This is a genomic window from Streptomyces xingningensis (assembly GCF_054957865.1).
Genome location: NZ_JBDJPF010000006.1, coordinates 56,187 through 111,603, shown reverse-complemented (window position 1 = coordinate 111,603; position 55,417 = coordinate 56,187). Strand labels below are relative to the sequence as shown.

Here is a 55,417-nt window from a genome sequence, read left to right as displayed (position 1 = left end):
CTGCCGCTCGCGCGAGCAGGGGCTGCTGCGCGAGGGCGCCTCGTCGCTGGCCGCGCTGGCGGAGCGGATCGACGGTGAGGGAGCGCGCGAGCTGCTGCGGGCGTCCGGGCTGGAGTGAGTCCCCGGCCGGCTGCCGGTCAGACCTTGGGCGGCCAGTCGTAGGTGACGTCCGTCAGGCGTTCCGATGCCGCCCACAGTCCGGCGCTCGCCTTGTCGTTCGTGGTCCAGGCGGCGCGCGGGGAGCGGGCGGGGGCGCCGCGCCAGAGCAGGTGGCGGGGGCCGATGAAGTCGTCCTGCCGTACGCCCGGTGCGGTCGCGGCGTGCAGGGTGGGCAGGGCGCCGTCGTCCACGCTCTGTGCGATCACCCGGTTGGCCAGCACGACCGCGCGCTCCGCCCAGGCCCGCCCCTCCATGCGCACCCCGGCGGTCTGCAGATTGGTGGACGCGTATCCGGGGTGTGCGGCCGCCGCCAGCACGGGCGAGCCGGCCGCTGCCAGCCGTCGCGAGAGCTCGTGGACGAACAGCAGGTTGGCGCTCTTGGACCGGCCGTAGGCGATCCAACGGCGGTAGCGGTGCTCCATGTTGAGGTCACGCGGGTCGACCGTGCCCAGGTAGTGCAGGCCGCTGGAGACGCTGACCACCCGCGCCCCGGGTCCGGCCTCCCGGATCCTGGGCATCAGCAGTCCGGTCAGTGCGAAGTGGCCGAGGTGGTTGGTGCCGAACTGCATCTCGAACCCGTCGACCGTCCTGCGCTGGGGCAGTGCCATCACCCCCGCGTTGTTGATCAGCAGGTCCAGCCGGTCGGCCTTGAGGTCCGCGGCGAAGGTCCGCACCGACGACAGGTCCGCCAGGTCGAGCCGGGCGAACTCCACATCGGCGCCGGGGGCCTGGGCGCGGATCAGCTCCTCGGTGGCCCTGCCGCGGGTCGCGTCCCGGCAGGCGAGCACCACCCTGGCCCCGCGCCGGGCGAGTTCGCGGGCGGTGACCAGGCCGATGCCGCTGTTGGCGCCGGTCACCACGGCGGTGCGGCCGCTCTGGTCGGGGATGTCGTGTGCGGTCCAGCCGTTCATCCTGCCGTGCTCCTCCGTTGCGATACGCGTGAGTAGCCTGTGCTCGCCCAGCGTAGGCGAAGGCTGCCGGATGTCAGTGGCCGTTGATACGGTCGCGCCATGTCGGAATCGCTTGGATCAGCAGTGCAGGATTCGTCAGTGCAGGATTCGTCCGCGCCCGTCACCGCCGACGATGTCGATGAGGCGGTGCGGCTGGCGGTCGGCGCCCTGAGCGGGGTGCCGGAGGAGCGGTGGGGCAGGCCCGCCGGGTCCCTGGAGTGGGATTGCTGGGAGACGGCCGAGCACCTCGCGGACGATCTGTTCGCCTATGCCGCGCAACTGGGGCCGCGAATACCACCATTGGAGCGTTACGTTCCGTTTCTGGCCGTGGGCCGTCGGCCGGGCGGCCCGCTGAACACGGTCTTCGCGGACCGGGCGGCGGGGCCGGCCGGGCTGCTGGGGGTGCTGGAGGCCAGCGGTGCGCTGCTGGTGGCCATGGTGCGCACCAGGCCGGGGGAGTTCCGCGCGTACCACCCCGCGGGGGTGTCGGATCCGGAGGGCTTCGCGGCCATGGGCGTCGTGGAGATCCTGGTGCACGCCCACGACATCGCGGCGGGGCTCGGCGTGGAGTTCGCACCGCCCGCCGGGCTGTGCGCCCGGGCACTGGCCCGGCTGTTCCCGGAGGTGCCGGCGGGCGCCGACGCCTGGCAGAGCCTGCTCTGGGCCACCGGCCGGGCGGAGTTGCCGGACCGCCCCCGGCTGAGCTCGTGGAAGTGGGACAGCACCGTCCGCGACTGACGGCTCCCAGGTGTTCGGCACCACCGGTCGGCACCATGAAGGGCCGTTCCACGGCTGACCGTTGGCCCAGGACCGCTTGGCCGGTCCGCCATACGATCCGCGCATGACCCACGACATATCCCTGACAACGCTGTTGATCCTCTGTCTGGCCGCGCTCGCGGCCGGATGGATCGATGCCGTGGTGGGCGGGGGCGGGCTCCTCCAACTCCCGGCGCTGCTGGTGGGTCTGCCGCATGCGGCGCCCGCGTATGTGCTGGGCACCAACAAGGCCGTCGCCATCTGCGGCACCGCCGCCGCCGCCGTCTCCTACACCCGCCGGGCGGCCCTGGACCTGCGCACCTCCCTGCGGATCGGCCTTGCCGCGCTGGCCGGTTCGCTCGGCGGAGCGTTCTTCGCCTCCGGCGTCGACAGCGCGGTGCTGCGCCCGGTGATCATGGCGGCATTGCTGGCGGTGCTCGCCTTTGTGCTGCTGAGACCGGCGTTCGGCGCCGCGGCCACGATCCCCGCCGAACCGCCCTCACGCCGGCGGATGCTGGCCGCGCTCGCCGTCGCGGGCCTGGGCATCGGCTTCTATGACGGCCTCATCGGTCCCGGCACCGGCACCTTTCTGGTCCTCGCCCTGGCCGGGATCCTTCGCATGGACCTGGTGTCCGCCTCAGGAACCTCCAAGATCGTCAACACCTGTACAAATGTGGGTGCTTTGGTGATGTTTTCCAGTCAGGGGACGGTGCTGTGGCAGGTGGCGGCACCGATGGCCGTCTTCAACTTCACGGGTGGCACGGTGGGTGCGCGGATGGCGCTGAAGCGGGGCACCGGCTTTGTCCGCGGGGTGCTGGTCGTGGTGGTGGTCTCACTGGTCTGCAAGCTGGCGTACGACCAGTGGGGCGGGTGAGCGGATGTTCTTGGAGCGCTCCCCGGGACAGGGGATGCGCGAGTGGTCATGACCCCGCTAACCTCGGCGTGCGCGGCTCCGCCGGGCGGGCAGGGCCCGAGCTCGGGGACCCCTGCGCGCCACGCCGGATGCCAAATTCGGCCAGGGTTAGTTGAGCATTCGTACGCTGGTCATACACCGAGACGTCCAGCGTGGGCCGTGCGGAGAACACTCCGGTGTGGTCCCCGTTCCGGACGATGCGGTTAGCCTGTCGACAACCTTCCTGACGTGGTGGGGGTGCCTGTGCGTTTCTCCCGGTGGAGCCGGGCCCGGGGGGCCCGGGCCGTGCTCGCAGGGCTGTATGTGGTGGCCCTCGCCGCGGTCGCCCCACGGGGAGCCGACGCACACACCAAGGACCGCAGCTGGTCGAGCGAGCAGGCCCAGCGGTTCTGGGGGCCCGCCCGGACCTCGGACGAGGCCGCCGACGAGCAGGACTCCGACGCCAAGAGCGAGGCACAGCGCATCACCGGGAGCGCCCGGCACTTCGGCGGGGTGCCATCGGTCGGAGTGATCGTCTCCACCGGCGACGACATGAAGAGCCACCGCTGCACGGCGAGCGTGGTGCACAGCCCCAAGGGCAACCTGATCGTCACGGCCGGGCACTGCTCGATGGACGGTGACATGGCCTTTGTGCCGGGCTACCAGCAGGGCGCCGACAAACAGCCGTACGGGGTGTGGCCGCTGACCCGCACCTTTGTGGACCCCCGGCGGACCGACACCGGTGACGGCTCGGACCTGGACTTCGCCTTCGCCACTGTCAAGCCCGACGACAAGGGCCGCCAGATCGAGCAGGTGACGGGCGCCAACCGGCTGATCCGGACGCCCGGATATGTCAACCGGGTGACGGTCATCGGCTACCCGAGCGCCGACGAGGACGCCGCCGACCAGGCCATCCGCTGCACGGCCATGACCGGTCGGCTGGAGAAGTACAACCAGCTGCAGATGCGCTGCGACGGCTTCTACTCGGGCACCTCCGGCAGTCCCTGGTTCATCCGCTTCAACGAGAAGACCAGGACCGGCGACCTGGTCGGCATCCTGGGCGGGCTCAACGGCGGCGGGCCGGACGGCGACAAGTCGGCCGATGTCTCCTACAGCCCCGTCAACGACGACGAGATCTTCAAGCTCTATCTGGACGCCATCAACAACCGCGAGCCCAAACGCTGACCGCCGCTCACCGGGCGGCCAACGCCCGTTCCACCCCCGGCTCATGCGGGCCCAGGAACTTGGGGGCGGGGCGTATGAGCGCGCTGAACGCGGCCTTCCCCGAGGCGAAGATCTCCCGGGCGCCGCCCGCGAGCCGGGTGGCATCATGCGTGGCGGCCACCCCGACGCCATAGGAGTCGATGCCGGCCGCCCGGCACAGCGCCACCGCGCGCCGGATGTGAAAGTCCTGACTCACCAGCACGGCCCTGCGCACCCCGAAGACCCGTTCCGCGCGGGCACAGGAATCCCAGGTGTCGAAGCCGGCGAAGTCGCGGACGATCCGGTCGCCGGGGACGCCGTGGGCCAGCAGATAGGCGCCCATGGCATCCGGTTCGTTGTACTCCTTGCGGCCGTTGTCGCCGGTCACCAGGATCACCCGGACCTTGCCCGCCCGGTAGAGCTCGACCGCGGCGTCCAGCCGGTGCGCCAGATAGGGGGAGGGCCTGCCCTGCCACAGGCCCGCGCCGAAGACCATCGCGACCGGTGCGGGCGGCACATCGGCCACGCTGTGCAGCCGGCTGTCGGTCGTCGCGTACACCCAGGTGACCGGGGCGAGGGCCAGCACACAGGCGGTCATGACGGCCCACAGGACGCGGCGCCTGCCGCGCCGGGTCCTCGGCAGCCGGAATATGTGCGCCAGCCTCACGGCCCAACCCCCCATCGTTACAAGGGGTGACGCAGTGGCCAGTGCTGTGGTTCCACGGTCCGGTGACGTACGACTCATGCCGCTGTCACAACCGGCGGCTACCGTCGGGGGTATGAACGGCACCGCAGCAACCGCAGGCACCGGATACGACGCGGCGGACCGGGAGCGCTGGGCCCCCGAGCCCGACAAGCGCCCGGGCCGCACCGCCTTCCAGCGCGACCGCGCCCGGGTGCTGCACTCCGCCGCGCTGCGCCGGCTGGCCGGCAAGACCCAGGTCGTCACCCCGGGCGTCAGCGGCCAGGCCTGGGACGCCAGCCCGCGCACCCGGCTGACCCACTCCCTGGAGTGCGCCCAGGTGGGCCGCGAGCTGGGAGCCGCGCTCGGCTGCGACCCCGACCTGGTGGAGACCGCCTGCCTGGCACACGACCTGGGGCACCCGCCGTTCGGCCACAACGGCGAGCAGGCGCTCGACGAAGTCGCCGGTCCCTGCGGCGGGTTCGAGGGCAACGCCCAGTCGCTGCGGCTGCTCACCCGGCTCGAGCCCAAGCGCTTCGTCCCCCACCCCGAGACGGGCGAGCCGATGAGCGTCGGCCTCAACCTCACCCGCGCCGCCCTCGACGCCGCCACCAAATACCCCTGGCCGCGCGGCGGCCACCCCACCGACCCGGCCTCCCGCAAGTTCGGCGTCTACCCGGACGATCTCCCCGTCCACCGGTGGTCCCGCCAGGGCGCCCCCGGGCACCGGCAGAGCTTCGAGGCCCAGGTGATGGACTGGGCCGACGATGTCGCCTACTCCGTGCACGACGTGGAGGACGGCCTGCACGCCGGCCACCTCGACCCCAGCCTCCTGTTCGCCGAGCCCGAGCGCCGCGAGGTGTTCGCCGTCGCCGCCCGGCGATATGCGCCCGGGGCCGGCGCCGAGGAACTGGCCGAGGCCCTCGACCGCCTCCTCGAGCAGGAGTGGTGGCCGCACGGCTACGACGGCTCGGCCGTCGCCCAGGCCCGGCTCAAGGACGCCGCCAGCCAGCTCATCGGCCGCTTCTGCCTGGCCGCCGAGACCGCCACCCGCCGGGTGCACGGGCCCGGGCCGCTGTCCCGCTACCGCGCCGAGCTGGTCATACCCCGGGAGACCAGGCTGGAGTGCGCGGTGCTCAAGGCCGTCGCCGACCGCTATGTGATACAGCGCGAGGACCAGGAGAAGCTCCGCGCCGAACAACGCGTGGTGATCGCCGAGCTCGCCGAGACCCTCGTCGCCCGCGCACCCGACGGCCTCGACCCCCAGTTCCGCACCCTGTTCGGCGAGGCGTCCGACGACGCCGGGCGGCTGCGCGCCGTCGTCGACCAGATCGCCGCCCTCACCGACGCCTCCGCGCGCTCCCTGCACGCCCGGCTCACCGGACCCCGCTCCGCGCCGCGGGGATGAACCACGACCCGGCACCCCGCCCCCCGGAGGAGTTCTCCGGCCCCGCGCGGGTAGCTGATCCGTCCGGGGCAGTCCCCTTTCCGGCGGCACACCGCGTGCGGGACGCTCGGCACTGGCGATCCGGCCGGTGCGCACCGACGGGGGCACCGGCCGGGGACGTACGACCGCAAACGCATGCAGACCGTAGGCGCGGCCGTCACCGCAGACGCGTCGCGCGGCAGCGAGGAGGCAACAAGTGGTGGACGCAGACCAGACGTTCGTCATCGTCGGAGGAGGCCTGGCCGGCGCGAAGGCCGCCGAGACCCTCCGCGCCGAAGGCTTCACCGGCCGGGTGATCCTCATCTGCGACGAACGGGACCACCCCTATGAGCGCCCGCCGCTGTCCAAGGGGTATCTCACGGGCAAGGAGGAGCGCGAGAGCGTCTTTGTCCACGAGCCCGCCTGGTACGCCCAGGCCGACATCGAACTCCACCTCGGCCAGCCCGCCGTCCACCTCGACCGCGCGGCCAAGTCCGTACGCCTGGGCGACGGCACCCGCATCCACTACGACCGGCTGCTGCTCGCCACCGGCGCCGAACCGCGCCGCCTCGACATCCCGGGCACCGGCCTGGCGGGCGTCCACCACCTGCGCCGCCTCGCCCACGCCGAGCGGCTGCGCGGCGTCCTGGCCTCCCTCGGCCGGGAGAACGGCCACCTGGTCATCGCCGGAGCCGGCTGGATCGGCCTGGAGGTCGCCGCCGCCGCCCGCGGCTACGGCGCCGAAGTGACCGTCGTCGAGCCGCGGCCCACGCCCCTGCACACCGTCCTCGGCCCCGAACTCGGCCAGCTCTTCACCGATCTGCACGGCGAGCACGGGGTCCGCTTCCACTTCGGCGCCCGCCTCACCGAGATCACCGGCCAGGACGGCATGGTCCTGGCGGTGCGCACCGACGACGGCGAGGAACACCCCGCGCACGCCGTCCTGGCCGCCATCGGCGCCGCCCCGCGCAGCGCCCTCGCCGAGGCCGCCGGGCTCGCCCTCGTCGACCGCGCCGACGGCGGCGGCATCGCCGTCGACGAATCGCTGCGCACCAGCGACCCCGACATCTTCGCCGCCGGCGACGTCGCCGCCGCCCCGCTTCCCCCGCTGGAGGGGACCTCCTGGCCGGGCACCCGGCTGCGCGTCGAGCACTGGGCCAACGCCCTCAACGGCGGCCCGGCGGCCGCCCGCGCCATGCTCGGCCAGGAGGTCCCCTACGACCGGGTGCCCTACTTCTTCTCCGACCAGTACGACGTGGGCCTGGAGTACTCGGGCTACGCACCGCCCGGCTCCTACGACCAGGTGGTGTGCCGGGGGGACGTCGGCAAGCGCGAGTTCATCGCCTTCTGGCTCAACGAGGGCAGGCTGCTGGCCGGGATGAACGTCAATGTGTGGGATGTCACCGAGCCGGTGCAGCGCCTCATCCGTTCCGGCACCCGGCTCGACCCCAACGCCCTGGCGAACCCGGCGGTGCCGCTGGACTCCCTCCTCGCACCGTGAAACCGGCCCGGACCGCACTCGTCCCCCTGCGCGAGGTGCTCCCGTTGCGGCATGCGGTGCTGCGGCCCGGGCTGCCGGTGGAGGCGGCCGTCTTCCCCGGGGACGAGGGCCCGGATGTCTTTCACATCGCCGCGTACGACGTGGGCGGGGTGGTGCGGGCCTGCGCGACCTTCTTCCCGGAGGGGCTGCCGGCGGAGGACGCCCCCGCCTACCGGCTCCGCGGCATGGCCACCGACCCCGCCGCGCGCGGCCGGGGCCTCGGTGCCGCCGTCCTGCGGGCCGGTCTCGCCGAGGCGGCGGCCCGGGGCGCCGGACTCGTCTGGTGCAACGCGCGCACATCGGCGGCGGGCTTCTACGCGCGGCACGGCTTCGTGGGGCGGGGGGAGGAGTTCATCATCGAGGGAGTCGGCCCGCACCGCGTGTTCGCGATCAAGATCATGGGAAGCGATGGCGGGGATGTCCGTGCCTCACCGTAGGATTCACCCGTGGCAGGCAGGATCAACGATGACGATGTAAAGGCGGTCCGGGACGCCGTCCCGATCGATGCCGTCGTGTCCGAGTACCTCCAGCTGCGCAACGCCGGCGGTGGCAATCTCAAGGGGCTGTGCCCCTTCCACGACGAGAAGTCCCCCTCCTTCCACGTCAGCCCGGCCAAGGGGCTCTACCACTGCTTCGGCTGCCAGCAGGGCGGGGACACCGTCGACTTCGTGATGAAGATCGACCACCTCTCCTTCACCGAGACCATCGAGCGGCTCGCCGCCCAGGCCGGCATCACCCTGCGCTATGAGGAGGGCGGCTACACCCCCGGCCGCCAGCAGGGCGAGCGCACCCGCCTGGTCGAGGCCCACAAGGTCGCCGCGCAGTTCTACGCCGAGCAGCTGGAGAGCCCCGAGGCCGAGATCGGCCGGGCCTTCCTGGCCGGCCGGGGCTTCGACCAGGCGGCCGCCGCGCACTTCGGCGTCGGATACAGCCCCGCGGGCTGGGACCACCTCACCCGCTTCCTGCGCGGCCGCGGCTTCACCGACAAGGAGCTGATCCTCTCCGGCCTCTCCCAGGACGGCCGCCGCGGCCCCATCGACCGCTTCCGCGGCCGCCTGATGTGGCCCATCCGCGACATCACCGGCGACGTCATCGGCTTCGGCGCCCGCAGGCTGCGCGAGGACGACAACGGCCCCAAGTACCTCAACACCCCCGAGACGCCGATCTACCGCAAGTCGCACATCCTCTATGGCATCGACCTCGCCAAGAAGGAGATCGCCAAGGGCAACCGCGCGGTCGTCGTCGAGGGCTACACCGACGTCATGGCCTGCCACCTGGCCGGGGTCACCACCGCCATCGCCACCTGCGGCACCGCCTTCGCGGGCGACCACATCAAGATCCTGCGCCGGCTGCTGATGGACAACTCCCGGGCCAAGGTGATCTTCACCTTCGACGGTGACGCCGCCGGGCAGCGGGCCGCCCTGCGGGCGTTCGAGGACGACCAGAAGTTCGCCGCGCACACCAACATCGCCGTCAGCCCCGGCGGCATGGACCCCTGCGAGCTCCGCCTCGACCGGGGCGACGAGGCGGTGCGCCTGCTGGTCGAGGAGAGCACCCCGCTCTTCGAGTTCGCCATCCGCTCCGTGGTCGGCAAGCACGAGGTGGACACCCCCGAGGGGCAGGCCGCGGCCCTCGAGGAGGCCGCGCCCATCGTGGCGCACATCAAGGACAGCTCCATCCGCCACCAGTACGCCGTGCGGCTGGCCGGCCTGCTGGGCATCCTGGACACCCAGTTCGTCGTCCTGCGGGTGGGCCAGCTCGCCCGCTGGGCCCGCGAGCGCGCGGCCGCACCGGGGCGCGGCACATCCGGGAACCGTCCGGCCCCCGCCCCCCGCGCGACACCCGGGGAGCGCCCCGCACCCGCCCGCGGCCCCGCGCTCAACCTCCGCAGCCCCGCCCACCGCACCGAGCGCGAGCTGCTCAAACTCGCCCTCCAGCGGCCCGAGTTGGTGGCCCCCGCCTTCGACGCCTATGGCGAGGACGAATTCACCGCCCCGCCCTACGCCGTCGTCCGCCGCACCGTCGACGAGGCCGGCGGGGTCACCGGAGCCGACGGCGACTACCTCACCCGGGTCCGCGAGGCCGCCCCCGACGACACCGTCCGCTCGCTGGTCACCGAGCTCGCCGTCGAGGCCATCCACGCCCGCACGGTCGACGAGGTCTACGCCGGGACGCAGCTGGTCCAGGTGCGGCTGCGCGCCGTCGAGCGCCGGGTGAAGGAGGTGCAGGCCAGCCTGGTGCGGCTGGGCGCCCAGTCCGCCCCCGACCACCTGGCCGCCGTGCAGAACGAGCTGTGGGTCCTCCAGCAGTACGGCAAGTCCCTCCAGGACCGGGGCGCCGCGGCACTGTAACCGGGCGGTCACGGCACGACCGCAGAAAGTGGCCGCAAGCCCCTCGTGGCGGGCCCGCGTCGTGCCCCACACTGGTGGGCGGTGCCCGAGTTCTCCGGAGCGTGACCGGGGCCGGGACCTGAACCCCGCCGCGAAGCCGCTCCCGATGCCTGGGGCGGGACGGTGGCCCGGCCGCCGTCGCGCCCGACTTTTCTGCCCAAGCAGCGATCACTGGAGGTCGCCCCCGTGCAGACCCGGACCCCCATCCTCCAGCACGCCCCGGCCCCCCCGGCCGTGCCGCACCAGCCCGGGCCGCCCGCCGCCGAGACCCTCGCCGACGAATCGGCCGAGCAGGACCGGCGCCCCGACACCGGCGGTCCGTCCTCCGACCTCTTCCGCCAGTACCTCCGCGAGATCGGCCGCATCCCGCTGCTCTCCGCCGCCGAGGAGGTGGAGCTGGCCCGCCGCGTGGAAGCCGGGCTCTTCGCCGAGGAGAAGCTCGCCTGCACCCCCGACCTCGACACCCAGCTCGCCCTCGACCTCGACCGGCTGGTGGTGCTCGGCCGGATGGCCAAGCGCCGCCTCATCGAGGCCAATCTGCGCCTGGTCGTCTCCGTGGCCAAGCGCTACATCGGCCGCGGACTGACCATGCTCGACCTCGTCCAGGAGGGAAACCTCGGACTGATCAGGGCGGTTGAGAAGTTCGACTACGCCCGCGGCTACAAGTTCTCCACCTATGCGACCTGGTGGATCCGCCAGGCCATGTCCCGGGCGCTGGCCGACCAGGCCCGGACCATCCGAGTGCCCGTCCATGTCGTCGAGTTGATCAACCGCGTGGTCCGCGTCCAGCGCCGCATGCTGCAGGAGCGCGGCAGCGAACCCACCGCCGAGGAGGTCGCCGGCTACCTCGACCTCTCCGAGGAACGGGTCAGCGAGGTGCTCCGCCTGGCCCAGGAGCCGGTGTCCCTGCACGCACCCGTCGGGGAGGAGGACGACGTCGCCCTCGGCGACCTCATCGAGGACGGCGACGCCACCTCGCCGGTGGAATCGGCCGCCTTCCTGCTGCTGCGCGAACACCTGGAGGCCGTGCTGTCCACCCTCGGCGAGCGCGAACGCAAGGTGGTGCAGCTGCGCTACGGGCTGGTGGACGGCCGGGCCCGCACCCTGGAGGAGATAGGGCGGATCTTCGGCGTCACCCGCGAACGCATCCGCCAGATCGAGTCCAAGACCCTCAACAAGCTCCGCGACCACGCCTTCGCCGACCAGCTCCGGGGCTACCTGGACTGAGACTCAGAAGGCCCCGGGGTGGGTCTGCTCCCGCACGGTCGCGTACTGCTGCCGCACGGCCTGGCCGGTGGCCAGCTCCTCACCCGGCTCGAACACCTGGCTGGCGGCGGACGGCCAGCGCGGCGGTTCCTGCGGGGACAGCACGCCATGCTGCACGCCCAGCGCCCAGGCGGCCTGCCGGGCGGCGCCCAGCGCCGCGTAGTCCGCGGGCCGCGGGACCACGGTCTGCGCACCGAACAGCTGGGGTGCCATCGTCTGCACGGCGGGCAGCTCGGCCGCCGCGCCCAGCAGGAACACCCGCCGCACCACGACACCGCGCCCGCGCAGCACATCCAGCGCGTCCGTCAGCCCGCACAGCATCCCCTCGAACGCGGCCCGCGCCAAGTGCTCCGGTTTCATGCTCTCCCGCCGCAACCCCGCCAGCGTCCCCGCGGTGTGCGGCAGATGCGGAGTCCGCTCGCCCTCCAGGTAGGGCAGCAGCACCAGTCCATACGAACCGGGGGTGGACCGCAGCGCCAGCTCCGACAGCCCCTCCAGGTTCGTACCGAGCAGCTCGGCCGTGCCGCGCAGCACCCGCACCGCGTTGAGCGTGTGCACCACCGGCAGGTGCATCCCGGTCGCGTCCGCGAACGAGGTGATGGTGCCGGTGGGATCCGCCAGCGCCTGGTGGTGCACCGCGAACACCGACCCCGAGGCCCCCAGCGAGATCACCGCATCACCGGGCCCGACGCCCAGCCCGAAGGCCGCGGCCATCGTCTCGCCCGTACCGGCGGAGATCAGCAGCCCCTCCGGGGTGTGCCCGGCGGGCTCGGCCGGACCGAGCACATCCGGCAGCAACGCCTGGTGGCCCAGCGCCAGCTCCACCAGATCCGGCCGCCAGCCACCGGTGGCCGCCGACCAGAAGCCGGTGCCGGACGCGTCACCACGATCCGTCGTCCGTCGCACCGGGCGGCCCAGCAGCTGCCAGACCAGCCAGTCGTGCGGCTGCAGCACGGCCGCCACCCGGGTCGCCGACTCCGGCTCGTTACGGGCCAGCCAGCGCAGCTTCGCCACCGCCAGCGACGCCTGCGGCACCGACCCGACGGCCTCCGCCCAGGCGGCCCGGCCGCCCAGCGCATCGGTCAGATCGGCCGCCGCGGCCTGCACCCGCTTGTCATTGCCGAGCAGCGCGGGCCGCACCAGCACCCCGCCCGCGTCCAGCGCCAGCAGCCCGTGCTGCTGCGCGGAGACGCCGATCGCCTGCACCCCCTCCAGCAGACCACCGGCGGCCGCTTCGCCCAGCGACATCAGCCACGCCTGTGGGTCACCCTCGGCGGCGGGCGATGGATGCGGCGCGTACCCCTGCCGGAGGACGGCGCCCGTGTCCGTATCGCAGACGACGATCCGCGTGCTCTCGGTGGAACTGTCCAGCCCCGCGACTATGCCCATGCCGAGGATGATGCCAAACCCCCACTCCAGCCCCGCAGCCGGTCAGGTGTTGCTGGTGCCCCAGTCGTCCTCGTCGGATGCCCGCTGCTCGCGCAGCGAGCGCACCCGCTCCGCCACCGGGCCCGGAATCCGGTGGCCGAGCCGGTCGAAGGCCCTGGCCGCCATCGCCCGGCCGTTCTGGGCCGCGGACTCGGCGGTATTGCGCACCGCCGGATTCTGCGCGATCCGCTGCGCCCCCTTGCGCAGCTCCTCGTACCGCTCGCGGCCGGCCCGGGTGCCGAGCACATACCCGACAGCCAGACCGGCGATGAACGTCAGCCGGTAGCGCATCGCGCCCCATCCTTCCCTCGGATCCCGTGGACCCCGCAGACCCTACGGGCCCTGCCGGCCCCATCGCGGGGGTTGCCGGGCTGTGCTCGGCGCCTACCCGGCAGGCCGGAAGGTCACTCCCGGGATACCGATTGGCGGAGCACCCCCCTGCTTGCGCTAATGTATGTCTCGCAGCGAGCGCGCGCCGCCCGGGAGACCAGGCGAAGGTGCATTCGAGGCAAATGCGACAATCCCCTGTAGCTCAATTGGCAGAGCAGCCGGCTGTTAACCGGCAGGTTACTGGTTCGAGTCCAGTCGGAGGAGCAGTGTGAGGGACCCCTTCGGGGGTCCTTTTTTATGCCTGCTTTTCTCCTTGCAGGGAACCGATCCGGCCGTGATCGAAGTCCTCAAGGTCAGGCTGGTCACACGATACGGCCCCGCCGGGGCAGCAGATCGTATGAGCGGCTATGCTGCGGCAGACGGCGCGCACAGATGTGCGCGACGCGCCGTGAACGGGGCGGTAGCTCAGCCGGTTAGAGCAGCGGACTCATAATCCGTCGGCCGTGGGTTCGAGTCCCACCCGCCCCACTTTGTGGCTCAGGTGCAGAAACGATCTGACCTGTGGCCTTGCGTTCTGAAGGGTCGTTACCTCGATGGTGGCGGCCCTTTGTTGTTCCCGCGAAACCGCTGTGCGGGGGCGAGGCGGGGGCGGAGTGTAGTCCGGGATGCAGGTGGCGGCTTCAGCGGGGCCGGCTGGTGCGCTCGTTCGGCCGGCGCTGGGTATGTTGGCGATGTATCGTGAATGCATACATGGAGTTGGTTCGTGTGTGGGGTGATCAGCGTGTCCGTGACCCAGATCGACCTCGATGACGAGGCGCTGGCCGAAGCCATGCGGCTGATGGGTGCATCTACCAAGAAGGAGACCGTCAACGCGGCCCTGCGTGACTACGTCGCCCGGGTAAGGCGGCTCGAAGCCGCCGAGAAGCTGGCCGCACGAGGTGAACAAGGCGAGTTCGAGACCGCAGCAGCCGCGCACGCGGCCGCCAAGCGGGCCCGGCGGGCGGCCTTCGAGTGATCACCTATCTCCTCGACACCTCCGCACTCTGGCACCTCTTCCGTACCCCAGGGGCATTGCGCCCCTGGGAAGGCCACATCGCCGCCGGTGTTTTCCATATCTGCGAGCCCACCAGGACCGAGTTCCTGTACTCGGCCACCGGTCCGGCGCACCGCGACGAACTGGCCGAGGAATTGGACGCCCTGTGCCGGCTCTCGCCGGTCCCGAAGAACGCATGGCGCTGGGTGGACACCGCCCAGTACAAGCTCACGCAGCAAGGGCAGCACCGGTCCGCAGCCGCCATCGATCTGCTGGTGTGCGCGACGGCAGTGCACCACGGCCACACCGTGCTCCATGTGGACAACGACTTCGTGACCGTGGCGAACGTACTCAAGGACGTGCAACAGCGGGACGCACGAGCCTGACCTCTCCGCAAGGTGTTCTGGCAGGCCGGTCCTTCGCCGACCCCGACGAGATCGTGCCCATGGGGTGTGGGCCGGGCCGCGCGCCTGCCGAGCTCTACTGCTTGAGGTCGATCGTGTGCACCGGCTGGCCCGTCGTCCGGGCGATCGTCTCGAAGTCCCGGTCGTAGTGGAGCAGGGTGAGACCGGCCCCTTCGGCTACGGCTGCCACCAGGAGATCGATGGGACCCGCACTGCGATGCTCGCCCTTCGCGGTGAGTTGCTCCTGGACGACGCGAGTGCGCCGATAGATGCCGTCCGGCATGGGGCACCACGCGTAGTGAGCGTCGAACGCCGCCTTCAAGCGGGCGCGGTCGGTAGCCGAGCGCGCGGAGTAGAGGACCTCGAGCTCGGTGATGTCACAGATCGCGACGAGCCCGGCGGCGATTCTGTCGTTCCACTCGGCCGTGTTCCGGCCGAGCAGGACGCGGGCGAGTGCGGAGGTGTCGATGAGGTAGTCGGCGACGCTCACTCGTCCACTCCAGCGGCGTGGGTGCTCCCTGCCGCGCCCGTGGGCCGGTATCTGCTCTTGTCCAGGAGGAGGTCCATGTCGAGGGCGCCGGCGGCCACCAATTCACGGGCTTCGTCGAGCGCGCGCAGTCGCCGGTAACGGGCCGTCACTTCGCGCAAGGCGGTGTTGATGGTGTCGCGCTTGGTCGTGGTGCCGAGCTCTTTGGCGGCTGCTTCCAGTGCTTCGTCGTCGAGGTCGATGACGGTGCGGCTCATGGTGACCCCTCAATGCATGCGGTGGTTTATATCAGTATACAAGATCAAGTGTATCTACGCGTCCGGGCAAGGTCCGCTCCGGTGGTGCGGAGGGCGGTACGCGCTCCCCGCTCTGTGAGTGCCGCCAATGACCGGGGGAATACCGGGTGGTTCGGCTCCTGCGGCCGCACCCGGTGGGGACAATTTCGTTTCCCGAAGCGGGTCGGGCGCGAAGAGAGCGAGCGTGCGTCATGGGCAGGACGTGGCATTGGGCGAGGGCGGGCGGGAGCGCGGTCCTGGCCGTGGGGACGGCGGTGGCGGGGAGCGTGGTGACACCGGCCGAAGCGAGCGAGCCGACGGGCGCCGTCAGCTGCCTGGGGACCAACACCGTCGAGTTCTCCCCCGGACTGGGCCTGCGGGCAAGGAAGACCAGGATCACCGGCACCGGCGCCTACCGCTGCACCGCCGCCGATCCCGCCCTCACCTCCGGGAAGTCCGAGATCAGCGGCGGTGGAGTGAACGGCTGCTTCGACTCCGACGCCACCACGGTGGAGAAGATCACCTGGAACACCGGCGAGCGGAGCGTGGTGGTCTACCCCATGGGCAATGTCCGGCAAGTCGCCGGACAGGCCGTGGTGTTGGTCGTCGGCACGGTCGTGTCGGGGAGATTTCAGGGGAGGGCGGTCGCTTCTCCCGGTGTCCAGCTCACTCTTGACGTCGCGTCATGTGCCACGGACCGCGGAGTGCAGCTGATCACCGGTCCTTCGGCCCTGCTGATTCGCTGACCGCACTCAGCGACCGGCGGCCGTGGCGGGCGACCAGGCCGAGCACGAAGGCGACGTCGTCCCGGGTACTGGCGGGGTTGATGGTGCACATCCGGAGCACCACGGTGCCGTGCACCCGGGTGGTGAGGAGCAGTGCCTCGCCCCCGGTGCACACCGCCCGGCTGATGTGCTCCTGCGCGGCGTCGGCGTCCCAGCCGGGCGGGGCGTCGGCCGGGTGGTAGCGGAAGGTGAGGACGGCGAGGCTGGGCGGTGTGACCAGCCTCAGCTCGGGGTGGGACGCGACCAGGTCGGCCGCGTGGTCGGCCAGGTCCATGCCGTGCTCGATGGCCTGCCGGAAGGCCCGCGCACCGAAGGCCTTCAACGACAGCCACAGCTTCAGGGCCCGCAGCCCGCGGCTCTGTTGGGGGCCGCAGTCGGAGAGGTTCACCTCGTCGCCCCGGGACGCGGTCGGGGTGAGGTAGCCGGCGTCCAGTGCGTGGCGCGCCAGGTCGAAGGTGGCCCGCAGCAGCTCCGGACGGCGCAGCAGGACGCATCCGATCTCATAGGGCTGGAAGAGCCATTTGTGCGGGTCGACGGTCAGGGAGTCGGCGCGGCACAGGGCGGCGCGCAGCCCGTGGCCCCGGGCGGTGGCGGCCGCCGCCGCGCCGTGGGCGCCGTCGGCGTGGAGCCAGAGTCCTTCGCGCCCGCAGAGGTCGGCGAGGTCGTCGAGGGGATCCACGGCGCCGGTCCCGGTGGTGCCGAGCGTGCCGACGACGGCGAACGGCCGCAGGCCGGCGGCCCGGTCGCGGGCGACGCGCCGCGCGACCTCCGCCGGGTCCAGGCGAAGGCCGTGGTCGGCCGGTACGACGGAGAGCCGGGCGCGGGGCAGGCCCAGGAGGTGGGCGGCGCGTGCGATGGAGGGGTGGGCCTGGCTGGAGCAGTAGAGGCGGGCGCGGGAGCAGTCCTCGCCGAGGTGGTGGTCGCGTGCGACGGCCAGGGCGGTGAGGTTGGCGACGGAGCCGCCGCTGACGAAGAGGCCACCGGTCTGCTCGGGGAGGCCGAGGAGAGTCTTGAGCCAGCCCAGGGTGGTGAGTTCGAGCTGCGTGGGGCCGGCGCCGACCAGCCATGCGCCCGGAACCGAGAGGTGGGCGGAGGCGAGGGCGTCGGCGAGGACGGCCGGGAAGTTGCCGGTGGAAGGGGTGAAGGCGAAGCTTCGCGGGTGGTCGAGGCGGGTCGCCTCGCCGAGGGCGTCGCGGGTGACGCGATCGAGGACGACGCACAGGTCGTCGGTGCCGTCCTCGGGCAGGGGTTCGTCCAGGGCGGCCCGGAGGCTGCGAGGGGAGGGGACGCGGAAGGGCGGCCGCTCACGCGGGGCGGCGAGCCGCTCGATGATGAGCTCGAGTGCGTGCCGGCCTGCCTCGCGCATCCGCTCCTCGGTGAGCCGCAACAGGGGCGGACCGGCGGCTTCGCCCGCGGTCCCCGCCCCGGTCCCGGATCGCTCGTGGAAGGCGGCGATCCAGTCCTGGGCGTACGGACGGGGGCGGGGCCGCGGTTCGAGGGCGGCCACGGTGCGCCCGAACTGCAGCAGGGCCAGCTCCTGGCCGGCGGCGACCGGGCCCGGGCGGGCGATGGCCCAGCACAGGGCCTCGTCGTCGTGGAGCCCGGCGAGGTCGAGCGGGGCGGGGAGCGGGCCGGTCGCCGCCCGGCCGTCGAGACGGTAGCGCCCGGTGGGGGCGAGCCCGTGCACCGTGGCGTCCTCGGCGGCGTGGACGACGAGCTGGCTCGGGCGGCGCGGGCCGTGCGGCAGTGTCCCGGGCCTGACCGGGGGCAGTTCGGGCAGGAGGAAGCACAGGAGGTGCACCCCCAGGGAGGGCAGCAACCCTGCTGCGCGCTCGGCGGTCTGGACGAGGGAGACCACCGTCTGGAAGCGGGGGTTGACCTCGATGGCGAGCAGGTGCCCGTCCTCCTCGACGAGGTCCAGGCCGAAGACGCCCCGGAAGCCGTGGCCGCGCAGGACCTCGCCCACCCGCCGGGCCGCTGTACGGGCCTGCCCGTACAGCCCGTCCGGCAGGTCACCGGGGTGTACGAGTTGGTTGCCGCAGTGGGTGCCCCAGGCGGCGGCGAGTTCGGGCAGCCCGACCAGCTGGTGGGAGACGGCCGAGACCACCGTCCTGTCCGGCCCGGCACATGCCGTGACGGTCAGGGAGATCCCGGGGGCCCAACGGCTCAGCCGGACGGGCTCGTCCGGCCAGGCAGCGAGCCGACGGCCCAGTTCGGCCGGCGAGCCGATGGGTACGGTACCCCGGCCGATCAGGTTGTTCTCCCTGCGCTGGGCCACGGCCCTGGGCCACTTGTCGTCCCAGTACGCCTCCGCCGGCGCCCGCCCGGTCGCCGGGACGACCAAAGACGGCGGGGCGGCCACCCCCGCTTCCGCGAACAGCTCCAACACGCTGATCTTGTCCGCCGCCCAGGCGGTGACGCCGGGGTCCGGAGCGAGCAGCCGGTAGCCGTGAGCACGCGCCCAGGTGCGGGCGTTGGGGCCGTGCTCGGGCGCGAACGAGACGCAGACGCGGCGCGGGCCCGGCGCGCTCCGTGCGCCACCGGGCGGGAGTGCGGGCAACGGCTGGAACGCGGAGACCGGTTCATGGCGGAGCCAGTGCGGTGCCGGGCGGAACGACGCGCTGACGAAGGCGCAGTGGTCCAGCCACACCGCCTCATCGAGCAGGTCGTCCAGCAGTTGCCGGCCCGTGCGGGCATCGATCCCCTCGATGTCCTCGGCGTCCTCGGTGTCCTCGGTGTTTTGGGTGGTCATACCGCGGACCTTGCGAGTTCCTCCACCCGGTGGTGCAGGCGTTCCACATACAGCTCGCTCTCCGGTTTCATCAGGACGCTGCGCAGGATGCGGGCGTGCTCACGATCGGGAGCGACGTCCAGGTGGCGGCCGGTGAACGCGTCCGCGCCGACGCGGGCGACGCTGAGGAACACCGGGTTCTCCTTCGCCTCCATGCCTCGCCGCAGCACCTCGTGCGATGCGGCGTCGACCCGGGACAGCGCGGCGGGCTCGGTGCTCGGGTAGTACGTCACGATGTCGAGCTCGGGCTGCTGATAGAGGCTCAGGTGGGGCGAGCCGCCGATCAGGGCGGCCCACTGCAGGGCGGCCCGGCGCCCGGCGGCGAGCACGCCGCCCAGCCCCTGCCTGGTGAGCGGCAACAGCCGGAGGGTCAGCCACAAGGCAGCGGCGGCCGCCCCGGAGCGTGAGCACTCCAGGCTGATCTCGCCCAGATGCGGCCGGTCGGAGGTGAAGTAGGTATAGGGGGAGTCGTGCCGGTAGAACCGGGCGGTCGCCGGGTCGGCGAACAACACCGCGCCGCACCCGTAGGGTTGGAGGCCGTGCTTGTGCGGGTCGATCGCCACGGAGTCGCTCCGTGCGATGGCCCGCAGCGCATCGCCGGTGGTCTCGTCGGTGAGCGGGCAGTCGGCGAGCAGAGCGAAGAAGCCGCCGTATGCGGCGTCCACGTGGACGCGGGCACCGTGCCGCCGCGCCAGCGGAACGATGCGGTGCACGGGATCGACGGCGCCCAGCGCCGTGGTCCCGGCCGTGGCGACGACCGTGCCGATGTCTCCCGTGGCCAGCAGTCGCTCCAGCGCGGGCACCTCCATCCGCCCCTGGTCGTCCACCTGGACGCCGTGTACCGGCACGCCCAGCAGCCGGCACATCCGGGCGTGTGTGTAGTGGCCTTCGGCGCTGACCGCGACGGAGCGGCCGGGACGGCTCTCGCGGGCGACGAACAACGCCTCCAGATTCGCCAGGGTGCCGCTGCTGGTGAGGTGCCCCAGAGGTGTCTCCAGGCCGACCATGGCGGCGAGTTGGCCGACCGCCTCCTCCTCCATCGCGGAGGTGGCGGGACCGCCGTCCAGTGCATGGTTGTTGGAGTTGACGAGCATCGCGGCGAGGTACCCGGCGACGGCGACCGGATGCGGGGGCTTGAGCATCTGCCCCGCGTAGCAGGGGTGGAAGAACGGGTAGCTGCCGTGCAGCCGGCCGGTCAGCTCGTCGAACGCGGCAGTGCAGGCAGCATCGTCGACGTCCATGGCCGGATGGGCCGCGTACTCCTCGTACGACCGGGCCCACGCCTCGAATGCCTCGGCCCCGCGATCCAGCCACCGCTTCAGCTCCATGCCCGCCCCCCGGCGCCATGACCCGCCCGACCGGGTAACCGTAGCCGGGGCCTGCTGCCCCGTCCGGGCATCGGCGGCGGCCTCACCCGAACGAGGAGGCTCCTCCTTCCTCCAGCAGTTCCGCGATCCGCAGGAGTGCGGGGAGCGCGGCGCGGAGGGCGGTGCGGTCCTCGGCGGAGAGGGAGCCGAGGGCGGTGCCGAGGCGGCGCTCGTGGGCGTGGGTCCAGGCGGCGAGCTGCGTGTCGCCGGTGTCGGTGAGGGTGACGGCCGAGGCCCGGCGGTCGTCGGGGTCGGTGGCGCGGGCGACCAGGCCGACGGTCATCAGCCGGCCGATGAGGCCGCTGACCGTGCTGGTGGCCAGGCGCTGCCGGGCGGCGAGGTCGCCGATGCGGGCCGGGGAGTGCTCGGCGAGGGCCTGCAGGAGTTCGACCTGGGCGATGGGCAGTTGCTCCCAGGGGTAGTCGGTGCGGATGGAGGTGCGCAGGGCACGGCGCAGGCGGGTGACGGCCTCCGTGAGCAGGCGGGCGTCCGTGCCGGTCACGGGGCGGGGCGGTGGCGCCGGGGATTCCGGGCGGGGGTGTGGCGGCATGACGGGACTCCGTCCATTGGCGGGCGGGGGTGGCCGAGTCGGCCGGGGCCAGGGGGTTGGCGGCCGGTCATGAGCCGGCTTCCGGCGGGTGGCGAGGGCCCGGCCGGACGGTGGCGCCGGTGAGGACGGCGGCCGCCAACAGGACGTAGACGGCCTGCTGTTCGCCGTCCGGCGCCCAGAGGTGGAGGGTGAGTGCGACCAGCGCGACCCCGAGCGCGGTGCCCAGGCCCCGGGCCATGTTGACCAGCCCGCCACCGGTGCCCGAGGACCTGGCCGGGATGGCGCCCATGATCAGGGCGTTGTTGGCCGGGGTGAAGATGCCCAGGCCCAGGCCGATCAGGGCGAGCAGCGGGGTCAACGGGCCGATGGACAGCGGGAGTACGCACATGGCGGCCAGTGCCGCGGTGCACAGGGCCGCGCCCAGCAGGCAGCGCCGGGCGTCGGTCAGGGCTCGTGGCAGTACCTTGTCCGCGCCGGTCGCGCCGAGCGCAAAGCCGAACGGCAGGGCCGTGAGCACCAGTCCGGCCGACAGCTCGGAGTGGCCGGCCGAGGTGAGGGCGATGGGCACCAGCACCAGCGGGCCGAACAGCACCAGATAGCCGCCCAACGCCCCGGCCAGCCCGGTGCGGACGGATCTGTGGCGCAGCACCGCGAGGTCGATGAGCGGTCGGCGGGCCCGGCGCTGGCGTGCGTTGAAGCCCCGGCCCGCCACCGCGGCGAGGGCGAACAGGGTGAGCACCGCCCAGGTGGGGACGGGGAGTCCGGAGGCCGCGGACATCCCGAGCAGCAGGGCGGTCGTCGCGGTGGCCAGCAGGGCCAGGCCCGGCCAGTCGAACCCCCCGGCGTGGTTGCGGCTGCGGGTGCGGGGCAGCAGGTACTGACCGGCGATCAGCGCGACCACCCCTATGGGCACATTGATGGCGAACACCCAGCGCCAGCCGAGCGTCGCCACCAGGGCGCCGCCGATGGTGGGGCCGAGCGCGAGCCCGAGTGCCTGGGCGGCGGCCTGGATGCCGAGGGCGGTGCGCAGCTTGCCGCGCGGTGCGCTGGTGGCCACCAGGGCGACGCTGTTGGCCTGCAGCATGGCCGCGCCGGTCGCCTGCACCAGCCGGAATCCGATCAGCGCGGCGAGGGTGGGGGCCAGTCCGCAGGCCGCCGAGGCGAGGGTGAAGACCAGGAAGCCGTAGAGGTAGAGGAGTTTGCGCCCGTGCGCGTCCGACAGCTGGCCGGCCGGCACCAGCAGGGCGACCAGGGTGAGCAGATAGCCGAGCGAGACCCATTCGACGGCGGCGAGCGAGGCGCCGAACTCGGTGCGCAGGCTGCCGTAGGTCAAGGTCACGACGCTCGCGTCCAGTTGGCCCATGAACGCGCCCAGGCACACCGTGGCCACCGCCAGCCGCCAGGCGTGCGGGCGCTCTCGTATGCGCTGGGGTCTGGCGCGCTCACGGGTCAGCGGAGCGGCCCAGGAGCGGTGGCCGCGGACCGGGGGCGGTGTCACCTCATGGGGCATGGCTCCCCTTCCCCGCCCGCGGTGTGCCACGGCCCGTCGGAGCGCCGTTCACCAGGGCTTTTCCGATGGCTCCCGGTCACCTTTTCCAGGCTACATCGGTAACAGAAATATTCGCCCACCGATGGGTGACGGGCAGGGGAAGAGGAGGAGGCCGGACCCCTCAGAGGTCCGACGCCCCCGACGGTGTCACATTGGTGTGGTCCACGGCGGCGGACAGCGCCCTGGCGAGCCGTACCCCGTCGTCGACGCCCCAGAAGTGCAGGTAGAACAGCCGGGGTTCCTCCCTCAGGAAGTGGCTGTGCAGGGAGACGACCTTGATGCCGCCGCGCCGGAGCGCCTTGATGACGTGCTGCACCTCCTCGGCCAGCAGCACGAAGTCGCCGTTGGCCGCGGCCCGTCCATTGCCGAGGGCCTGGAAGGCGAGGGCCGTGGTGGCTCCCGACCCCTTGGGGAGCACCCGGCCGTGTTCCGTGATGGTCTCGCGGCGGGCGAAGGTGACCTTGTAGATCTTGCCTTCGGTGCCGCCCCGGATGCCGCCGAAGGCGTCGGTGATGCTCTCGGTGTCCAAGTCCACTTCGTGCCGCTTGAGTTCGGACCAGGCCGGGGTGGCGGTGGCCCGCAGGACCGCCCGAAGTCCCCGGGCCAGGACCGCGGGGTCGGGGCCGATGCCATGGATGTGGGTCCACCAGATGTTGGGCTCGTGGGAGAGCAGGTGCTTGTGGATCGCGGTCTGGCTGAGCCCGTGGGCGTGCACGGCATCGGTCACCCGCTGCAACTCGCCGTCCGTGACAGCCATGTCGCCCATCAGCATCGTCTGGTCGTCGGCGTAGCGGATGAAGGAGATATACGAGCCGATCCCCAGATTGGGGTCGAGGGCGACTCCATAGGAGGACACCTTCAGGTCCCGGCGGGGGAATCCGATCCGGTAGACCGTGTTCCCGGCGATCCGTCCCTTGCCGCGCAACACCTCTCCGACGTCCGTCCAGTCGGACTCGGTGGTGTGCACCGGTTTGATGAGTTCGTCCGGGGCGGGTGGATGCGGGGAGTGGTGGAAGTCCGCCATCCCGGCACCGGCCAGCACCGGGGTCAGCGCGGCGGCGGTCAGCACGCGCCGTCGCGAGGTGGTCGTACGTGGTTCGGTATCCGGTTGTCTGTCACCGGTCATACAAGATCACCTCCATCGATGGTCATGTAACCACGGTCACATTGGCTCGGCCGGGAGGTGTGTGTAGGCCATCGGGTGGCCTGCCGGTACCCGTCCCGGAACGTCCGGAATACGGCGTCGCACGCCCGGGTTTCCGCTCCTGAGCCACACTGGACGACAACCGGAAGCGGGTAGGCGCGCATGAGCAGCACCGTGGAGCTCACCAAGGACAACTTCGACGAGATCGTTTCGGGCAGCGGGTTTGTGCTCATCGACTTCTGGGCCGCCTGGTGCGGGCCGTGCCGGCAGTTCGCACCGGTCTACGAGGCGGCCGCCGAGCGCCATGACGACCTGGTGTTCGGCAAGGTCGACACCGAGGCGCAGCCCGAGCTGGCCGCGGCCTTCGAGATCCGGTCGATCCCGACCCTGATGATCGTGCGGGACAACATCGCGGTGTTCGCCCAGCCCGGCGCGCTGCCCGAGACCGCGCTGGAGGACGTCATCGGCCAGGCCCGGGCCCTCGACATGGACGAGGTACGAGCGTCCGTCGCCCAGGCCGGAGCCCACGGTGAGTGAACTGCTGCTGGTCCGGCACGGCGAGACCGAGTGGAGCAGGACGGGGCGGCACACCGGCTGGACCGATGTGCCGCTGACCGAGCGCGGCCGGCGGCAGGCCGCGGCGCTGCGCCCGGCGCTCGCCGGGCGGCGGTACGGGGCGGTGCTGACCAGTCCGCTGGCCCGTGCGGTACGGACCGCCGAGCTGGCCGGGCTGCCCGATCCCAAGACCGACGACGACCTGCGGGAATGGGACTACGGCGGGTATGAGGGCATCACCACCGCCGAGATCCACCGCAGCCGGCCGGACTGGTTCCTCTTCGACGACGGGGTGGCGCCGGGGCCCGCGGCGCACCCCGGGGAGACGCCCGCGGAGGTCGGGGCGCGGGCCGACCGGGTGCTGGCCCGAATCGGGCCCTGGCTGCGGGACCCGGAGGCCGGCGATGTGGTGCTGGTGGCCCATGCGCACTTCCTGCGAGTGCTGACGGCTCGTAGGCTCGGGCTGCCGCCCTCGGCGGGCGCGCTCTTCCGCCTGGACACCGGCACGGTGAGCCGCATCGGCACGGAGCACGACCGTCCGGCGCTGGTGGCCTGGAACACGGTGCCGTAGGGCGTGTCGGAGCAGGACCGGCCGGGGACGGAAACGGATGATCTGAACATCCGATCGATCTTTGTACCGACCGCCTTCTGGGAGGACCATCGTGGCCACCAACCGCATTGCGCACACGGTTTGGGAGGGTGAGCTGCTGAAGGGCAGCGGCGTCGTCACCTTCGACTCGTCCGGCATCGGGGAGTTCCCGGTCAACTGGCCGTCGCGCGCCGAGCAGGCCAATGGCAGGACCAGCCCGGAGGAGTTGATCGCGGCCGCCCACTCCAGCTGCTTCTCCATGGCGCTGTCCCATGGGCTGACCGGTGCCGGGACGCCGCCGACCCGGCTGGTGACCAAGGCCGAGGTCACCTTTCAGCCGGGTGAGGGCATCACCGGGATCCACCTCACGGTCCGGGGCGAGGTGCCCGGCCTGAACGAGGAGGGCTTCGCCTCGGCCGCCGAGGACGCCAAGAAGAACTGCCCGGTCAGCCAGGCGCTGGCGGGCACGACGATCACGCTGGCCGCCGAACTCGCCTGAGCGCTCAGCGCAGCGTCGCGTGGACGATGAGGTTCTGCACCGGATGGCCGTTGTCGCCCGGGCCGCCCGCACAGGTGATCAGGCGCAGGGCCTTCTGCCCGGTGCCGTCACCGGTCTCCCGGCCCGGGAAGGCGGCCTTGTTGACGGTCTCGGTGCCGGTCTCGGTGCCGGTCACGGTGAAGTGCAGCACCTTGCCGTCGCCGCGCTCGATGTCGATCACGGTGCCCCGGCCGGCCTTGTGCAGATCGTGGAAGACGGCCTCGCCGTCCGGGGCGGCACGGTACCCGATGATCACGGCGGTGCCGGTGGTGCCGGGGAGGGCGCTGCCGGTGTACCAGCCGGCGGTGCCGCCCTTCTCGGGCGGCGGCGTCTGCACGGTCCTGCCCTTGTTCAGGCTCAGGCGGATCAGCGGGCTGTCCACCCCGATGGAGGGGATGCGGACCCGCTGCGGTTCATCGGCGGAGGCCGGGGTGGTGATGGTCCGGGAGGTGTCGGTCTCGCCCAGTGAGCAGCCGGTCAGTACGGCCAGTGCCAGCACCGGGGCCGCCAGGGCGAGGGCGAGGGAGTGCTTGCGGGGCATGGGTATCCGTCCGGGGATCGGGCACGACTGCGTTCACGGTACGAACCGGGGGCGTGCTCCCGCCTCGGGTAAACGGCCATGGTGCCTCCGTCCAAAGGACGAGTCCCCGGCTGATGCGGGACTGGTCCCGCCCGGGGCCGGCCGGGCGTCAGAGGTCGCCGAGCATGCGCTGGAGCAGGTCGCGCAGCGAGGTGCGCTCCGCGTGCGAGAGGCGGGCCAGGGGTTCGCGGGCGAACTTCAGCTCCTCCCGCAGCCGCTCGGCCGTCTCCCGGCCCGCCGCGGTGACGGCGGCCAGCTTGACCCGGCGGTCGTCCGGATCGGGGCGGCGTTCGACCAGGCCACGGGCCTCCAGGCGGTCGACGATGCCGGTGACATTGGACGGCTCGCACTTCAGCCGCTCGGCGATCCGCCGCATGGGCAGCGGCTCGCGGGAGAGCAGTGCCAGCAGGCGGGCCTGGGCGCCGGTGAGGGAGTGCCGGTCCGCGGCCTGCTCGTACTCCTCGTGGTAGCGCGCCACCACGGTGGCGACGAGCTCGACCACTTCCAGGGTCAGGGGATCGGTACGGGGCGCCATGGGAAACAGGATACCCCGTTGCTTGACAACGTGAAATATCGAAGAGCATGGTTGTTTCAGGTAATGAAGCATTATTGAGGAGGTCGTGTCCTTATGTCCACAATGTCCGCAACGCCCGCCACCGGCCGCGCCTGGCACCTTGTCGCCCGCCCGCACGGCTGGCCCAGGCCCGAGGACTTCGCGCTGCGCGACAACCCCGTGGCCGAGCCCGGCGAGGGGCAGATCCTGGTCCGCAACCTCCATATGTCGGTCGACCCCTATATGCGGGGCCGGATGAACGACACCCATTCATATGTCCCGCCCTTCCAGCTCGACCGGCCGATGACCGGCGGCGCGATCGGCGAGGTCCTCGCCTCCCGGGCCGAGGGCTTCGCGGCCGGCGACCACGTCCTGCACGACTTCGGCTGGCGGGAGTTCGCCGTCTTCGACGCCCGGCACGCGACCAGGGCCGACGCCGGCGCCGTGCCGCTCTCCGCCTACCTCGGCGCGCTCGGCATGCCGGGCCTGACCGCCTATGCGGGCCTGCTCGAGGTCGCCTCCTTCCGCGAGGGCGACGCCGTCTTCGTCTCCGGCGCCGCGGGCGCGGTCGGCAGCCAGGTCGGCCAGATCGCCAGGCTCAAGGGCGCGTCCCGGGTCATCGGCAGCGCGGGCTCCGACGAGAAGGTGCGGCGCCTGGTCGAGGAATACGGCTTCCACGCCGCCTTCAACTACAAGGACGGCCCGGTCGCCGAGCAGCTGGCCGAGGCCGCGCCCGACGGCATCGACGTCTACTTCGACAACGTCGGCGGCGAACACCTGGAGGCGGCCATCGCCGCCCTCAAGCTGCACGGCCGCGTCACCCTGTGCGGCGCGATCGCCCAGTACAACGCCACCGAGCCGACGCCCGGCCCGCGCAACCTGGCCCTCGCCATCGGCAAGCGGCTGCGTCTGCAGGGCATGCTCGTCACCGACCACCAGGCGCTGTTCCCGCGGTTCGCCGAGGAGGTCGGCGGCTGGATCCGCTCCGGCGAGCTGAAGTACGACGAGACCGTGGTGCACGGCATCGAGAACGCCGTGGAGGCCTTCCTCGGGCTGCTGCGCGGCGACAACACCGGCAAGATGATCGTCAGCCTCGGCGACTGACTTCCTGGAAATACCCCCCCGGAAACAGGAGAACCACCATGTCCATCCAGTCCGTGGATGTCCTCTACACCGCCGTCGCCACCGCCGAGAACGGCCGTGACGGCCGCGTCGCCAGCGACGACGGCAAGCTCGACGTCGTCGTCAACCCGCCCAAGGAGCTGGGCGGCAGCGGTGCGGGCACCAACCCCGAGCAGCTGTTCGCGGCCGGTTACAGCGCCTGCTTCCAGGGCGCGCTGGGCGTGGTCGCCCGCCAGGAGAAGGCCGACATCTCCGGCTCGACGGTGACCGCCGAGATCGGCATCGGCAAGATCCCGGGCGGCGGCTTCGGCCTGAAGGTCGCCCTCTCGGCCCGGATCCCCAACGTCGACGAGGCGACCGCCCGCGCGCTGCTGGAGAAGGCCCACCAGGTGTGCCCGTACTCCCACGCGACCCGTGGCAACATCGAGGTCACCCTGAACGTGGCCTGAGGGTGTCCGCGGCCACCGTGAGCAGGGAGGGCGGCGCCCCGCAGGCCCGGTGCGAGCTTGGCGATTCTCATGGGACGGAATGAAACCACCGGTATTGGAATAACGGTAGAACGCCGTCAAGCCCCTTTGTAGGAAGGCGAATTCCGGCCACAATGGCGATATGGTCATAGCCGGGTTCACCTCAGCGCAGCACCTCATACCCGCCGCGTTTCCCGCTCCGCCACCGCTGTTCGGCCTGAGAAGCGGCCAAGACATCCGGCAGTTCACCGAGTTGGGCCTCGCCCTGCTGTTCTCCTCGCTCATCGGCCTGGAGCGCGAGTGGCGGCAGAAGAGCGCGGGGCTGCGCACCCACACCCTGGTCGGGGTGGGCAGCGCGCTGTTCATGGAGGTCTCGATGCACGGCTTCGGCGCCGTGGTCGGACAGCCCGGCACCGATCTGGACCCCTCCCGGGTGGCCGCGCAGATCGTCTCGGGCATCGGCTTCATCGGCGGCGGCCTGATCTTCGTCCGCCGGGACGCGGTACGCGGCCTGACCACGGCGGCGACCATCTGGCTGACCTGCGCGGTCGGCATGGCCTGCGGCGGCGGGCTGCCGCTGCTGGGCGCCGCCGCGACCGTGGTGCACGTCCTGGTGGTGCGGGGCTTCCCGCACATGGCCCGGCGGCTGGTGCCGGCGCCGGCCGTCGGACGGGTCGAGCTGAGACTGTCCTACCGCACCCGCCGGGGGCTGCTGGGGCGGGTGCTGGAGCTGTGCACCCAGCGCGGCTTCCGGGTGACGGGCGTGCACATCGAGTCCGAGGCCCAGGAGAAGGGAAAGGCCAAGGAGGCCGATGTGGTGCTGAGCCTGGAGGGCAGGGCATCCGCGCACCCGCTCGTCGAGGAGCTGACCGACTGGGACGGCATCCTCGGCGTGGGGCTGAGCGCACACCGGGACAGCACGGAGTAACTCGCTTATGGGAAAGGCGCGTTCATCGGCTACCGTGCAGGGCAGGCAGGGGTGGGGCGACCTGACGGGCCGCACCCCTGCCCCGCCGCGCTACCGCTCCGCGGTGATCCGCCGGTAGGCCAGCTCGGCCAGCTCCCGCTGGCCCTTCTTGTTGGGGTGGAACCAGTCCCAGCGGCTCAACTGCTCGCCGGTGAAGCCGTACCCGTGCACCGAGCCGCCGTCATAGCGGCACAGCGCGTCCCGCCCGCAGACCTCCTTCAGGGCCGCGTTGTACTCGCCGACCCGCCGGTCCACCCGCTCGCGCCGGTCCTGCGCGGCCGCGTCCTGCGCCTCGGCGTCCCGCAGCATGGACGGGCAGATCCCCAGCTTCCACACCTGCCGGTTCAGGGAGTTCTTGCTCCCCTCCGACCACAGCCGTTTGAGGTCCGGCACGCTCGCCACATACACCTGGGTCTTCGGCAGCGCCCGGCGGAGCTCCTTGAGGGACCGTTCGAAGTCGGCGCGGTAGCTGCTCACCGGCGTCATGTCGGCCACCTCGGTGCGGCAGGCGTCGTTGGCCCCGAGAAGCACGGTCACCAGCTGCGGCCGGTCCGCGATCGCCGAGCGCATCTGGCCCGGCAGGTCCGCCATCCGGGCGCCGGTCTCGGCGTGGTTCCAGCTGTTGCCCCCGGGGGACGGCAGCAGCCGGGCGGCCAGGCTGTTCACCTTGGTGCCGGTGGCCCAGGAGACCTCCGGACAGTCGGAGAGCACGGAACAGGCGTTGAAGCCACGGGTGATGGAGTCGCCGAGGGAGGCCATCGACCGCGGGTGGGTGTTCCAGGCGGGCTTGGGGACCGCCTTCGGCGCGGTGGCCCCCTTCGCTCCGTCCGTACGGTCGTCGCAGCCCGCGAGCAGCAGCGTCGCCGAGAGCGCCGCCACCGTGGCCCGGGCGGCCCAGTACCGCCGCCCCCTGCTGGTGCGCATGGACTTCCCCCTCCGGCCGGGTGATATCTGTCCGGGACCGACGGTACGTCACTGCGCGGACCTCGGTGCACGATAGCTTTTCCCCGGGGCGGGCCGAGCCGGCCCGGGCAGCGTTCGCACTCCGTACCGCCGCATCACAAGACATCAGTTCCTGTCCCTTTTCGGGAGATTTGCCCCCGATGGTGTTTACTGTTGGTCACCTCGCTCGCTGGTGCGGGAGTGGCCATTGGGGCAGAATGTCGGAAGCTGTCCCAGGCGGGACCGGCACAGGTGCGAGGCCGCTGGGGAAGGCGACCCTCGAACCGCACTGGAGGTCCCGGTGACGACACGTGGAGTTCTGTATGTGCACTCCGCGCCGCGCGCGCTGTGCCCGCACGTCGAATGGGCCGTGGCGAGCGTACTGGGCGTGCGCGTCGCCCTCGACTGGATCCGGCAGCCTGCCGCCTCCGGCACCTGGCGGTCCGAATTCTCCTGGCAGGGCCAGGCCGGCACCGCCTCCAAGCTCGCCTCCGCGCTGCGCGGCTGGCACCTGCTGCGCTTCGAGGTGACCGCCGAGCCCTGTGCCACCGCCGAGGGCGAGCGCTACAGCTCCACGCCCGAACTGGGCATCTTCCACGCGGTCACCGGCATGCACGGCGACATCCTCATCCCCGAGGACCGGCTGCGGGCGGCGCTCGGCCGGGCGGCGAGGGGCGAGACGGACCTTGCGGCAGAGGTCGCCAAGCTGCTCGGCAAGCCCTGGGACGACGAGCTGGAGCCCTTCCGCCACGCGGGCGAGGGCGCGCCCGTCCGGTGGCTCCACCAGGTGGTCTGAGCGCGGACTTGACTTCGAGAAGGCTCGAGTACCTACCGTTTGCGCCATGACCGACACCCTTTCCGTAGCCGTACTCGGCACCGGCATCATGGGCGCCCCCATGGCCCGCAACCTCGCCCGCGCCGGCCTGGCCGTACGGGCCTGGAACCGCAGCCGCGAGAAGGCCGAGCCGCTCGCCGCCGACGGAGTGCACATCGCGGACACCCCGGCCGACGCCGTACGGGGCGCCGACACCATCCTGACCATGCTGTACGACGGACCCACCGTGCTCGGCGTGCTGCGCGAGGCCGCCGCCGCGCTGGCGCCCGGGACGGTGTGGATCCAGTCGACGACCGCGGGCCTCGACGGGCTCGACGGGTTCGCCGCCTTCGCCCGCGAGCACGACCTGCTGCTGGTCGACGCCCCGGTGCTGGGCAGCAAACAGCCCGCCGAGCAGGGCGGCCTCACGGTGCTGGCCGCGGGCCCGGAGGCGGTCCGGGCCCGGCTCGCCCCGGTCTTCGACGCGATCGGCTCCCGCACCCTCTGGGCCGGCGAGGACGGGGCCGCCGGCGCGGCCACCCGGCTCAAGCTGGTCGTCAACAGCTGGGTGCTCGCCGTCACGCACGGCACGGCGGAGGCGCTGGCGCTGGCCGACGGGCTGGGCGTGGATCCCGGGCACTTCCTCGAGGCCGTCGCGGGCGGCCCGCTGGACATGGGCTATCTGCGGGCCAAGGCCGGGGTGCTGCTGAACAAGACCCTCACCCCGCCCAGCTTCGCGACCACCACCGCCGAGAAGGACGCCCGGCTGATCGTCGCGGCGGGCGAACGGGCCGGGGTACGGCTCGATGTCGCGGCGGCGGGCGCGGAGCGGTTCCGGCGGGCCGTCGAGCAGGGGCACGGGGGCGAGGACATGGCCGCCTCGTACTTCGCCAGCTTCGACGGAAGTTGATGGGAAGTTGATGCTTCGCTGGCCCGCCCGGTCACCAAGTGACCGGGCGGGCCAGCGAGTTGACGTACGGTCAGACAGTGCGCAGGGCCAGCACCACGTTGTGGCCGCCGAAGCCGAAGGAGTTGTTGACCGCGGCGATGGTGCCCTGCGGGAGCGGACGGGCCTCGCCGCGGACGATGTCCGCGTCGATCTCCTCGTCCAGCTCGTCGATGTTGATGGTCGGCGGCGCCAGCCGGTGGTACAGGGCGAGCACGGTGGCGACGGTCTCGATGCCGCCCGCACCGCCGAGCAGATGGCCCGTCATCGACTTGGTGGCGGAGATCGCCACATGGTCGAGCTCATCGCCCAGCACCCTGCGCAACGCCTTGATCTCCGCGAGGTCGCCCTGCGGGGTGGAGGTGGCGTGCGCGTTGAGGTGCACGACCTCCGAGGGCTTGAGGTCGCTGGAGTCCAGCAGGTTCTGCAGCGCGGCGGCGATGCCGCGGCCGGTGGGCTCCGGCTGCGCGATGTGGTGGCTGTCCGCGGACAGGCCCTGGCCCAGCACCTCGCAGTAGACCCGGGCCCCGCGCCGGGCGGCGTGCTCGGCGGACTCCAGGACGACGACGCCGGAGCCCTCGCCCAGGACGAAGCCGTCCCGGGCCTTGTCATACGGCCGGGAGGCCTGCTGCGGCTCGTCGTTGTTCTTGGACATCGCCATCATGCTGGCGAACGCCGCGACGGGCAGCGGGTGGATGGCCGCCTCGGTGCCGCCCGCGACGACCACATCGGCCCGGCCGGTGCGGATCATCTCGACGGCGTAGCCGATCGCCTCGGCGCCGGACGCACAGGCGCTCACCGGGGTGTGTACGCCCGCCTGGGCGCCCACCTCCAGGCCCACGTTGGCGGCCGGGCTGTTGGGCATCAGCATCGGCACGGTGTGCGGGGAGACGCGGCGGGCGCCCTTCTCCCGGAGCACGTCGTACTGGTCGAGCAGGGTGGTCACGCCGCCGATGCCGGAGGCGATGACGGTGCCCAGCCGCTCGGGGGCGACCGTGGTGTCCTCGCCGGCCTTGGCGGTGTACCCCGCGTCGGCCCAGGCCTCACGGGCCGCGATCAGCGCGAGCTGCGCCGACCGGTCCAGCTTGCGGGTCAGCGGGCGGGGCAGCACGTCCCCCGGGTCCACCGCCGCGACCGCGGCGATCCGGACCGGGAGGTCGGCGAACCGTTCACCCTCCAGCGGCCGTACACCGGAACGCCCGGCGAGCAGCCCTTCCCAGGTTGTTGCGCTGTCGCCACCCAGCGGTGTGGTTGCGCCGATACCGGTGACGACCACGGTGCGATTGGTCGAGTTCACAGGGATTCTGTCTCCACGTGTAGAGGTGCTGGAACCGCCACCGCATGGGTGGCGACAAGCGTTGCGATCAGTCCTGGTGCTTCAGGATGTAGCCGGCGGCGTCGCCGACGGTCTTGAGGTTCTTGACGTCCTCGTCCGGGATCTTCACGTCGAAGCGCTCCTCGGCGGCGACGACCACCTCGACCATGGACAGCGAGTCGACGTCCAGGTCATCGGTGAAGGACTTGTCCAGCTTGACGTCCTCGACGGGGATGCCTGCGATCTCGTTGACGATCTCGGCGAGACCCTCGACGATCTCTTCCTGCGTGGCGGCCATTGCGGCGCTCCTTCGATATTGCGGTGGAACTGCGGTAAGTGAACTGCTGGTGCGGTGAGGCCCCGCACGGCGGCCGGACGACGCCGGACCGTACGGATTCCCGCCTAGGGGAGGGTAACGACCGTCGCGGCGTACACGAGACCCGCCCCGAAGCCGATGAGGAGCGCGGTGTCCCCGCTCTTCGCCGCTCCGGTCGCCAGGAGCCGCTCCATGGCCAGCGGAATGGAGGCCGCGGAGGTGTTGCCCGTGGTCTCCACATCGCGGGCGACGACGACATTCTCCGGCAGCTTGAGCGTCTTGACCATCGAGTCGATGATGCGCAGGTTCGCCTGGTGCGGGATAAACACATCCAGGTCCGCGGCGGCGACCCCGGCCTCGTCCAGCGCCTGCTGGGCGACCTTCGCCATCTCGAAGACGGCCCAGCGGAAGACCGCCTGGCCCTCCTGGGTGATGGCGGGGAAGCGTACCTCGGTCTCCTCGCGGTACATGTCCCAGGGCACGGTCTGCTTGATGACCTCGGACTTGTCGCCCTCCGAACCCCACACGGTGGGGCCGATGGCCGGCTCCTTGGCGGGGCCGACGACCACGGCGCCCGCGCCGTCGCCGAACAGGAAGGCGGTGGAACGGTCGTCGAGGTCCGTCAGGTCCGAGAGCCGCTCGACCCCGACGACCAGGACGTACTCCGCGGAGCCCGCGGTCACCATGCCCTTGGCGAGGGTCAGGCCGTAGCCGAAGCCCGCGCAGCCGGCGGAGATGTCGAAGGCGGCCGGCCGGCCCGCGCCGATCCGGTGGGCGATCTCGGTCGCGATGGCCGGGGTCTGCTTGAAGTGCGACACCGTCGCGACGAGCACGGCACCGACCTCCTCGGGAGCGATCCCGGCATCCGCGATCGCCTTGCCCGCCGCCTCGACGGACATGGTGGCCACGGTCTCGTCGGGGCCCGCCCAGTGCCGGGTGGCGATGCCCGAGCGGGAGCGGATCCACTCGTCGGAGGAATCGATGCGCTTGAGGATCTCCTCGTTGGGCACCACCCGGGTCGGCCGGTAGCCTCCCACGCCCATGATGCGCGCGTAGGGGGCACTCTTGCCGGGCTTGATCTTCGCAGTCATGATCTCGGGCTCCTTACGCGGCCGCGGAATCGGCATCCAGGGTGTGCTCGGCGATCAGCTCACGGGCGGCGTCGAGGTCGGCCGGGGTCTTCAGGGCGAGCGTCTTCACCCCGGGCAGGGCGCGCTTGGCCAGCCCCGTCAGGGTGCCGCCGGGGGCGGCCTCGATCAGCGCCGTGACACCCAGCTCCTTGAAGGTCTCCATGCACAGGTCCCAGCGGACCGGGTTGGCGACCTGGCCGACCAGCCGCGTCACGACCTCCCTGCCGGAGGCGACGACCCGGCCGTCCCGGTTGGAGACATAGCGGGTGTGCGGGTCGGCGGGGACCACCTCGGCGGCCGCGGCCTCCAGGGCCGCCACGGCCGGGGCCATGTGGCGGGTGTGGAACGCGCCCGCCACCTTCAGCGCGACGACCTTGCGGGTGCCCTCCGGCTTGTCCGCGGCCAGCGCCGCCAGCTGCTCGGTGGTGCCCGCGGCCACCACCTGGCCGGCGCCATTGACGTTCGCCGGGGTCAGGCCGAGCTTCTCCAGGTGCGGCAGGACGATCTCCGGATCTCCGCCGAGCAGCGCCGACATGCCCGTCTCGGTGACGGCCGCGGCCTCCGCCATGGCCAGCCCGCGCCTGCGCACCAGCTCCAGGGCGTCCCGCTCGGTGAGCACCCCGGTGAGGGCGGCGGCGGCGAGCTCGCCGACGCTGTGACCGGCGGCGGCACCCACCAGGCGGGAGAAGTCCTCGGTGGCGGGGAACAGCTGCCGTGCCGAGAGCAGGGCGGACGCGACCAGCAGCGGCTGGGCCACGGCGGTGTCGCGGATCTCGTCGGCATCGGCCTTGGTGCCGTAGTGGACGAGATCCAGGTCGATGGCGTCGGACCACTCCCGCAGGCGGTCCTGGGCGCCGGGAAGGTCGAGCCAGGGGGTCAGGAAGCCGGGCGTCTGAGCGCCCTGGCCGGGGGCGACGAGTACGAGCACCCTCACACTCTCTCTCGTGGACGGGTTCGCCCACCCGTGGGGACAGGGACGAAGAACCGTCAGGGGAATTGTTTACGTTCTACAAAAGCCTACGTCGGTCACCCGGCCTCGGCCAGACGCCCGAGAATCAGTGCGATTCGCAGCGTGAAGGCGGAGCGCACATCGGAGGGCGACCAGCCGGTGACGTCCGTCACACGTCGGAGGCGGTATCGCACGGTGTTGGGGTGGACGAACAACATCCGCGCCGCCCCCTCCAGGCTGCTCGCCTGCTCCAAATACACACTCAGCGTCTCCAGCAGGGCGGAGCCCGCTTCCTCCAGCGGTCTGTAGATCTCCTCCACCAGTTGCTGACGGGCCACCGGATCTCCGGCCATCGCGCGTTCCGGCAGGAGATCGTCGGCCAGCACCGGCCGGGGGGCGTCCGGCCAGGCCGAGCAGGCCTTGAGCCCGGCGGCCGCGGACTGCGCGGAGCGCGTGGCCGCCAGCAGGTCGGGAACCACCGGACCGGCCACCACCGGACCGGCGGCGAACGGGCCGATCAGCGCCTTCGCGGCCTGCAGCGGACTCTCCGACCCGCCCGCGATGACCACCAGCCGGCTGCCGAGCACCCCCGTCAGCACCTGGAGCTTGGCGTGCCGGGAGGCCCGCCGGATGGCCTCGACCGTCAGCTCACTGTCCCCGTTCGGCGCCGTGCCCAGCACCACGCACACATGCGAGGGCGAGTTCCAGCCCAGCGCGGCCGCCCGGGACAGCGCCCCCTCGTCGGCCTCGCCCGACAGCACCGCATTGACGACCAGCGACTCCAGCCGGGCATCCCATGCGCCGCGCGCCTCGGCCGCCTGCGCATAGACCTGGGCGGTGGCGAAGGCGATCTCCCGGGCGTAGACCAGCAGCGCCTCGCGCAGCGCCGACTCGTCGCCGGGCGCCGCCACCTCGTCGATCGCGGACTCCATCACCTCGATCGTGGTGCGCACCATCTCCACGGTCTGGCGCAGGGTGATCGCCCGGGTCAGCTCGCGGGGCGCCGTCCCGAAGACGTCCGTACTGATCGCCTGGGGCGTCTCCGGATGCCGGAACCACTCGGTGAAGGCCGCGATACCGGCCTGCGCCACCAGGCCGATCCAGGACCGGTTCTCCGGTGGCATCGCCCTGTACCACGGCAGCTGGGCATCCATCCGGGCGATGGCGGCGGCAGCCAGCGTCCCGGACGACTTCTCCAGGTTGCGCAGGGTGGCGCTGTGCGGGTGCGGGGTGTGAGCGACGGGTTCAGGCACGGGACAAGCCTGCCCTATCCGAGTGCGGCACGGTGGGGGTCCCCCCACGACCGTTCAGGTCTGTGGGGGAGGGCGGGCTACCGTGGGCCGGTGACGTACGTGCAGCGCGCCGCGCGGCGCTTTCGCGGCGGTGACCCGGCGGCCGGGATCGAGACCTGGCACGCGTTCTCCTTCTCCGGCTTCTACGACCCGGACAATGTGCGGTTCGGACCGCTCGCGGCCTGCAACGAGGAACGGCTGGCGCCGGGCGCGGGGTTCGCCGAGCATCCGCACCGGGATGTGGAGATCGTCACCTGGGTGGTCGAGGGCGAGCTCACGCACGAGGACTCCACCGGCCGGGTCGCCGTGGTGCGCCCCGGCGATGTGCAGCGGCTGAGCGCGGGCTCCGGCGTGCGGCACACGGAGCGCAACGCGGGCGAGGCCCCGCTGCGGTTCGTCCAGATGTGGCTGACCCCCTCGGACTTCGGCGGGCCGCCGTCCTACGAGGTGGTGCGGGGCGTCGGGGACGGCGCCTGCTGTCCGCTGTCCGGAGCCGAGGCGGTGCTGCATGTGCGCCGGCCGGAGCGGGGCGCGCGGGTCGCCCTGCCGGGTGCGCCCTGGCTGTACGTACATGTGGTGCGGGGCGCGGTGCGGCTGGGCGGGGAAGTGCTGCGGGAGGGGGACGCGGCCCGGGAGCTCGATGCGATGGACGTCGAGGCCGAGGCGGTCGACGACGCGGAGCTGCTGGTGTGGGAGATGCACGCGGAGCCGCACTTTCCGTGAGGGGAGTGCTTGCGCCCCGGTCCCTCCCTCTCGCCGTTTCCTCCGGGGCTCCGCCCCGGACCCCGAAACCGCGCTCCGCGCGGTTGCCCTCAAACGCCGGACGGGCTGAACTTTCGCGCCCGGCCCGGCACCATCAAGTCCGTCCGGCGCTTGAGGACGAGCGGTGGAGCCGCGACAGGGGCCTGGGGCACAACCCCAGGAAATGGTGAAAGGGCGGGACCGGGGCACACATCCCTAGCTCAGTTCCGCCAGCACCGCATCCGTCAGGCGCGGCCACGCCTCGATCGCCCACGAGCCGAAGGGGCGGTCGGTCAGGGTGATGCACGCCGCCCCCGCATCTGGGTCCACCCAGAGGAACGTCCCCGACTGCCCGAAGTGCCCGAATGTCCGCGGCGAGGACGAACTTCCCGTCCAGTGCGGGGACTTGGCGTCCCGGATCTCGAAGCCCAGCCCCCAGTCGTTGGGCCGCTGATGGCCGTAGCCCGGCAGCACGCCGGTCAGGCCGGGGAAGGCCACCCGCGTCGCCTCGTCCAGCGCGCCGCGCGACAGCAGCCGCGGCGCCTGCAGTTCGGCGGCGAAGCGGGCCAGGTCGGCCACGGTGGAGACGCCGTCCTTGGCCGGTGAACCCGGCAGTTCGGTGGCGGTCATGCCGAGCGGCTCCAGCACCGCCTGGCGCAGATACTCGGCGAACGGGATGTCCGTGGCCTTGGCGAGGTGGTTGCCGAGCACCTCGAATCCGGCGTTGGAGTACAGCCGCCGCGTCCCCGGCTCGGCCATCGCCCGGTGCTCGTCGAAGGCCAGCCCGGAGGTGTGCGCCAGCAGATGACGGACCGTGGCGCCGGCCGGCCCGGCCGGCTCGTCCAGCTCCACCGCGCCCTCCTCGACGGCGATCAGCGCGGCATACGCGGCCAGCGGCTTGGTGACGGATGCCAGCGGGAACCGGTGGCCGACCGGGCCGCGGGCCCCGGCGAGCGTGCCGTCGGCCCGTACCACGGCCGCCGCGGCGGTCTCCACCGGCCAGTTCTCGATCATCCGCAGACTCTCCATGACGATGAGCCTAACCCGCCAAGATTTCCCCAAGGATTGGCTTGCCTGGAGTGCACTCCAACTCCCTAGCGTTGACGTCGTCGCAAGGGCAACGACAAACGGCGCCCGTCATTTGGGACACCAGGGGGATTCGCATGAGCGTGATCGACACCGCACCGATGGAGGTGCGCGGCTGCGCCGCACTCGAGCCGGCGCGCCGTCGCCGCCCCGAGGGCCGGGAGCGCTACACGATCAGCGAAGTGGCCGACTACGCCGGACTGTCCGCCCACACCCTGCGCTGGTACGAGCGGATCGGGCTGATGCCCCTCGTCGACCGTTCCCACACGGGCCAGCGCCGCTACACCAACCGCGATCTGGACTGGCTGGACCTGGTGGGCAAGCTGCGACTGACCGGCATGCCGGTGGCGGACATGGTGCGTTACGCACAGCTGGTGCGCGAGGGCGAGAGCACCTTTGCCGAGCGCGAGCGGCTGTTGCGGGCGCACCGCGAGGGAGTGCGCCGGCGGATAGCCGAGCTGCAGGGCACGCTCGATGTGCTCGACTACAAGATCGACATCTATTCCGGCGCCCGGCACCGGGCGTCCGAAGGAGTTTGAGACAACGGATGGGCAACACCAAGATCGCAACCACGGCGCTCGGCAACGGCGGACCCGAGGTGGGCGTCCAGGGCCTCGGCTGCATGGGCATGAGCTGGGCCTATGGACCGGGGGCCGGCCAGGACGAGGCGAGGGCCACCCTGGAGCGGGCCCTGGAGCTGGGCGTCACGCTCTACGACACGGCCGACGCCTACGGAGACGGCGACAACGAGGAGCTCATAGCGCCCTTCATCCAGGCCAACCGGGAACAGGTCGTGCTGGCCACCAAGTTCGGGATCCGCACCGACCCCACGGACAAGTGGAAGAGGACCATCCGTAACGACCGCCCGTACATCCGCCAGGCCGTCGAGGACAGCCTGCGGCGGCTGGGCGTCGAGGTGATCGACCTCTACTACATGCACCGGCGGCAGCTGGACATCCCCATCGAGGAGACGGTCGGCGCGATGGCCGAGCTGGTGGCGGAGGGCAAGGTCAAGCACCTGGGCCTGAGCGAGGTCACCGGGAGCGAGCTGCGCACCGCCCACGCGGTGCACCCGATCGCCGCCGTGCAGTCCGAGTGGTCGCTGTTCAGCCGGGACATCGAGGCCAATGTGGTGCCCGCGGTACGCGAGCTGGGCGTCGCGCTGGTGGCCTACTCACCGCTCGGCCGCGGCTTCCTGACCGGGTCCTTCGCCGACGCCAAGAAGGAGCTCGGGGCCGACGACTGGCGCACCACCCACCCCCGCTTCTCCGGCGACAACGCGGCCGCGAACGTGGCGCTGCTGGCCCCGGTGCGGGCCATCGCCGAGCGGCATGGCGTCACGCTCGCGCAGGTCGCCCTGGCCTGGGCGCAGCAGCGGGCCGAGGTCCACGGGCTGGCCGTGGTGCCCATCCCGGGTACCCGGCGGCGCTCCCGCCTGGAGGAGAACGTGGGAGCCGCCCGGCTGGTGCTGAGTGCCGAAGAGCTGGGCGAGCTGGAGCCGATCGCCGGAAAGGTGTCCGGGGCGCGCTACGCGGACATGACGTTCACCTCGGCGAGCAGGGAGTAGCAGGGGTGACCCTCAAGCTCCGTCCCCCGGGGTCACCAGGCCCGCCTCGTAGGCGAAAATCACCGCTTGGGCGCGGTCCCGCAAGTCCAGTTTCGCCAGCACCCGGCCGATGTGGGTCTTGACCGTCTGTTCGGCCAGCACCAGGGACCGGGCGATCTCCTGGTTGGACAGGCCGCGCGCGATCAGTTCGAGCACCTCGGTCTCGCGTGGCGTCAGGCCGTTGAGGCGCAGCGCGGGGTTCCGGCGCGGGGCGGGCCGCTGCCTGGCGAAGTCCGCGATCAGGCGGCGGGTGACGGAGGGCGCGAGCAGGGCCTCGCCGGCCGCCACGACGCGCACGGCGGAGATCAGGTCGGCCGGCGGGGCGTCCTTGAGCAGGAAGCCGGAGGCACCCGCGCGCAGCGCCTCATAGACGTAGTCGTCGACGTCGAAGGTGGTGAGCATCAGCACCTTCGGCCGGTGGACCACGCCGCGGGGCGGGTCGAGGAGCCGGCGGGCGGCCTCCAGGCCGTCCATCTCCGGCATGCGGACGTCCATCAGCACCACGTCCGGGTGCGCGCTGCGGCTCAGTTCCACGCCCTGCCGTCCGTCGGGGGCGTCACCGACCACGTCGATGTCGGACTGGGCGGCGAGCAGGGCGGCGAAGCCCGCCCGCACCATCGCCTGGTCGTCGACGATGATCACCTTGATGGTCATGCGGCGGGGGTTTCCTCTTCGGTCGTCTCTTCGGTGAACGGCAGCCGGGCCGCGACCCGGAAGCCGCCGTCCGGCAGCGGGCCGGTGTCCAGGGTGCCGCCGACCAGCCGGACGCGCTCCCGCATCCCGACCAGGCCGTGGCCGGTGCCGGAGGCCTCCAGCGGGGTGTCCGGCCGGTCCGCGGGGGCGTTGACGACCAGGACCATCAGGCTCGTCCGGTCCGCCGTGACGGACACCCGGGTGATCGCGCCCGGCGCGTGCCGGACCGCATTGGCCAGGGCCTCCTGGACGATGCGGTAGGCCGACAGGTCCACGGCCTGCGGCAGTGGCCCGGCGGTCGCCTCGGGGGCGATCACCAGTTCCACCGGCTGCCCGGACCGCACGGTCGCCTCCACCAGCTGGCCGATGCGGTCCACGCCCGGCTGGGGCGCCCGGTCCCCGCCGGTGTCCTCGCTGCGCAGCACCCCCAGCAACCGCCGCATCTCGCTCAGCGATTCGCGTGCGGTGGCGGCGATCGAGCCGAACTCCTCGCTCGCCTCCGGCGGCAGCCCGGCGATGCGGTAGGGGGCGCTGTCCGCCTGCACGGTGATCACCGACATATGGTGGGCGACCACGTCATGCAGTTCGCGGGCGATGCGGGTGCGCTCCTCGAGCAGGGTGCGTTGGGCGCGCTCGGCCTCGCTGATGGTCTCCTGTTCGGCCAACGCCCGCCTGGCGTCGCCGCGTTCGCGCAGGGCGACGCACAGCACCAGCAGCACGCCGGCGATGACGACCATGGCCACCCAGCTGCCGTTGCTGCGATGCGGGTGGGTGCCCACCAAGGCCGCGCTCGCCAGTGAGGTCACCAGCCAGACCGCGACGAGCGTGGTGCGTCGTTCCCGCAGTCCCAGGGCGACCATCAGCACCAGCATGCCGACGATCGCCATGGGCGACCACGGCCAGATGGGCTGCTCGGCGGCGGCCGTGAGGTGTGGCGGGACCGCGAGGTGCGGCGGGACCGTGATGGGCCGCGGCTCCACGGCCAGCAGGGCGAGCGCGCCCATGATGTCGGCCGTGAAGGCGATCGCCCAAGCCGCCAGGGGCCTGCGCACGGCCAGCAGCAGGGGGCCGGTCTGGGCGAGGGCGAGGGCGAAGGCGAAGCCGCCGTTCAGGTTGTAGGCGTTGCCCTGCAGGTTGACGGTGGTGGTCGGCAGCAGGATGGCGACGAACAGGAGGGCGACCAGGTAGGGCAGCCGCCGGACGAACGGGCGCTTGGACCGGCCGAACAGCGGCTCCGGGGGCCCGGCGGGCGTGAACAGGTCGCGGACCTGCGAGAACAAGGGCTGGAGCATGACGCGTCCAGCGTACGGGCGGCGGCCCGGGCAGGCGTCATACCCCGGTAGCAAGACCCTCGTATGACGGCTCTCGCCCGGAGCGCCGGCTCACAGCTCGGCCAGCAGCTCCGCCTTCTTGGTGCTGAACTCGTCGTCGGTCAGCAGGCCCGCCGAGTGCAGCGCCCCCAGGTGGCGGATGCGGTCGGCGATGGCTCCGGGATCCGGGCGGGCGGGCTGGAGGGACGCCTCGCGGGCGACGGTCGCGGCGGAGGCCGCGACGGCGGGGGACGCGGCGCGCACGGCTGCGAGGACCGCCGCGGCGAAGGGCAGCGACTCATGGACGAGGCCGTAGCCCATGCCGAAGACGACCGCCGCCGGGTCCTGGTCGGCCTGCCCTGCGGGGAGCGGGGTGCCGTCGCGCGGGAGGAGCCGCAGATGACCGCCGGTGAGCTCCGGGGAGCGCCAGTCGACGCCGGACAGGCCCTCGACGGGGAAGCGCTGGTCGCCGGCCTTCCACTTGGCGGAGGAGGCGCCCGTCCAGAACCAGCGGAGGGCGACGGTACGGCCGTCGAAGGAGGCCTTGCCGTCGTAGGCCTTGAAGGCCAGCGGCGGCGCCGGAGCCGCCACCAGGTGGCGCTCGGCGGGCTCGGTGGCCCGCGGCCCGAGAGCCGTGCGTATCTCCTCGGCGTAGTACTCGGCGAGCGTCTCGCGCTCGGCGGGCAGCACCAGCCGGTACGGGTCGTTGCCGTCCCGGAGCTGTCCGTCCGCGGCGTCCAGCAGCGGGTCGGCGCCGAGTCTGGGCACGGCGCGCAGCACCACCGTGCCGCGCTTGCCCGGGATCTGTTCGACCGACGCCAGCGCCTCGTAGGGGATGCGCCGCTCGCCGAGTGCCTGGAGCAGCTTCGGAGTGCGGATCCCCCGTTCGAAGCGGATGAGCATGGAGTCGGTGTCGAACTCCCAGACGGTGTGGAAACCGGCCAGCACATCACCCATGCGGCTCATCGTATGCGGCGCCCGCCCGCCCGTCCCCCCTTCGGGAGCTACGCGCGTCAATCTCGGCCGCCGTCAGGTCACCGGAGTGGCATTGTCCGCACAGTCGACGTCGGATCCGGCACAGCGGATTCCGGTGATGTCGCCGACGCCGATACCGGCGAAGTTGGCGAGGCTGGTGGTGCCGGGTGCGAAATATCCGGTGTGGCCCTGGGCCCCGGCGGCGGACAGCACCCGGGCCCCGAAGCCCGAGGAGACCGGGTCGGCGCCGTGGCCGAGGCCGCCGACCTCCAGGTGCGGCACGGTGTGGATCCAGTCGCCCGGGTTGCGCATCGCCCATATCCGGGCGCTGGTGTGCAGCTCGGAGACGTGCTCGGCGCGCATGCCGGGGCTGCCGGCCACGGCGATGTCGGTGACCCTCGGGTCGAGGTCGCGGGCCGCGACGCCGCACACCACGGAGCCGTAGCTGTGGCAGAACAGCGAGACGGACGAGGCGCCGGGCAGCGCCTGGACCAGGGTGCGCAGCCGCAGTGCGCCCTCGGCGGCGAGCTTGCCGGTGGCCGCGTCCAGGCCCACGCCGGCCGGGGAGGTGTAGTCGGCCCAGGCGATGACGGCCGTGCGGGTGGCGGGGCCCGCCTTCCGCTCGGCGTCGTAGAGGGACTCCGCCATGCCGACCGGTGCGGTGTAGGCGTTGCGGCTCTTCTCGAAGGTGAGGACGTTGGTGTCGACGCCCGGGACCACCACGGAGACCCGCTCGGCCCGCTCGAGGTCACCGAAGACCTCGGCGACCCGGCCGCCCCGGCCGGGGTCGAAGGCGAGGATCTGCCGGTCGTCGGAGAGCAGCGAGTCAAAGCGGTGCATGCGGCGGCTCGCGTCATAGCGGCCGGCCGGGGTGAGCCCGCTGTCATGGGTGCGGCGCTCCTCGGCGGTACGGGCCTGGACGAGGGCGATCCGGTTGGCGCGGTAGCGCAGGTCGACGGGTGCGCCGCCCAGGTTGCCGACGACCAGCGGATAGCGGGCCGCCAGCGAGGAGCGCTGACCGGCGGACAGCGAGCCGAAGAAGCGGGTCAGGACGTCGGGCGCCGCATAGGGGGAGGGGAGCGGCCGGCCCGCGACGGTGCCATGCGTCCAGGCGCGGACCGCGACGGCGCGGAGGTCGGGTCCGCCCTTGGGGCCTCTGACGGCCGTCCAGCCGGTCGTGGCGAGCATGACGAAGACCACGGCCAGCGCGAGCAGTGCGCGCCAGACCGTGGCCGTGTTCGTCCACGGCAGTGAGGAGGGGGAGCCGAGCTCCGAGAAGGAAGTCACCGCCGACCACCCTAGGAGAAATCCATGGGTGCCTGCTAAATCGGTGAGCTATCTCACGTTTGGAAGAGCGTCATGCTGTACACCTGTACGCCTTATGTGCCCCTGCTTTATGGCTACTTGGGCTGCTTTGTAGCGTCATGTCTATGACGTCACAGCGCTGTGATGACGGCTATGACGGCACGGCATCCTGCCGGGAATCCCGCCAGCTCGTCGCCATCGCCGGGCCGATCGAGTCCAGGTACCGGATGACGATCTCCTGGAGGTCGTCCAGGTTGCCGTCCGGCTTCTCGACCCAGGCCCGGGATGCCGCCTGCATCACCCCGCTGTACGCCGCTATCAGCACCCTGGGCCGCGGGTCGGCCACCGGGTCCAGGCCCTCCCGGCGGGCGAGCTCCACCGCCAGCCGCTCCTCCAGCGCGGCGAGCCGGCGCAGCCGGGCGGCCAGCAGCTGCGGGGTCGACTCGATCATCCGCTGGGTGTCCAGGTGCAGGGAGAGCGGGACCACGGCCCGGATGGCCTCCTTGATGCCGTCCCAGGAGACCAGGGCCGTGTTGCGCACCGCGACGAGCGGCGGCTCGTCCGCGGGGCGGGCGAGCAGCGCGGCAAAGGCGCGCGCCTCCTCCACCTCCTGGAGGGAGAGGGCCACCTCCTCCTTGTTCGCGAAGTAGCGGAAGAAGGTGCGCTGGGAGACATCGACCGCGGCAGCGATCTCATCGACGGTGGTCCCCTCGTAGCCCTTGAGCGAGAACAGCTCCAGGGCCGAGCGGATGAGCGCGTTCCGGGTCCGCAGCTTCTTGCGCTCCCGCAGTCCGGGGAACGCACCGGGCTCCGCCGTGTCGTCGATCATCATGGTCAGGTTGCCTCTTCTCGCCGGTGTTCTCGCTGCTCAGAATAGGCGCGAGCAAAATGTCAGATAGTGACTCATGGGGACGTTTGTCAGTTGTCAGCAACTGCCATAATCTCGGGTCATGACGTCTGAGACCACCGTCGCGGACGCGACGCCGGACTTGACGCCCCGGAAAGGACTCCGGGGCCATCCCTGGTTGACTCTCTTGTCCGTCGCGATAGGCGTGATGATGGTCGCGCTGGACGGCACGATCGTCGCCATTGCCAATCCCGCCATCCAAGAGGACCTGAACGCCTCGTTCGCCGACGTCCAATGGATCACCAACGCCTATCTCCTCGCCCTCGCCGTCGCCCTGATCACCGCGGGCAAACTGGGTGACCGCTTCGGGCACCGTCTGATCTTCCTCATCGGTACCACTGGCTTCGCCCTGTTCTCGGGACTCATCGCCCTGTCCGGCGACGTGTCGCTGGTCGTCACCCTCCGCGTGCTGCAGGGGCTGTGCGGAGCGCTGCTGATGCCGTCCGCGCTCGGCCTGCTGCGCGCCACCTTCCCGGCCGAGAAGCTCAACATGGCCATCGGCCTGTGGGGCATGGTCATCGGCGCCTCCACCGCGGGCGGCCCGATCGTCGGCGGACTGCTGGTCGAGCGCGTCAACTGGCAGTCGGTGTTCTTCATCAATGTGCCGGTCGGCGCGCTCGCGCTCGCCCTCGGCCTGATCGTCCTGAAGGACCACCGCGCCGACCGCCGGCCCAAGTCGTTCGACATCCTCGGCATCGTCCTGCTGTCCGGCGGGATGTTCTGCCTCATCTGGGCGCTCATCAAGGCGACCGCATGGCAGTGGGGCTCCGCCAGGACCCTGCTCTTCCTGGGCGCCGCGCTGCTGTGCTTCATCGCGTTCGCCATTTGGCAGACCAGGGTCCGGGAACCCCTGCTGCCACTGGGCCTGTTCCGGTCGGTGCCACTGTCGGCCGGGGCGGTCCTGATGCTCCTGATGGCCTTCTCCTTCATGGGCGGCCTGTTCTACGTCACCTTCTATCTGCAGAACGTGCACCGGATGTCCCCGGTCAACTCCGGCCTGCACCTGCTGCCCCTCACCGGGATGATGATCGTCGGCTCACCCGCCGCGGGAGCCCTGATCACCCGGATAGGGCCGCGAATCCCGCTGTTCTTCGGCATGGTCTGCGCCGCCGTCGCCTGCTTCGGCTTCTCCGCCCTGGACGTGGACACCGGTTCCGGCCTGATGTCCCTCTGGTTCGCCCTGTTCGGCCTGGGCCTGGCGCCCGTCATGGTGGGCGCCACCGAGGTCATCGTCGGCAATGCACCGCTGGAACACGCGGGCGTCGCGGGTGGCCTCCAGCAGGGCGCCATGCAGGTGGGCGGCTCGCTCGGGACGGCCGTCCTGGGCGCGGTGATGGCCTCCCGGGTCAGCCACCTGCTGCCGGACCGCCTGACGGGCGCGGGAATTCCCCCGCTCGGGCCCAAGTACCTGGACCAGGCGTCCGACCTGGTCTCGACCGGACGTACGCCGCCGCTTCCCGGGGCCCCGCCGGAGACCGTGGGAAGGATCGCGCATGACACCTTTGTGTCGGGGATGAGCACCACCTTCACCGTCGCCGGCTGTGTTGCGGTGGTGGCGGCGCTGGTCGCGCTCCTCACCAAGCGCGGCGCGAACGCGGCCGGGGGAGCCGCGCACCTCTGACCGGACGCATCAATGCCCGTGCCCCGGACGGCAACTGCCGTCCGGGGCACGGGCATTGATGCATAGGGAACCGTTATGCGTCGCCGCCCGCGGCGCCCGGGTGGGCCGCCGCCACGTCCAGCAGCTCATAGCGGTCGATCGCCTGCTTCAGCGCCGAGCGGTCGATCTTGCCCTCCCTGGCGAGCTCGGTGAGCACGCCCAGGACGATCGACTGCGCATCGATGTGGAAGAAGCGACGGGCCGCACCACGGGTGTCCGCGAAGCCGAAGCCGTCCGCACCCAGCGACTGGTACGTGCCGGGCACCCAGCGCGCGATCTGGTCCGGAACCGCCCGCATCCAGTCGGACACGGCCACCTTCGGGCCCTCGGCACCGGTGAGCTTCCTGGTCACATACGGGACACGCTGCTCCTCCTCGGGGTGGAGCAGATTGTGCTCCTCCACCGCGATGGCGTCGCGGCGCAGCTCGTTCCAGGAGGTCGCCGACCAGACGTCCGCCTTGACGTTCCACTCCTCGGCGAGGATCCGCTGGGCCTCGACGGCCCACGGCACGGCCACCCCGGAGGCCAGGATCTGCGCCGGGATGGCGCCCTGCTCGCCCGCCCGGTAGCGGTACAGGCCCTTGAGGATGCCCTCGGCGTCCACGTTCGCCGGCTCGGCCGGGTGCTGGATCGGCTCGTTGTAGACGGTGAGGTAGTAGAAGATGTTCTCGGCCTCTTCCCCGTACATCCGGCGCAGACCGTCCCGCACGATGTGCGCGATCTCGTAGCCGAACGCCGGGTCGTAGGCGACCACCGCCGGGTTGGTCGAGGCCAGCAGGTGCGAGTGACCGTCGGCGTGCTGCAGGCCCTCACCCGTCAGGGTGGTACGGCCGGCGGTGGCACCCAGGACGAAGCCGCGCGCCAACTGGTCGGCCATCTGCCAGAACTGGTCGCCGGTGCGCTGGAACCCGAACATCGAGTAGAAGACATAGATCGGGATCAGCGGCTCGCCGTGCGTGGCGTAGGCGGAACCGGCGGCGATCAGCGAGGCGGTGCAGCCCGCCTCGGAGATGCCGTCGTGCAGCATCTGGCCGGTCGGGGACTCCTTGTAGGCGAGCAGCAGCTCGCGGTCCACGGACTCGTACTGCTGGCCCAGCGGGTTGTAGATCTTCGCCGAGGGGAACAGCGAGTCCATGCCGAAGGTGCGGTACTCGTCCGGCGCGATCGGCACAAAGCGCTTGCCGATCTCCTTGTCCCGCATCAGGTCCTTCAGCAGGCGGACGAAGGCCATGGTGGTGGCGATCGACTGCTGACCGGAGCCCTTCCTGGTGGGCGCGTAGGCCTTGTCGCCCGGCAGCACCAGCGGCTTGGAGCGGTCCACGCGGGTCGGCACATAGCCGCCCAGCGACTTGCGCCGGTCGTGCATGTACTGGATCTCTTCCGAGTTCCGGCCCGGGTGGTAGTACGGCGGCAGGCCGGACTCCAGCTCCTGGTCGGCGATCGGCAGGTGCAGCCGGTCCCGGAAGCGCTTGAGGTCCTCGACCGTCAGCTTCTTCATCTGGTGGGTCGCGTTGCGGCCCTCGAAGTTGGGGCCGAGCGTCCAGCCCTTGACGGTCTGCGCCAGGATCACCGTCGGCTGGCCCTTGTGGGCCTTGGCCGCCGCGTACGCCGCAAAGATCTTGCGGTGGTCGTGACCGCCCCGGCCCAGGTGCAGGATCTGGTCGTCGGTCATGTTCTCGACCATCTTGCGCAGGCGCTGGTCGTCGCCGAAGAAGTGCTCGCGGATGTACGCGCCGGTCTCGGTGGCATACGTCTGGAACTGGCCGTCCGGCGTGCTGTTGAGCCTGTTCACCAGGATGCCGTCCCGGTCCTGGGCCAGCAGCGGGTCCCAGGAGCGGTCCCACACCAGCTTGATCACATTCCAGCCGGCGCCGCGGAACTGCGACTCCAGCTCCTGCATGATCTTGCCGTTGCCGCGCACCGGGCCGTCCAGCCGCTGCAGGTTGCAGTTGACCACGAAGGTCAGGTTGTCCAGGCCCTCACGGGCGGCCAGCGACAGCTGGCCGAGCGACTCCGGCTCGTCCATCTCGCCGTCGCCCAGGAACGCCCACACATGGGACTTGGAGGTGTCGGCGATGCCGCGCGCCTCCATATAGCGGTTCATCCGCGCCTGGTAGATCGCGCCGAGCGGGCCGAGGCCCATCGAGACGGTCGGGAACTCCCAGAAGTCCGGCATCAGCCGCGGGTGCGGGTAGCTGGACAGGCCGTACGGGGCCTTCGACTTCTCCTGGCGGAACGCGTCGAGCTGCTGCTCGCTCAGGCGGTCCAGCAGGAACGCGCGCGCGTAGACACCGGGGGAGGCGTGGCCCTGGAAGAAGATCTGGTCGCCGCCGTCGCCCTCGTCCTTGCCGCGGAAGAAGTGGTTGAAGCCCACGTCGTACAGCGAGGCGGAGGAAGCAAAGGTGGCGATGTGGCCGCCGACGCCGATGCCCGGGCGCTGGGCGCGCGAGACCATCACGGCCGCGTTCCACCGGGTCGCGTTCAGGATCCTGCGCTCGATCTCCTCGTTGCCGGGGAAGAACGGCTCGTCCTTGGTCGCGATGGTGTTGACGTAGTCCGTACTGCGCATCTCGGGCACGGCGACGCGCTTTTCGCGGGCCCGCTCGATCAGGCGAAGCATGAGGTAGCGGGCACGTTCCCGGCCTCGCTCATCGACGGCTGCGTCGAGCGAGTCGAGCCATTCCTGGGTCTCTTCGGGATCGAAGTCCGGGACCTGGCTGGGAAGGCCGCCAATGATGATCGGGTTGCGATCGGATCCGGAAGCCACGCTGTTCCTTCGCTGTTTGGTCGTGTCGTGCTCTGCACGCGAATGATGCTGCGCACGCGGGTCAGAACTGTCTCGCTGTTGTCGCACCGGCTCCCATCGTGGACCGCGGCGACGGAAACGTCATCTCTACTGAGCGGTAACCGCCGCTCATGAGATGAAATCTCGGAGGTCGGCCGTAGCGGGACGGCCAAATCGCAACCTTACGCCCCCTATGGGGGTCCTCTGCGTACGGCCGTTCGGCCCCGGGTGCGGTAATCGCAGGGAGTAACTTCACAAACCCGGCATTCTCTGTGTTGTGAATCACTGGTGGCACCGGCCTCATGGTTGGAGTTGCCATGAGACGTCAACGTTTGGGAGGGATCGCTGAGCGGGTACTTGCGCGATCCGTCCGGCACGTGTGGACTACGCCCAATGCCTCGCGCACGCGAGGCGACGTGAACCTTTCTCGAAAGATGACAGGAGGCACTCAGTGAGCGCGACCGCGGACCACGCGGAGGATCGGATCAACCCCGCCGCAAGGCTGGGTTTCGAGCCCGGACAGGTGGTCCAGGAGATCGGCTACGACGACGACGTCGATCAGGATCTCCGTGAAGGCATCGAGTCCCTCATCGGCCAGGACCTCGTTGACGAGGACTACGACGACGTGGCAGACGTCGTCCTGCTGTGGTTCCGGGACGAGGACGGAGACCTCACGGACGCGCTGGTGGATGCCATCGGTCTGCTCGAGGATGCCGGCACCATCTGGCTGCTGACGCCCAAGACCGGCCGGGACGGCTATGTCGAGCCGAGCGACGTCCAGGATGCGTCGCAGACCGCGGGGCTGAGCCCGGCCAAGAGCGTCAGCGTCGCCAAGGACTGGACCGGCACCCGCCTGAAGTCGGGCAAGCGCTGATCGCGGCCGGCACCGGCCGGCGGCACCTCTCACGCCCCCCACGGCCACTGCCGCGGGGGGCGCGATGCGTCGCGCCCCCGGGGCAGTGACAGACTGGCCGCCTATCCGTGCCGGCCCCCTCCGTGGCCGGCGCCCGCCGAGATGAGGGAAGCGACTATGGCGATCGATGTCGGCACCAAGGCCCCGGACTTCGCGCTGAAGAACCAGCACGGCGAGACCGTCAGGCTCTCCGACTTCCGGGGCGAGAAGAGCGTCGTGCTGCTCTTCTACCCCTTCGCCTTCACCGGTGTCTGCACCGGCGAGCTGTGCGCGCTGCGCGATGAGCTGCCGAAGTTCGTCAACGACGAGGTGCAGCTGCTGGCCGTCTCCAATGACTCGCCGTTCTCCCTGCGGGTCTTCGCGGAGCAGGAGAACCTCGAGTACCCGCTGCTGTCCGACTTCTGGCCGCACGGCGAGGTCAGCCGCGCCTATGGCGTCTTCGACGAGGAGAAGGGCTGCGCGGTGCGCGGCACCTTCATCATCGACAAGGACGGGGTGGTGCGCTGGACGGTCGTCAACGGCCTGCCGGACGCCCGTGACCTGAACGAGTACATCGCGGAGCTCGGCAAGCTCTGAAGGCCCCGCCGCCGAAGGACTCTGCCGCCGGCGGGAACCGGTCCCCGTCATCCGGACGTTGACCATGTGCCATCGCAACAACAGGGGGCACGGTTCTCGTCCGCCCTCTTGAACCAATGGAGGACTTGTGGGAGTCAGTCTCAGCAAGGGCGGCAACGTCTCGCTGACCAAGAGCGCCCCGAACCTGACCGCCGTCATAGTCGGTCTCGGCTGGGACGCCCGTACCACCACCGGTGCGGACTTCGACCTGGACGCCAGCGCCCTGCTGACGAACGACCAGGGGAAGGTCGGTTCCGACCAGCACTTCGTCTTCTTCAACAACCTCAAGAGCCCCGACGGCTCCGTCGAGCACACCGGTGACAACCTCACCGGCGACGGCGAGGGCGACGACGAGGTCATCAAGGTCAACCTGGCGGGCGTTCCGGCCGATGTGGCCAAGATCGTGTTCCCGGTCTCCATCTATGACGCCGAGACCCGTCAGCAGAGCTTCGGCCAGGTGCGCAACGCCTATATCCGCGTGGTGAACCAGGCGGACGGTTCGGAGTTGGCCCGCTATGACCTCAGCGAGGACGCCTCGACCGAGACCGCCATGGTCTTCGGTGAGCTCTACCGCAATGGCGCGGAGTGGAAGTTCCGGGCCATCGGCCAGGGTTACGCTTCCGGGCTGCGCGGCATCGCGCAGGACTTCGGCGTCAACGTCTGAGAGAAGACCGGGCCGTGAGGCCACGGCACCACGTCCGGCGCCGTACACCCGTCCCAGGCCCGTGTCCTGGGTGTTTTCGGGGGTGCGGCGCCGGTCGTGCGCAATGACACCGTTCAACTCGGGGAGGAAACAAGACCATGGGCGTCACGCTCGCCAAGGGAGGCAATGTCTCCCTCTCCAAGTCCGCGCCGAATCTGACCGCGATCGTCGTCGGTCTCGGCTGGGACGCCCGTACCACCACCGGTGCGGACTTCGACCTGGACGCCAGCGCGCTGCTCTGCGCCTCGGGCCGGGTGCTGGGTGATCAGTATTTCGTCTTCTACAACAACCTCAAGAGCCCGGAGGGTTCCGTCGAGCACACCGGTGACAACCTCACCGGTGAGGGCGAGGGCGACGACGAGACGATCCTGGTGGACCTCAATCGGGTGCCGCCCGCCTGCGACAAGATCGTGTTCCCGGTCTCCATCCATGAGGCCGATGTCCGCGGGCAGAACTTCGGCCAGGTCAGCAACGCCTATATCCGTGTGATCAACCAGGCGGACGGTTCGGAGCTGGCCCGCTATGACCTGAGCGAGGATGCCTCGAGCGAAACGGCGATGATCTTCGGAGAGGTCTACCGCTATGGCGGTGAATGGAAGTTCCGGGCCGTCGGCCAGGGGTATGCGTCGGGCCTGCGTGGCATCGCTCTAGACTTCGGGGTCAATGTTTCGTAAAGCCACGTACTGTGCCGGGTAAATCCCCGGACAGCGAGGGATTGGGTAGCCAGTGCTCCTGAAAACCTTTGGTTGGTCGTTCGCCGTCACCGCGGCCGGCCTGGCCTTGGCCGGCGTTCTCTGGGGGTGGCAGGGGCTGGCGATTGTCGCGATCCTGTCCGTCCTGGAGATCTCGCTCTCGTTTGACAACGCGGTCATCAATGCGGGAATCCTGCGGAAGATGAACGCCTTCTGGCAGAAGATGTTCCTGACCCTGGGCATTCTCATCGCCGTCTTCGGCATGAGGCTGGTCTTCCCGGTGGTCATCGTGGCCATCACCGCCAAACTGGGGCCGATCGAGGCGGTCAGGGTCGCGGTCAACGACCACGACCGGTACGAGCAGCTGGTCACCGGCGCCCACCCGGCCATCGCCGCCTTCGGCGGCATGTTCCTGCTCATGATCTTCCTGGACTTCCTCTTCGAGGAGCGGGAAATACAGTGGCTCGGCCGGCTGGAGCGGGCGCTCGCCAGGTTCGGCAAGGTGGAGAGCCTTTCCGTCGTCGTCTCGCTGGTGGTGCTGCTCATCTCGGCCACCACGGTGGCCACTTCGGTGCCGGTGCACGGCGGTGAGGGCACGGTCGACAAGGCTGCGACGGTGCTGCTGGCCGGGATCGGCGGCCTGGTCACCTATCTGGTCGTGGGCGGCATCTCCGGCTTCTTCGAGGAGCGGCTGGAGGACGACGAGGAGTCCGAGGAACCCGAGGAGGCGCCCGCCGCGAGGAAGGGCGGTGGCTCGGTCGTCGGGCTGGCGGGCAAGGCCGCCTTTTTTATGTTCCTCTACCTTGAGGTGATCGACGCCTCGTTCTCCTTCGACGGGGTCATCGGCGCCTTCGCCATCACCAATGACATCTTTGTGATGGCCCTGGGGCTGGGCATCGGCGCGATGTACATCCGCTCGCTGACGGTCTTCCTGGTCCGCAAGGGCACCCTCGACGACTACGTCTACCTGGAGCACGGCGCGCACTATGCGATCGGCGCGCTCGCCGTCATCCTGCTCGCCACCATCAAGTACGAGATCAACGAGGTCATCACCGGGCTCGTCGGCGTGGTGCTGATCGGCCTGTCGTTCCTGTCCTCGGTGCGGCGCAATCGCAAGGAGGCTGCAGCGGGGAGCGGCGAGGCGGCCAAGCAGGAAGTCACCTCCGGGGTGTGACCCTGGCACATTTGCGGAACCCTCTGAGCGGGGCGGTTGTGAGGATCACCCTCCGGCCGCCCCGCGGCAGTTGGTCCACGACACAGGGTGGGGGGTCACACGATGACCGCATGGGACAGGCTCTTCGGTAACTGGGGAAGCAATGCCAGGCAGTTCGACAACGGCCACCACGCCAGTGGCGCGGTCGAGCTGACCAAGCGCAACCCGACGTACTCGCTGACCAAGCAGGGTGGCATGGGCGGCAACCTGCGGGTCAACCTGTCATGGCGGATGCGGAGTTCCGACTTCGGCGACAAGGCCCGCGGCGCCGGGAAGCGGCACCCGTTCCGCAAGTTCACGCCCGATGTGGTGCAGGCCCAGGGAACCGCCATGGTCTCCGTGGATCTCGACCTCGCCTGCATGTATGAGCTCTGGGACGGCGCCAAGGGCGTAGTCCAGCCTCTCGGAAACATACTGGGCAGCATCAACTCACCGCCGTATGTGCAGCTCAGCGGAGACGACCGGTTCGGCTCCGGGGCGGGTGAGGACATCTACATCAACATGGACCACCGGGATGAGATCAAGCGACTGCTGATCTTCGTCTACATCTACGACGGCACCCCGGCGTTCGACCGTACGCATGCGACGGTGACGCTCTATCCGGGCAGCGGTCCGCGCCTGGAGGTCTCGCTCCACGAACGGGCACCGGAGGCGCGCTCCTGCGCGGTGGTGATGATCGAGAACAACAAGAAGGAGATCGTCGTCCGGCGCGAGATGAAGTACGTCTACGGCTTCCAGGCCGAGCTGGACCGTCTCTACGGCTGGGGTCTCCAGTGGGGGCGGGGCTACAAGACCAAGGTGTGACCCCACCGGAACCCGGTCAGCCCCCCGGCTGGAACTGCGGCCCCTGCGGCGGCAGCCGGAAGACCGGGGCGGTCGGCGGGTGCCGCTGCTGGGGGTAGCCATAGGACGGCCGTGCCGCCGGATACTGCGGATAGCCATATGCGGGCGCCGGAGCGCCCAGGGGCTGCGGCGGGATCACCGGCGGCACGGACGGCGGCGGCGGGTAGACCTGGACGGTCCCCTGCCCGGGCACCGCCTGCGGCGGTATGGGCGAAGACGGTATCGGCGGCGCGGCGCTCTCCGCCTCGGGGCCGTCCGCACCATCCGCGCCGTCCGCCTCGTCCGCGTCGTCCACCGAGATGCCGAACTCGGTGGCCAGCCCCACCAGGCCCGAGGCATAGCCCTGCCCGAGCGCGCGGAACTTCCAGCCGTCTCCCCGCCGGTAGAGCTCACCGCAGATCATGGCGGTCTCCTGGCCGGTCTCCGGCTGTACGGCAAAGCGGGCCACCGGTTCGCCCTGGACGGTGCCGTGCGCGGCGTCATAGAGCAGTACGCACAGGTCCTTGACCAGCCCGAAGGAGCCGCCGTCCGCGGATGCGGCGAGCACCACCCGGCGCACCGAGGCGTCCAGCGCGGACAGTTCGGCCTCGACCGAGTCGGTCATCCCCTCGGTCAGCCGCTTCTTGGCCAGGTGGTGGACCAGCCCCGAAGGGTGGCGCGGCTGGTTGTAGAAGACGAAGTCCTCGTCCGAGCGCACGCGTCCGTCGCTGCCCAGCAGCAGCGCCGAGACATCCACATCCGGGACGCCCGGGCCCGGCGTCCAGCGCAGCACGGCCCGTATGGATCCGGCCTCCAGCGGGATGTTCGACCCCTTCAGCATCGCGTGCGTCATGCCCGCAATCCTGCCCTCCCGCACGGGCCGTGGACAACGCGGGGGCGGAGCACCCG

57 protein-coding genes and 2 tRNA genes (1 of these 59 running past the window's edge) are annotated in these 55,417 nt (G+C 71.2%); 32 read left to right on the top strand and 27 right to left on the bottom strand.

The window, feature by feature from the left end; translation table 11 throughout:
• On the top strand, positions 1–118 hold the final stretch of the coding sequence (locus ABCR83_RS05445; protein WP_462693631.1) for a hypothetical protein. Its footprint begins 470 nt before the window's first position; 118 of the gene's 588 nt are visible here — the last part of the coding sequence; its start codon lies off the left edge, out of view; it ends in the stop codon at positions 116–118.
• Between the two features lie 19 nt (positions 119–137).
• On the opposite strand, the gene ABCR83_RS05440 is transcribed toward ABCR83_RS05445, so the two are convergent.
• Positions 138–1,070, bottom strand: coding sequence for an oxidoreductase (locus ABCR83_RS05440; RefSeq protein ID WP_462693630.1), 933 nt, complete (start codon positions 1,068–1,070; stop codon positions 138–140).
• A 138-nt stretch (positions 1,071–1,208) separates the two neighbouring features.
• On the opposite strand from ABCR83_RS05440, the gene ABCR83_RS05435 reads away from it, so the two are divergent.
• The 3 genes from ABCR83_RS05435 to ABCR83_RS05425 all read left to right on the top strand — a co-directional run bounded on the left by ABCR83_RS05435 (position 1,209) and on the right by ABCR83_RS05425 (position 3,942).
• Positions 1,209–1,847: a DinB family protein gene (locus ABCR83_RS05435; RefSeq protein WP_462693629.1), complete on the top strand. Its 639-nt coding sequence runs from the start codon at positions 1,209–1,211 to the stop codon at positions 1,845–1,847.
• Positions 1,848–1,950: 103 nt separating this feature from the next.
• A complete protein-coding gene (locus ABCR83_RS05430) occupies positions 1,951–2,739 on the top strand; it encodes a sulfite exporter TauE/SafE family protein (RefSeq protein ID WP_462693628.1) in 789 nt (262 codons plus the stop codon).
• Positions 2,740–3,063: 324 nt separating this feature from the next.
• The gene (locus tag ABCR83_RS05425) at positions 3,064–3,942 is read left to right on the top strand and encodes a trypsin-like serine peptidase (protein WP_462693627.1); all 879 of its coding nucleotides are present in this window, start codon (positions 3,064–3,066) and stop codon (positions 3,940–3,942) included.
• Between the two features lie 7 nt (positions 3,943–3,949).
• Here the strand turns inward: ABCR83_RS05425 and ABCR83_RS05420 are convergent, their stop codons facing one another.
• Positions 3,950–4,642 (bottom strand): SanA/YdcF family protein, encoded by a 693-nt coding sequence (locus tag ABCR83_RS05420; protein WP_462693626.1) that lies wholly within the window; start codon positions 4,640–4,642, stop codon positions 3,950–3,952.
• 97 nt (positions 4,643–4,739) lie between these two features.
• Here ABCR83_RS05420 and ABCR83_RS05415 point away from each other — a divergent pair, with 97 nt between their 5' ends.
• From ABCR83_RS05415 to ABCR83_RS05395, 5 genes are all read left to right on the top strand, one after another.
• Entirely contained in the window at positions 4,740–6,050 is a 1,311-nt protein-coding gene (locus ABCR83_RS05415) for a deoxyguanosinetriphosphate triphosphohydrolase (protein WP_462693625.1), read from the top strand.
• A gap of 235 nt (positions 6,051–6,285) precedes the next feature.
• Positions 6,286–7,569 carry an NAD(P)/FAD-dependent oxidoreductase gene (locus tag ABCR83_RS05410; protein WP_462693624.1) on the top strand — a complete coding sequence of 428 codons (1,284 nt, stop codon included), beginning with the start codon at positions 6,286–6,288 and terminating at the stop codon, positions 7,567–7,569.
• A complete protein-coding gene (locus tag ABCR83_RS05405; protein ID WP_462693623.1) occupies positions 7,566–8,045 on the top strand; it encodes a GNAT family N-acetyltransferase in 480 nt (159 codons plus the stop codon). Before ABCR83_RS05410 ends, ABCR83_RS05405 begins: the two co-directional genes overlap by 4 nt.
• Positions 8,046–8,054: 9 nt before the next feature.
• Positions 8,055–9,959 (top strand): DNA primase, encoded by a 1,905-nt coding sequence (dnaG, locus tag ABCR83_RS05400; RefSeq protein WP_462693622.1) that lies wholly within the window; start codon positions 8,055–8,057, stop codon positions 9,957–9,959.
• 225 nt (positions 9,960–10,184) lie between these two features.
• On the top strand, positions 10,185–11,225 hold the full coding sequence (locus ABCR83_RS05395) for an RNA polymerase sigma factor (protein ID WP_462693621.1): 1,041 nt from the start codon (positions 10,185–10,187) through the stop codon (positions 11,223–11,225).
• 3 nt (positions 11,226–11,228) lie between these two features.
• Here the strand turns inward: ABCR83_RS05395 and ABCR83_RS05390 are convergent, their stop codons facing one another.
• Positions 11,229–12,653: an FGGY family carbohydrate kinase gene (locus ABCR83_RS05390; RefSeq protein ID WP_462693620.1), complete on the bottom strand. Its 1,425-nt coding sequence runs from the start codon at positions 12,651–12,653 to the stop codon at positions 11,229–11,231.
• Between the two features lie 42 nt (positions 12,654–12,695).
• A complete protein-coding gene (locus tag ABCR83_RS05385; protein WP_462693619.1) occupies positions 12,696–12,983 on the bottom strand; it encodes a YtxH domain-containing protein in 288 nt (95 codons plus the stop codon).
• A 230-nt stretch (positions 12,984–13,213) separates the two neighbouring features.
• Here ABCR83_RS05385 and ABCR83_RS05380 point away from each other — a divergent pair.
• From ABCR83_RS05380 to ABCR83_RS05365, 4 genes are all read left to right on the top strand, one after another.
• A tRNA-Asn gene (locus ABCR83_RS05380) sits at positions 13,214–13,286 on the top strand.
• Positions 13,287–13,476: 190 nt separating this feature from the next.
• Positions 13,477–13,550: transfer RNA gene (locus tag ABCR83_RS05375), tRNA-Ile, on the top strand.
• Between the two features lie 253 nt (positions 13,551–13,803).
• On the top strand, positions 13,804–14,037 hold the full coding sequence (locus ABCR83_RS05370) for a type II toxin-antitoxin system VapB family antitoxin (protein WP_462693618.1): 234 nt from the start codon (positions 13,804–13,806) through the stop codon (positions 14,035–14,037).
• Positions 14,034–14,441 (top strand): PIN domain-containing protein, encoded by a 408-nt coding sequence (locus ABCR83_RS05365; protein WP_462693617.1) that lies wholly within the window; start codon positions 14,034–14,036, stop codon positions 14,439–14,441. The genes ABCR83_RS05370 and ABCR83_RS05365 overlap by 4 nt, the downstream gene beginning before the upstream one ends.
• A 94-nt stretch (positions 14,442–14,535) precedes the next feature.
• Here ABCR83_RS05365 and ABCR83_RS05360 read toward each other — a convergent pair whose 3' ends face one another.
• Positions 14,536–14,949, bottom strand: coding sequence for a PIN domain-containing protein (locus tag ABCR83_RS05360; protein WP_462693616.1), 414 nt, complete (start codon positions 14,947–14,949; stop codon positions 14,536–14,538).
• Positions 14,946–15,203 carry a type II toxin-antitoxin system VapB family antitoxin gene (locus tag ABCR83_RS05355; protein WP_462693615.1) on the bottom strand — a complete coding sequence of 86 codons (258 nt, stop codon included), beginning with the start codon at positions 15,201–15,203 and terminating at the stop codon, positions 14,946–14,948. The genes ABCR83_RS05360 and ABCR83_RS05355 overlap by 4 nt, the downstream gene beginning before the upstream one ends.
• Positions 15,204–15,433: 230 nt before the next feature.
• On the opposite strand from ABCR83_RS05355, the gene ABCR83_RS05350 reads away from it, so the two are divergent.
• Positions 15,434–15,967 (top strand): hypothetical protein, encoded by a 534-nt coding sequence (locus ABCR83_RS05350; RefSeq protein WP_462693614.1) that lies wholly within the window; start codon positions 15,434–15,436, stop codon positions 15,965–15,967.
• Here ABCR83_RS05350 and ABCR83_RS05345 read toward each other — a convergent pair.
• The 5 genes from ABCR83_RS05345 to ABCR83_RS05325 form a co-directional block, all read right to left on the bottom strand.
• A complete protein-coding gene (locus tag ABCR83_RS05345) occupies positions 15,936–18,758 on the bottom strand; it encodes a pyridoxal-dependent decarboxylase (protein WP_462693613.1) in 2,823 nt (940 codons plus the stop codon). The two genes, ABCR83_RS05350 and ABCR83_RS05345, sit on opposite strands and share 32 nt — an antisense overlap.
• Positions 18,755–20,125, bottom strand: a complete 1,371-nt coding sequence (locus tag ABCR83_RS05340; protein ID WP_462693612.1) for a pyridoxal phosphate-dependent decarboxylase family protein — start codon at positions 20,123–20,125, stop codon at positions 18,755–18,757. The genes ABCR83_RS05345 and ABCR83_RS05340 overlap by 4 nt, the downstream gene beginning before the upstream one ends.
• A gap of 82 nt (positions 20,126–20,207) precedes the next feature.
• A complete protein-coding gene (locus ABCR83_RS05335) occupies positions 20,208–20,714 on the bottom strand; it encodes a MarR family winged helix-turn-helix transcriptional regulator (RefSeq protein ID WP_462693611.1) in 507 nt (168 codons plus the stop codon).
• A gap of 67 nt (positions 20,715–20,781) precedes the next feature.
• The gene (locus ABCR83_RS05330; protein WP_462693610.1) at positions 20,782–22,224 is read right to left on the bottom strand and encodes an MFS transporter; all 1,443 of its coding nucleotides are present in this window, start codon (positions 22,222–22,224) and stop codon (positions 20,782–20,784) included.
• A 160-nt stretch (positions 22,225–22,384) separates the two neighbouring features.
• Positions 22,385–23,389: a DUF1259 domain-containing protein gene (locus ABCR83_RS05325; protein WP_462693609.1), complete on the bottom strand. Its 1,005-nt coding sequence runs from the start codon at positions 23,387–23,389 to the stop codon at positions 22,385–22,387.
• A 180-nt stretch (positions 23,390–23,569) separates the two neighbouring features.
• Here ABCR83_RS05325 and trxA point away from each other — a divergent pair, with 180 nt between their 5' ends.
• The 3 genes from trxA (at position 23,570) to ABCR83_RS05310 (ending at position 25,050) form a co-directional block, all read left to right on the top strand.
• Positions 23,570–23,944, top strand: a complete 375-nt coding sequence (trxA, locus tag ABCR83_RS05320) for a thioredoxin (protein WP_462693608.1) — start codon at positions 23,570–23,572, stop codon at positions 23,942–23,944.
• Entirely contained in the window at positions 23,937–24,533 is a 597-nt protein-coding gene (locus ABCR83_RS05315) for a histidine phosphatase family protein (protein ID WP_462693607.1), read from the top strand. The genes trxA and ABCR83_RS05315 overlap by 8 nt, the downstream gene beginning before the upstream one ends.
• A 91-nt stretch (positions 24,534–24,624) precedes the next feature.
• Positions 24,625–25,050 carry an OsmC family protein gene (locus ABCR83_RS05310; protein WP_462693606.1) on the top strand — a complete coding sequence of 142 codons (426 nt, stop codon included), beginning with the start codon at positions 24,625–24,627 and terminating at the stop codon, positions 25,048–25,050.
• Positions 25,051–25,054: 4 nt separating this feature from the next.
• Here the strand turns inward: ABCR83_RS05310 and ABCR83_RS05305 are convergent, their stop codons facing one another.
• The gene (locus ABCR83_RS05305; protein WP_462693605.1) at positions 25,055–25,630 is read right to left on the bottom strand and encodes a sortase domain-containing protein; all 576 of its coding nucleotides are present in this window, start codon (positions 25,628–25,630) and stop codon (positions 25,055–25,057) included.
• A 148-nt stretch (positions 25,631–25,778) separates the two neighbouring features.
• Positions 25,779–26,204: a MarR family winged helix-turn-helix transcriptional regulator gene (locus ABCR83_RS05300; protein WP_462693604.1), complete on the bottom strand. Its 426-nt coding sequence runs from the start codon at positions 26,202–26,204 to the stop codon at positions 25,779–25,781.
• Between the two features lie 102 nt (positions 26,205–26,306).
• On the opposite strand from ABCR83_RS05300, the gene ABCR83_RS05295 reads away from it, so the two are divergent.
• The 3 genes from ABCR83_RS05295 (at position 26,307) to ABCR83_RS05285 (ending at position 28,739) form a co-directional block, all read left to right on the top strand.
• Positions 26,307–27,326 carry an NADP-dependent oxidoreductase gene (locus tag ABCR83_RS05295; RefSeq protein ID WP_462693677.1) on the top strand — a complete coding sequence of 340 codons (1,020 nt, stop codon included), beginning with the start codon at positions 26,307–26,309 and terminating at the stop codon, positions 27,324–27,326.
• A gap of 38 nt (positions 27,327–27,364) precedes the next feature.
• Positions 27,365–27,793, top strand: coding sequence for an organic hydroperoxide resistance protein (locus ABCR83_RS05290; protein WP_462693603.1), 429 nt, complete (start codon positions 27,365–27,367; stop codon positions 27,791–27,793).
• Positions 27,794–27,953: 160 nt separating this feature from the next.
• Complete coding sequence (locus ABCR83_RS05285) at positions 27,954–28,739, top strand: MgtC/SapB family protein (RefSeq protein ID WP_462693602.1); 786 nt, start codon at positions 27,954–27,956, stop codon at positions 28,737–28,739.
• 90 nt (positions 28,740–28,829) lie between these two features.
• Here the strand turns inward: ABCR83_RS05285 and ABCR83_RS05280 are convergent, their stop codons facing one another.
• Entirely contained in the window at positions 28,830–29,702 is an 873-nt protein-coding gene (locus ABCR83_RS05280; protein ID WP_462693601.1) for an SGNH/GDSL hydrolase family protein, read from the bottom strand.
• A 319-nt stretch (positions 29,703–30,021) separates the two neighbouring features.
• Here ABCR83_RS05280 and ABCR83_RS05275 point away from each other — a divergent pair, with 319 nt between their 5' ends.
• Both ABCR83_RS05275 and ABCR83_RS05270 read left to right on the top strand, forming a co-directional pair.
• Positions 30,022–30,516, top strand: a complete 495-nt coding sequence (locus ABCR83_RS05275) for a DUF3145 domain-containing protein (protein ID WP_462693600.1) — start codon at positions 30,022–30,024, stop codon at positions 30,514–30,516.
• Positions 30,517–30,562: 46 nt separating this feature from the next.
• The gene (locus ABCR83_RS05270) at positions 30,563–31,444 is read left to right on the top strand and encodes an NAD(P)-dependent oxidoreductase (protein ID WP_462693599.1); all 882 of its coding nucleotides are present in this window, start codon (positions 30,563–30,565) and stop codon (positions 31,442–31,444) included.
• Positions 31,445–31,514: 70 nt separating this feature from the next.
• On the opposite strand, the gene fabF is transcribed toward ABCR83_RS05270, so the two are convergent.
• The 5 genes from fabF to ABCR83_RS05245 all read right to left on the bottom strand — a co-directional run bounded on the left by fabF (position 31,515) and on the right by ABCR83_RS05245 (position 36,443).
• On the bottom strand, positions 31,515–32,777 hold the full coding sequence (gene fabF, locus ABCR83_RS05265) for a beta-ketoacyl-ACP synthase II (protein ID WP_462693598.1): 1,263 nt from the start codon (positions 32,775–32,777) through the stop codon (positions 31,515–31,517).
• 67 nt (positions 32,778–32,844) lie between these two features.
• Positions 32,845–33,093 (bottom strand): acyl carrier protein, encoded by a 249-nt coding sequence (locus ABCR83_RS05260; RefSeq protein WP_462693597.1) that lies wholly within the window; start codon positions 33,091–33,093, stop codon positions 32,845–32,847.
• A 104-nt stretch (positions 33,094–33,197) separates the two neighbouring features.
• The gene (locus ABCR83_RS05255; protein WP_462693596.1) at positions 33,198–34,202 is read right to left on the bottom strand and encodes a beta-ketoacyl-ACP synthase 3; all 1,005 of its coding nucleotides are present in this window, start codon (positions 34,200–34,202) and stop codon (positions 33,198–33,200) included.
• Positions 34,203–34,215: 13 nt separating this feature from the next.
• Entirely contained in the window at positions 34,216–35,169 is a 954-nt protein-coding gene (locus ABCR83_RS05250) for an ACP S-malonyltransferase (RefSeq protein WP_462693595.1), read from the bottom strand.
• A gap of 98 nt (positions 35,170–35,267) precedes the next feature.
• Positions 35,268–36,443 (bottom strand): PucR family transcriptional regulator, encoded by a 1,176-nt coding sequence (locus ABCR83_RS05245; protein ID WP_462693594.1) that lies wholly within the window; start codon positions 36,441–36,443, stop codon positions 35,268–35,270.
• Between the two features lie 90 nt (positions 36,444–36,533).
• On the opposite strand from ABCR83_RS05245, the gene ABCR83_RS05240 reads away from it, so the two are divergent.
• Positions 36,534–37,205: a pirin family protein gene (locus tag ABCR83_RS05240; protein ID WP_462693593.1), complete on the top strand. Its 672-nt coding sequence runs from the start codon at positions 36,534–36,536 to the stop codon at positions 37,203–37,205.
• A 234-nt stretch (positions 37,206–37,439) separates the two neighbouring features.
• Here ABCR83_RS05240 and ABCR83_RS05235 read toward each other — a convergent pair whose 3' ends face one another.
• The gene (locus ABCR83_RS05235) at positions 37,440–38,252 is read right to left on the bottom strand and encodes a serine hydrolase domain-containing protein (protein ID WP_462693592.1); all 813 of its coding nucleotides are present in this window, start codon (positions 38,250–38,252) and stop codon (positions 37,440–37,442) included.
• A 158-nt stretch (positions 38,253–38,410) separates the two neighbouring features.
• Between ABCR83_RS05235 and ABCR83_RS05230 the strand changes: the two genes are divergently transcribed.
• Both ABCR83_RS05230 and ABCR83_RS05225 read left to right on the top strand, forming a co-directional pair.
• Positions 38,411–38,848, top strand: coding sequence for a MerR family transcriptional regulator (locus ABCR83_RS05230; protein ID WP_462693676.1), 438 nt, complete (start codon positions 38,411–38,413; stop codon positions 38,846–38,848).
• Positions 38,849–38,856: 8 nt separating this feature from the next.
• Complete coding sequence (locus ABCR83_RS05225; protein ID WP_462693591.1) at positions 38,857–39,876, top strand: aldo/keto reductase; 1,020 nt, start codon at positions 38,857–38,859, stop codon at positions 39,874–39,876.
• Between the two features lie 12 nt (positions 39,877–39,888).
• On the opposite strand, the gene ABCR83_RS05220 is transcribed toward ABCR83_RS05225, so the two are convergent.
• From ABCR83_RS05220 to ABCR83_RS05200, 5 genes are all read right to left on the bottom strand, one after another.
• A complete protein-coding gene (locus tag ABCR83_RS05220) occupies positions 39,889–40,569 on the bottom strand; it encodes a response regulator (protein ID WP_462693590.1) in 681 nt (226 codons plus the stop codon).
• A complete protein-coding gene (locus ABCR83_RS05215; RefSeq protein ID WP_462693589.1) occupies positions 40,566–41,900 on the bottom strand; it encodes a sensor histidine kinase in 1,335 nt (444 codons plus the stop codon). The genes ABCR83_RS05220 and ABCR83_RS05215 overlap by 4 nt, the downstream gene beginning before the upstream one ends.
• A gap of 90 nt (positions 41,901–41,990) precedes the next feature.
• On the bottom strand, positions 41,991–42,875 hold the full coding sequence (locus ABCR83_RS05210) for a DUF4429 domain-containing protein (protein ID WP_462693588.1): 885 nt from the start codon (positions 42,873–42,875) through the stop codon (positions 41,991–41,993).
• A gap of 72 nt (positions 42,876–42,947) precedes the next feature.
• On the bottom strand, positions 42,948–44,180 hold the full coding sequence (locus tag ABCR83_RS05205) for an alpha/beta hydrolase (protein WP_462693587.1): 1,233 nt from the start codon (positions 44,178–44,180) through the stop codon (positions 42,948–42,950).
• 169 nt (positions 44,181–44,349) lie between these two features.
• Positions 44,350–45,030 carry a TetR/AcrR family transcriptional regulator gene (locus ABCR83_RS05200; RefSeq protein WP_462693586.1) on the bottom strand — a complete coding sequence of 227 codons (681 nt, stop codon included), beginning with the start codon at positions 45,028–45,030 and terminating at the stop codon, positions 44,350–44,352.
• 118 nt (positions 45,031–45,148) lie between these two features.
• Here ABCR83_RS05200 and ABCR83_RS05195 point away from each other — a divergent pair, with 118 nt between their 5' ends.
• Positions 45,149–46,726 (top strand): MFS transporter, encoded by a 1,578-nt coding sequence (locus ABCR83_RS05195; RefSeq protein WP_462693585.1) that lies wholly within the window; start codon positions 45,149–45,151, stop codon positions 46,724–46,726.
• Positions 46,727–46,799: 73 nt separating this feature from the next.
• On the opposite strand, the gene aceE is transcribed toward ABCR83_RS05195, so the two are convergent.
• The gene (gene aceE, locus ABCR83_RS05190) at positions 46,800–49,532 is read right to left on the bottom strand and encodes a pyruvate dehydrogenase (acetyl-transferring), homodimeric type (protein WP_462693584.1); all 2,733 of its coding nucleotides are present in this window, start codon (positions 49,530–49,532) and stop codon (positions 46,800–46,802) included.
• A 469-nt stretch (positions 49,533–50,001) separates the two neighbouring features.
• Between aceE and ABCR83_RS05185 the strand changes: the two genes are divergently transcribed.
• From ABCR83_RS05185 to ABCR83_RS05160, 6 genes are all read left to right on the top strand, one after another.
• A complete protein-coding gene (locus ABCR83_RS05185) occupies positions 50,002–50,424 on the top strand; it encodes a DUF3052 domain-containing protein (protein ID WP_462693583.1) in 423 nt (140 codons plus the stop codon).
• A gap of 156 nt (positions 50,425–50,580) precedes the next feature.
• Positions 50,581–51,039 carry a peroxiredoxin gene (locus ABCR83_RS05180; RefSeq protein ID WP_462693582.1) on the top strand — a complete coding sequence of 153 codons (459 nt, stop codon included), beginning with the start codon at positions 50,581–50,583 and terminating at the stop codon, positions 51,037–51,039.
• Between the two features lie 127 nt (positions 51,040–51,166).
• Positions 51,167–51,742 (top strand): TerD family protein, encoded by a 576-nt coding sequence (locus ABCR83_RS05175; RefSeq protein WP_462693581.1) that lies wholly within the window; start codon positions 51,167–51,169, stop codon positions 51,740–51,742.
• A 137-nt stretch (positions 51,743–51,879) separates the two neighbouring features.
• On the top strand, positions 51,880–52,455 hold the full coding sequence (locus tag ABCR83_RS05170; RefSeq protein ID WP_462693580.1) for a TerD family protein: 576 nt from the start codon (positions 51,880–51,882) through the stop codon (positions 52,453–52,455).
• A gap of 52 nt (positions 52,456–52,507) precedes the next feature.
• The gene (locus tag ABCR83_RS05165) at positions 52,508–53,647 is read left to right on the top strand and encodes a DUF475 domain-containing protein (RefSeq protein ID WP_462693579.1); all 1,140 of its coding nucleotides are present in this window, start codon (positions 52,508–52,510) and stop codon (positions 53,645–53,647) included.
• A gap of 102 nt (positions 53,648–53,749) precedes the next feature.
• On the top strand, positions 53,750–54,490 hold the full coding sequence (locus ABCR83_RS05160; RefSeq protein ID WP_462693578.1) for a TerD family protein: 741 nt from the start codon (positions 53,750–53,752) through the stop codon (positions 54,488–54,490).
• Positions 54,491–54,506: 16 nt separating this feature from the next.
• Here ABCR83_RS05160 and ABCR83_RS05155 read toward each other — a convergent pair whose 3' ends face one another.
• Complete coding sequence (locus tag ABCR83_RS05155; RefSeq protein WP_462693577.1) at positions 54,507–55,361, bottom strand: TerD family protein; 855 nt, start codon at positions 55,359–55,361, stop codon at positions 54,507–54,509.
• Between the last annotated feature and the right edge of the window lie 56 nt (positions 55,362–55,417).

Bases quoted from the DNA above. Each gene is read 5' to 3' on its own strand.
- ABCR83_RS05440 (WP_462693630.1), bottom strand. From the start codon at position 1,070: ATGAACGGCTGGACCGCACACGACATCCCCGACCAGAGCGGCCGCACC.
- ABCR83_RS05430 (WP_462693628.1), top strand. From the start codon at position 1,951: ATGACCCACGACATATCCCTGACAACGCTGTTGATCCTCTGTCTGGCC.
- ABCR83_RS05420 (WP_462693626.1), bottom strand. From the start codon at position 4,642: ATGGGGGGTTGGGCCGTGAGGCTGGCGCACATATTCCGGCTGCCGAGG.
- ABCR83_RS05415 (WP_462693625.1), top strand. From the start codon at position 4,740: ATGAACGGCACCGCAGCAACCGCAGGCACCGGATACGACGCGGCGGAC.
- ABCR83_RS05390 (WP_462693620.1), bottom strand. From the start codon at position 12,653: ATGGGCATAGTCGCGGGGCTGGACAGTTCCACCGAGAGCACGCGGATC.
- ABCR83_RS05385 (WP_462693619.1), bottom strand. From the start codon at position 12,983: ATGCGCTACCGGCTGACGTTCATCGCCGGTCTGGCTGTCGGGTATGTG.
- ABCR83_RS05355 (WP_462693615.1), bottom strand. From the start codon at position 15,203: ATGAGCCGCACCGTCATCGACCTCGACGACGAAGCACTGGAAGCAGCC.
- ABCR83_RS05350 (WP_462693614.1), top strand. From the start codon at position 15,434: ATGGGCAGGACGTGGCATTGGGCGAGGGCGGGCGGGAGCGCGGTCCTG.
- ABCR83_RS05345 (WP_462693613.1), bottom strand. From the start codon at position 18,758: ATGACCACCCAAAACACCGAGGACACCGAGGACGCCGAGGACATCGAG.
- ABCR83_RS05340 (WP_462693612.1), bottom strand. From the start codon at position 20,125: ATGGAGCTGAAGCGGTGGCTGGATCGCGGGGCCGAGGCATTCGAGGCG.
- ABCR83_RS05335 (WP_462693611.1), bottom strand. From the start codon at position 20,714: ATGCCGCCACACCCCCGCCCGGAATCCCCGGCGCCACCGCCCCGCCCC.
- ABCR83_RS05330 (WP_462693610.1), bottom strand. From the start codon at position 22,224: ATGCCCCATGAGGTGACACCGCCCCCGGTCCGCGGCCACCGCTCCTGG.
- ABCR83_RS05325 (WP_462693609.1), bottom strand. From the start codon at position 23,389: ATGACCGGTGACAGACAACCGGATACCGAACCACGTACGACCACCTCG.
- trxA (WP_462693608.1), top strand. From the start codon at position 23,570: ATGAGCAGCACCGTGGAGCTCACCAAGGACAACTTCGACGAGATCGTT.
- ABCR83_RS05305 (WP_462693605.1), bottom strand. From the start codon at position 25,630: ATGCCCCGCAAGCACTCCCTCGCCCTCGCCCTGGCGGCCCCGGTGCTG.
- ABCR83_RS05300 (WP_462693604.1), bottom strand. From the start codon at position 26,204: ATGGCGCCCCGTACCGATCCCCTGACCCTGGAAGTGGTCGAGCTCGTC.
- ABCR83_RS05295 (WP_462693677.1), top strand. From the start codon at position 26,307: ATGTCCGCAACGCCCGCCACCGGCCGCGCCTGGCACCTTGTCGCCCGC.
- ABCR83_RS05290 (WP_462693603.1), top strand. From the start codon at position 27,365: ATGTCCATCCAGTCCGTGGATGTCCTCTACACCGCCGTCGCCACCGCC.
- ABCR83_RS05285 (WP_462693602.1), top strand. From the start codon at position 27,954: ATGGTCATAGCCGGGTTCACCTCAGCGCAGCACCTCATACCCGCCGCG.
- ABCR83_RS05280 (WP_462693601.1), bottom strand. From the start codon at position 29,702: ATGCGCACCAGCAGGGGGCGGCGGTACTGGGCCGCCCGGGCCACGGTG.
- ABCR83_RS05270 (WP_462693599.1), top strand. From the start codon at position 30,563: ATGACCGACACCCTTTCCGTAGCCGTACTCGGCACCGGCATCATGGGC.
- ABCR83_RS05260 (WP_462693597.1), bottom strand. From the start codon at position 33,093: ATGGCCGCCACGCAGGAAGAGATCGTCGAGGGTCTCGCCGAGATCGTC.
- ABCR83_RS05255 (WP_462693596.1), bottom strand. From the start codon at position 34,202: ATGACTGCGAAGATCAAGCCCGGCAAGAGTGCCCCCTACGCGCGCATC.
- ABCR83_RS05235 (WP_462693592.1), bottom strand. From the start codon at position 38,252: ATGGAGAGTCTGCGGATGATCGAGAACTGGCCGGTGGAGACCGCCGCG.
- ABCR83_RS05230 (WP_462693676.1), top strand. From the start codon at position 38,411: ATGGAGGTGCGCGGCTGCGCCGCACTCGAGCCGGCGCGCCGTCGCCGC.
- ABCR83_RS05225 (WP_462693591.1), top strand. From the start codon at position 38,857: ATGGGCAACACCAAGATCGCAACCACGGCGCTCGGCAACGGCGGACCC.
- ABCR83_RS05220 (WP_462693590.1), bottom strand. From the start codon at position 40,569: ATGACCATCAAGGTGATCATCGTCGACGACCAGGCGATGGTGCGGGCG.
- ABCR83_RS05215 (WP_462693589.1), bottom strand. From the start codon at position 41,900: ATGCTCCAGCCCTTGTTCTCGCAGGTCCGCGACCTGTTCACGCCCGCC.
- ABCR83_RS05210 (WP_462693588.1), bottom strand. From the start codon at position 42,875: ATGGGTGATGTGCTGGCCGGTTTCCACACCGTCTGGGAGTTCGACACC.
- ABCR83_RS05200 (WP_462693586.1), bottom strand. From the start codon at position 45,030: ATGATGATCGACGACACGGCGGAGCCCGGTGCGTTCCCCGGACTGCGG.
- ABCR83_RS05195 (WP_462693585.1), top strand. From the start codon at position 45,149: ATGACGTCTGAGACCACCGTCGCGGACGCGACGCCGGACTTGACGCCC.
- ABCR83_RS05180 (WP_462693582.1), top strand. From the start codon at position 50,581: ATGGCGATCGATGTCGGCACCAAGGCCCCGGACTTCGCGCTGAAGAAC.
- ABCR83_RS05170 (WP_462693580.1), top strand. From the start codon at position 51,880: ATGGGCGTCACGCTCGCCAAGGGAGGCAATGTCTCCCTCTCCAAGTCC.
- ABCR83_RS05160 (WP_462693578.1), top strand. From the start codon at position 53,750: ATGACCGCATGGGACAGGCTCTTCGGTAACTGGGGAAGCAATGCCAGG.
- ABCR83_RS05155 (WP_462693577.1), bottom strand. From the start codon at position 55,361: ATGACGCACGCGATGCTGAAGGGGTCGAACATCCCGCTGGAGGCCGGA.